53 protein-coding genes and 11 tRNA genes are annotated in these 57,671 nt (G+C 42.8%); 24 read left to right on the forward strand and 40 right to left on the reverse strand.

Annotated elements, in window-relative coordinates:
• From ftsY to N477_RS04535, 7 genes are all read left to right on the forward strand, one after another.
• Nucleotides 1–1,736, forward strand: a 1,736-nt coding sequence (gene ftsY, locus N477_RS25570; protein WP_081228538.1) for a signal recognition particle-docking protein FtsY, incomplete at its 5' end; no start/stop codon positions are given.
• Between the two features lie 75 nt (nucleotides 1,737–1,811).
• Nucleotides 1,812–2,516: a cell division ATP-binding protein FtsE gene (gene ftsE / locus N477_RS04510; RefSeq protein WP_063363159.1), complete on the forward strand. Its 705-nt coding sequence runs from the start codon at nucleotides 1,812–1,814 to the stop codon at nucleotides 2,514–2,516.
• Nucleotides 2,513–3,499, forward strand: a complete 987-nt coding sequence (gene ftsX / locus N477_RS04515) for a permease-like cell division protein FtsX (protein WP_063363160.1) — start codon at nucleotides 2,513–2,515, stop codon at nucleotides 3,497–3,499. The genes ftsE and ftsX overlap by 4 nt, the downstream gene beginning before the upstream one ends.
• Before the next feature lie 231 nt (nucleotides 3,500–3,730).
• Complete coding sequence (rpoH, locus tag N477_RS04520) at nucleotides 3,731–4,594, forward strand: RNA polymerase sigma factor RpoH (RefSeq protein WP_039608340.1); 864 nt, start codon at nucleotides 3,731–3,733, stop codon at nucleotides 4,592–4,594.
• A 134-nt stretch (nucleotides 4,595–4,728) separates the two neighbouring features.
• Nucleotides 4,729–5,439 (forward strand): 1-acylglycerol-3-phosphate O-acyltransferase, encoded by a 711-nt coding sequence (locus N477_RS04525; protein ID WP_063363161.1) that lies wholly within the window; start codon nucleotides 4,729–4,731, stop codon nucleotides 5,437–5,439.
• Nucleotides 5,439–5,774, forward strand: a complete 336-nt coding sequence (gene rraB / locus N477_RS04530) for a ribonuclease E inhibitor RraB (RefSeq protein ID WP_063363162.1) — start codon at nucleotides 5,439–5,441, stop codon at nucleotides 5,772–5,774. Before N477_RS04525 ends, rraB begins: the two co-directional genes overlap by 1 nt.
• A gap of 152 nt (nucleotides 5,775–5,926) precedes the next feature.
• Complete coding sequence (locus N477_RS04535) at nucleotides 5,927–7,204, forward strand: HD-GYP domain-containing protein (protein ID WP_063363163.1); 1,278 nt, start codon at nucleotides 5,927–5,929, stop codon at nucleotides 7,202–7,204.
• Here the strand turns inward: N477_RS04535 and N477_RS04540 are convergent.
• Nucleotides 7,164–7,487 (reverse strand): hypothetical protein, encoded by a 324-nt coding sequence (locus tag N477_RS04540; protein ID WP_063363164.1) that lies wholly within the window; start codon nucleotides 7,485–7,487, stop codon nucleotides 7,164–7,166. The genes N477_RS04535 and N477_RS04540 overlap by 41 nt on opposite strands.
• A gap of 255 nt (nucleotides 7,488–7,742) precedes the next feature.
• Between N477_RS04540 and N477_RS04545 the strand changes: the two genes are divergently transcribed.
• On the forward strand, nucleotides 7,743–9,008 hold the full coding sequence (locus N477_RS04545; protein ID WP_063363165.1) for an outer membrane protein transport protein: 1,266 nt from the start codon (nucleotides 7,743–7,745) through the stop codon (nucleotides 9,006–9,008).
• A 48-nt stretch (nucleotides 9,009–9,056) separates the two neighbouring features.
• Here the strand turns inward: N477_RS04545 and mutS are convergent, their stop codons facing one another.
• Nucleotides 9,057–11,639, reverse strand: a complete 2,583-nt coding sequence (gene mutS / locus N477_RS04550; protein ID WP_063363166.1) for a DNA mismatch repair protein MutS — start codon at nucleotides 11,637–11,639, stop codon at nucleotides 9,057–9,059.
• Nucleotides 11,640–11,661: 22 nt separating this feature from the next.
• Between mutS and N477_RS04555 the strand changes: the two genes are divergently transcribed.
• On the forward strand, nucleotides 11,662–12,153 hold the full coding sequence (locus tag N477_RS04555; protein ID WP_063363167.1) for a CinA family protein: 492 nt from the start codon (nucleotides 11,662–11,664) through the stop codon (nucleotides 12,151–12,153).
• A gap of 64 nt (nucleotides 12,154–12,217) precedes the next feature.
• Nucleotides 12,218–13,267, forward strand: a complete 1,050-nt coding sequence (recA, locus tag N477_RS04560; RefSeq protein ID WP_063363168.1) for a recombinase RecA — start codon at nucleotides 12,218–12,220, stop codon at nucleotides 13,265–13,267.
• 98 nt (nucleotides 13,268–13,365) lie between these two features.
• Here recA and trmL read toward each other — a convergent pair whose 3' ends face one another.
• Nucleotides 13,366–13,830, reverse strand: a complete 465-nt coding sequence (trmL, locus tag N477_RS04565; RefSeq protein WP_023398897.1) for a tRNA (uridine(34)/cytosine(34)/5-carboxymethylaminomethyluridine(34)-2'-O)-methyltransferase TrmL — start codon at nucleotides 13,828–13,830, stop codon at nucleotides 13,366–13,368.
• Nucleotides 13,831–14,139: 309 nt separating this feature from the next.
• On the opposite strand from trmL, the gene N477_RS04570 reads away from it, so the two are divergent.
• Entirely contained in the window at nucleotides 14,140–14,997 is an 858-nt protein-coding gene (locus N477_RS04570) for a cation diffusion facilitator family transporter (RefSeq protein WP_419555232.1), read from the forward strand.
• On the opposite strand, the gene N477_RS04575 is transcribed toward N477_RS04570, so the two are convergent.
• From N477_RS04575 to N477_RS04585, 3 genes are read right to left on the reverse strand one after another with little or no spacing between them, the layout of a single operon-like run.
• The gene (locus tag N477_RS04575) at nucleotides 14,952–15,905 is read right to left on the reverse strand and encodes an alpha/beta fold hydrolase (RefSeq protein WP_063363169.1); all 954 of its coding nucleotides are present in this window, start codon (nucleotides 15,903–15,905) and stop codon (nucleotides 14,952–14,954) included. The genes N477_RS04570 and N477_RS04575 overlap by 46 nt on opposite strands.
• A complete protein-coding gene (locus N477_RS04580; protein WP_063363170.1) occupies nucleotides 15,905–17,275 on the reverse strand; it encodes an ATP-binding protein in 1,371 nt (456 codons plus the stop codon). Before N477_RS04580 ends, N477_RS04575 begins: the two co-directional genes overlap by 1 nt.
• A gap of 1 nt (nucleotide 17,276) precedes the next feature.
• A complete protein-coding gene (locus tag N477_RS04585) occupies nucleotides 17,277–17,963 on the reverse strand; it encodes a response regulator (protein ID WP_063363171.1) in 687 nt (228 codons plus the stop codon).
• A 333-nt stretch (nucleotides 17,964–18,296) separates the two neighbouring features.
• Here N477_RS04585 and N477_RS04590 point away from each other — a divergent pair, with 333 nt between their 5' ends.
• Nucleotides 18,297–18,785, forward strand: a complete 489-nt coding sequence (locus N477_RS04590; protein ID WP_063363172.1) for a Spy/CpxP family protein refolding chaperone — start codon at nucleotides 18,297–18,299, stop codon at nucleotides 18,783–18,785.
• A 38-nt stretch (nucleotides 18,786–18,823) separates the two neighbouring features.
• Here N477_RS04590 and N477_RS04595 read toward each other — a convergent pair whose 3' ends face one another.
• From N477_RS04595 to xseB, 6 genes are all read right to left on the reverse strand, one after another.
• Nucleotides 18,824–19,897, reverse strand: a complete 1,074-nt coding sequence (locus tag N477_RS04595) for a PAS domain-containing protein (protein ID WP_063363173.1) — start codon at nucleotides 19,895–19,897, stop codon at nucleotides 18,824–18,826.
• A gap of 123 nt (nucleotides 19,898–20,020) precedes the next feature.
• The gene (locus N477_RS04600; protein WP_196760578.1) at nucleotides 20,021–21,280 is read right to left on the reverse strand and encodes a hypothetical protein; all 1,260 of its coding nucleotides are present in this window, start codon (nucleotides 21,278–21,280) and stop codon (nucleotides 20,021–20,023) included.
• A gap of 306 nt (nucleotides 21,281–21,586) precedes the next feature.
• Entirely contained in the window at nucleotides 21,587–21,823 is a 237-nt protein-coding gene (locus tag N477_RS04605; RefSeq protein WP_039608355.1) for a helix-turn-helix transcriptional regulator, read from the reverse strand.
• 672 nt (nucleotides 21,824–22,495) lie between these two features.
• Nucleotides 22,496–24,361 carry a 1-deoxy-D-xylulose-5-phosphate synthase gene (dxs, locus tag N477_RS04610; RefSeq protein WP_063363175.1) on the reverse strand — a complete coding sequence of 622 codons (1,866 nt, stop codon included), beginning with the start codon at nucleotides 24,359–24,361 and terminating at the stop codon, nucleotides 22,496–22,498.
• Nucleotides 24,362–24,473: 112 nt separating this feature from the next.
• A complete protein-coding gene (ispA, locus tag N477_RS04615) occupies nucleotides 24,474–25,361 on the reverse strand; it encodes a (2E,6E)-farnesyl diphosphate synthase (protein ID WP_063363176.1) in 888 nt (295 codons plus the stop codon).
• Nucleotides 25,362–25,365: 4 nt separating this feature from the next.
• Nucleotides 25,366–25,608: an exodeoxyribonuclease VII small subunit gene (gene xseB / locus N477_RS04620; RefSeq protein ID WP_063363177.1), complete on the reverse strand. Its 243-nt coding sequence runs from the start codon at nucleotides 25,606–25,608 to the stop codon at nucleotides 25,366–25,368.
• A gap of 244 nt (nucleotides 25,609–25,852) precedes the next feature.
• On the opposite strand from xseB, the gene pomA reads away from it, so the two are divergent.
• From pomA to N477_RS04635, 3 genes are all read left to right on the forward strand, one after another.
• Nucleotides 25,853–26,620 carry a flagellar motor protein PomA gene (gene pomA / locus N477_RS04625; protein ID WP_063363178.1) on the forward strand — a complete coding sequence of 256 codons (768 nt, stop codon included), beginning with the start codon at nucleotides 25,853–25,855 and terminating at the stop codon, nucleotides 26,618–26,620.
• 3 nt (nucleotides 26,621–26,623) lie between these two features.
• Nucleotides 26,624–27,559, forward strand: a complete 936-nt coding sequence (locus N477_RS04630; protein WP_063363179.1) for a flagellar motor protein MotB — start codon at nucleotides 26,624–26,626, stop codon at nucleotides 27,557–27,559.
• A gap of 189 nt (nucleotides 27,560–27,748) precedes the next feature.
• Nucleotides 27,749–28,276 carry a hypothetical protein gene (locus tag N477_RS04635; protein ID WP_231098136.1) on the forward strand — a complete coding sequence of 176 codons (528 nt, stop codon included), beginning with the start codon at nucleotides 27,749–27,751 and terminating at the stop codon, nucleotides 28,274–28,276.
• A gap of 24 nt (nucleotides 28,277–28,300) precedes the next feature.
• On the opposite strand, the gene N477_RS04640 is transcribed toward N477_RS04635, so the two are convergent.
• The 3 genes from N477_RS04640 to putA all read right to left on the reverse strand — a co-directional run bounded on the left by N477_RS04640 (nucleotide 28,301) and on the right by putA (nucleotide 34,570).
• Nucleotides 28,301–29,176, reverse strand: a complete 876-nt coding sequence (locus N477_RS04640) for a hypothetical protein (RefSeq protein WP_063363180.1) — start codon at nucleotides 29,174–29,176, stop codon at nucleotides 28,301–28,303.
• A 142-nt stretch (nucleotides 29,177–29,318) separates the two neighbouring features.
• Nucleotides 29,319–30,518 carry an aromatic amino acid transport family protein gene (locus tag N477_RS04645; protein ID WP_063363181.1) on the reverse strand — a complete coding sequence of 400 codons (1,200 nt, stop codon included), beginning with the start codon at nucleotides 30,516–30,518 and terminating at the stop codon, nucleotides 29,319–29,321.
• 248 nt (nucleotides 30,519–30,766) lie between these two features.
• Nucleotides 30,767–34,570, reverse strand: coding sequence for a bifunctional proline dehydrogenase/L-glutamate gamma-semialdehyde dehydrogenase PutA (gene putA, locus N477_RS04650; RefSeq protein WP_063363182.1), 3,804 nt, complete (start codon nucleotides 34,568–34,570; stop codon nucleotides 30,767–30,769).
• 273 nt (nucleotides 34,571–34,843) lie between these two features.
• Here putA and N477_RS04655 point away from each other — a divergent pair, with 273 nt between their 5' ends.
• From N477_RS04655 to N477_RS04680, 6 genes are all read left to right on the forward strand, one after another.
• A complete protein-coding gene (locus tag N477_RS04655) occupies nucleotides 34,844–35,332 on the forward strand; it encodes a winged helix-turn-helix transcriptional regulator (RefSeq protein ID WP_063363183.1) in 489 nt (162 codons plus the stop codon).
• 262 nt (nucleotides 35,333–35,594) lie between these two features.
• The gene (locus N477_RS04660) at nucleotides 35,595–35,921 is read left to right on the forward strand and encodes a 2Fe-2S iron-sulfur cluster-binding protein (RefSeq protein WP_063363184.1); all 327 of its coding nucleotides are present in this window, start codon (nucleotides 35,595–35,597) and stop codon (nucleotides 35,919–35,921) included.
• Nucleotides 35,908–37,311 (forward strand): NAD(P)/FAD-dependent oxidoreductase, encoded by a 1,404-nt coding sequence (locus N477_RS04665; protein WP_063363185.1) that lies wholly within the window; start codon nucleotides 35,908–35,910, stop codon nucleotides 37,309–37,311. The genes N477_RS04660 and N477_RS04665 overlap by 14 nt, the downstream gene beginning before the upstream one ends.
• Nucleotides 37,298–38,515: an NAD(P)/FAD-dependent oxidoreductase gene (locus tag N477_RS04670; protein WP_063363186.1), complete on the forward strand. Its 1,218-nt coding sequence runs from the start codon at nucleotides 37,298–37,300 to the stop codon at nucleotides 38,513–38,515. Before N477_RS04665 ends, N477_RS04670 begins: the two co-directional genes overlap by 14 nt.
• Nucleotides 38,516–38,693: 178 nt before the next feature.
• Entirely contained in the window at nucleotides 38,694–41,927 is a 3,234-nt protein-coding gene (locus tag N477_RS04675) for a S41 family peptidase (RefSeq protein ID WP_063363187.1), read from the forward strand.
• Nucleotides 41,928–42,079: 152 nt separating this feature from the next.
• Nucleotides 42,080–42,823 carry an SDR family oxidoreductase gene (locus N477_RS04680; protein WP_063363188.1) on the forward strand — a complete coding sequence of 248 codons (744 nt, stop codon included), beginning with the start codon at nucleotides 42,080–42,082 and terminating at the stop codon, nucleotides 42,821–42,823.
• A gap of 22 nt (nucleotides 42,824–42,845) precedes the next feature.
• Here N477_RS04680 and N477_RS04685 read toward each other — a convergent pair whose 3' ends face one another.
• Entirely contained in the window at nucleotides 42,846–43,211 is a 366-nt protein-coding gene (locus N477_RS04685; RefSeq protein WP_063363189.1) for a hypothetical protein, read from the reverse strand.
• A 71-nt stretch (nucleotides 43,212–43,282) separates the two neighbouring features.
• The gene (locus tag N477_RS04690; RefSeq protein ID WP_063363190.1) at nucleotides 43,283–43,648 is read right to left on the reverse strand and encodes a hypothetical protein; all 366 of its coding nucleotides are present in this window, start codon (nucleotides 43,646–43,648) and stop codon (nucleotides 43,283–43,285) included.
• 403 nt (nucleotides 43,649–44,051) lie between these two features.
• Here N477_RS04690 and N477_RS04695 point away from each other — a divergent pair, with 403 nt between their 5' ends.
• Both N477_RS04695 and N477_RS04700 read left to right on the forward strand, forming a co-directional pair.
• Nucleotides 44,052–44,450: a hypothetical protein gene (locus N477_RS04695; protein WP_063363191.1), complete on the forward strand. Its 399-nt coding sequence runs from the start codon at nucleotides 44,052–44,054 to the stop codon at nucleotides 44,448–44,450.
• Between the two features lie 71 nt (nucleotides 44,451–44,521).
• Entirely contained in the window at nucleotides 44,522–44,920 is a 399-nt protein-coding gene (locus N477_RS04700) for a hypothetical protein (protein ID WP_063363192.1), read from the forward strand.
• Nucleotides 44,921–44,963: 43 nt separating this feature from the next.
• On the opposite strand, the gene N477_RS04705 is transcribed toward N477_RS04700, so the two are convergent.
• From N477_RS04705 to miaB, 8 genes are all read right to left on the reverse strand, one after another.
• A complete protein-coding gene (locus N477_RS04705; protein ID WP_063363193.1) occupies nucleotides 44,964–45,308 on the reverse strand; it encodes a hypothetical protein in 345 nt (114 codons plus the stop codon).
• Nucleotides 45,309–45,418: 110 nt separating this feature from the next.
• Nucleotides 45,419–45,952: a GNAT family N-acetyltransferase gene (locus tag N477_RS04710; RefSeq protein WP_196760579.1), complete on the reverse strand. Its 534-nt coding sequence runs from the start codon at nucleotides 45,950–45,952 to the stop codon at nucleotides 45,419–45,421.
• A 1-nt stretch (nucleotide 45,953) separates the two neighbouring features.
• A complete protein-coding gene (locus tag N477_RS26250) occupies nucleotides 45,954–46,193 on the reverse strand; it encodes a helix-turn-helix domain-containing protein (protein WP_196760580.1) in 240 nt (79 codons plus the stop codon).
• 192 nt (nucleotides 46,194–46,385) lie between these two features.
• Complete coding sequence (gene lnt / locus N477_RS04720) at nucleotides 46,386–47,963, reverse strand: apolipoprotein N-acyltransferase (protein ID WP_063363195.1); 1,578 nt, start codon at nucleotides 47,961–47,963, stop codon at nucleotides 46,386–46,388.
• Nucleotides 47,941–48,819, reverse strand: a complete 879-nt coding sequence (gene corC, locus N477_RS04725; protein ID WP_063363196.1) for a CNNM family magnesium/cobalt transport protein CorC — start codon at nucleotides 48,817–48,819, stop codon at nucleotides 47,941–47,943. The genes lnt and corC overlap by 23 nt, the downstream gene beginning before the upstream one ends.
• Nucleotides 48,820–48,837: 18 nt before the next feature.
• Nucleotides 48,838–49,299 carry an rRNA maturation RNase YbeY gene (gene ybeY / locus N477_RS04730; protein WP_063363197.1) on the reverse strand — a complete coding sequence of 154 codons (462 nt, stop codon included), beginning with the start codon at nucleotides 49,297–49,299 and terminating at the stop codon, nucleotides 48,838–48,840.
• Entirely contained in the window at nucleotides 49,296–50,345 is a 1,050-nt protein-coding gene (locus tag N477_RS04735; protein ID WP_039608383.1) for a PhoH family protein, read from the reverse strand. The genes ybeY and N477_RS04735 overlap by 4 nt, the downstream gene beginning before the upstream one ends.
• 54 nt (nucleotides 50,346–50,399) lie before the next feature.
• Nucleotides 50,400–51,833 carry a tRNA (N6-isopentenyl adenosine(37)-C2)-methylthiotransferase MiaB gene (miaB, locus tag N477_RS04740; RefSeq protein ID WP_063363198.1) on the reverse strand — a complete coding sequence of 478 codons (1,434 nt, stop codon included), beginning with the start codon at nucleotides 51,831–51,833 and terminating at the stop codon, nucleotides 50,400–50,402.
• A 266-nt stretch (nucleotides 51,834–52,099) separates the two neighbouring features.
• Between miaB and N477_RS04745 the strand changes: the two genes are divergently transcribed.
• Nucleotides 52,100–53,263 (forward strand): FAD-dependent oxidoreductase, encoded by a 1,164-nt coding sequence (locus N477_RS04745; RefSeq protein ID WP_063363199.1) that lies wholly within the window; start codon nucleotides 52,100–52,102, stop codon nucleotides 53,261–53,263.
• Nucleotides 53,264–53,613: 350 nt separating this feature from the next.
• Here the strand turns inward: N477_RS04745 and N477_RS25575 are convergent, their stop codons facing one another.
• The 15 genes from N477_RS25575 to pth form a co-directional block, all read right to left on the reverse strand.
• Nucleotides 53,614–53,886, reverse strand: a complete 273-nt coding sequence (locus tag N477_RS25575; protein ID WP_081216549.1) for a hypothetical protein — start codon at nucleotides 53,884–53,886, stop codon at nucleotides 53,614–53,616.
• A 38-nt stretch (nucleotides 53,887–53,924) separates the two neighbouring features.
• The gene (locus N477_RS04755; protein ID WP_063363200.1) at nucleotides 53,925–54,206 is read right to left on the reverse strand and encodes a hypothetical protein; all 282 of its coding nucleotides are present in this window, start codon (nucleotides 54,204–54,206) and stop codon (nucleotides 53,925–53,927) included.
• 105 nt (nucleotides 54,207–54,311) lie between these two features.
• Nucleotides 54,312–54,396: transfer RNA gene (locus N477_RS04760), tRNA-Leu, on the reverse strand.
• Between the two features lie 29 nt (nucleotides 54,397–54,425).
• Nucleotides 54,426–54,500 (reverse strand) — tRNA-Gln (locus N477_RS04765).
• 38 nt (nucleotides 54,501–54,538) lie between these two features.
• Nucleotides 54,539–54,623 (reverse strand) — tRNA-Leu (locus N477_RS04770).
• 22 nt (nucleotides 54,624–54,645) lie between these two features.
• A tRNA-Gln gene (locus tag N477_RS04775) sits at nucleotides 54,646–54,720 on the reverse strand.
• Between the two features lie 159 nt (nucleotides 54,721–54,879).
• A tRNA-Leu gene (locus N477_RS04780) sits at nucleotides 54,880–54,964 on the reverse strand.
• Between the two features lie 29 nt (nucleotides 54,965–54,993).
• Nucleotides 54,994–55,068 (reverse strand) — tRNA-Gln (locus N477_RS04785).
• 42 nt (nucleotides 55,069–55,110) lie between these two features.
• Nucleotides 55,111–55,195 (reverse strand) — tRNA-Leu (locus N477_RS04790).
• 22 nt (nucleotides 55,196–55,217) lie between these two features.
• Nucleotides 55,218–55,294, reverse strand: a tRNA-Met gene (locus N477_RS04795).
• Nucleotides 55,295–55,296: 2 nt separating this feature from the next.
• Nucleotides 55,297–55,371, reverse strand: a tRNA-Gln gene (locus N477_RS04800).
• 42 nt (nucleotides 55,372–55,413) lie between these two features.
• Nucleotides 55,414–55,498 (reverse strand) — tRNA-Leu (locus tag N477_RS04805).
• Between the two features lie 47 nt (nucleotides 55,499–55,545).
• Nucleotides 55,546–55,622, reverse strand: a tRNA-Met gene (locus N477_RS04810).
• Nucleotides 55,623–55,942: 320 nt separating this feature from the next.
• On the reverse strand, nucleotides 55,943–57,034 hold the full coding sequence (gene ychF, locus N477_RS04815) for a redox-regulated ATPase YchF (RefSeq protein ID WP_039608386.1): 1,092 nt from the start codon (nucleotides 57,032–57,034) through the stop codon (nucleotides 55,943–55,945).
• Nucleotides 57,035–57,080: 46 nt separating this feature from the next.
• Entirely contained in the window at nucleotides 57,081–57,665 is a 585-nt protein-coding gene (gene pth / locus N477_RS04820; RefSeq protein WP_039608387.1) for an aminoacyl-tRNA hydrolase, read from the reverse strand.
• Between the last annotated feature and the right edge of the window lie 6 nt (nucleotides 57,666–57,671).

Here is a 57,671-nt window from a genome sequence, read left to right on the forward strand (position 1 = left end):
CAGAACGTGAAGAAGCAGAACGCCTATCCAAAGAGCAAGTAGAACGTGAAGAAGCAGCGCGTTTAGCCAATGAACAGGACGAGCGTGAAGAAGCTGAGCGACTAGCTAAAGAACAGGCCGAGCGTGAAGAAGCTGAACGCCTAGCTAAAGAACAGACAGAACGTGAAGAAGCTGAGCGTTTAGCCAATGAACAGGCCGAGCGTGAAGAAGCTGAGCGACTAGCTAAAGAACAGGCCGAGCGTGAAGAAGCTGAGCGACTAGCAAAAGAGCAAGCAGAGCGTGAAGAAGCTGAACGCCTAGCAAAAGAGCAAGCAGAGCGTGAAGAAGCTGAGCGTCTAGCAAAAGAACAGACAGAACGTGAAGAAGCAGAACGTTTAGCCAATGAACAGGCCGAGCGTGAAGAAGTTAAGCGTTTAGCGAAAGAACAGGCAGAGCGTGAAGAAGCTGAACGCCTAGCTAAAGAGCAAGCAGAGCGTGAAGAAGCTGAGCGACTAGCTAAAGAACAGGCAGAGCGTGAAGAAGCTGAGCGTCTAGCCAAAGAACAGGCAGAACGTGAAGAAGCAGAGCGTCTAGCCAAAGAACAGGCAGAGCGTGAAGAAGCAGAGCGTCTAGCCAAAGAACAGGCAGAGCGTGAAGAAGCAGAGCGCCTAGCTAAAGAGCAAGCAGCACGTGAAGAAGCAGAGCGCCTAGCCAAAGAACAGGCCGAGCGTGAAGAAGCAGAGCGCCTAGCCATAGAACAGGCAGAGCGTGAAGAAGCAGAACGTCTAGCCAAAGAGCAAGCCGAAGCCGAAAAACCAAAGAAAAAGGGCTTTTTTGCACGCTTAAAGCAAGGGCTTCTTAAAACGAAAGAAAACATCGGCTCAGGTTTTGCGTCTATTTTCCGTGGAAAGAAAATTGACGACGACTTATTTGAAGAGCTTGAGACTCAGTTATTGACCGCTGATCTAGGTGTTGAAACCACCATGAAGCTGATTGATAACCTGACAGATGCCGCTGACCGTAAGCAGCTAAAAGATGGTGACGCACTGTATGAATTGATGAAAAGCGAAATGGCTGAGATTTTAAAAGATGCCGAGCAGCCGCTTGAGATCAATACAGGCAAAAGGCCATATGTGATCCTAATGGTTGGTGTTAATGGTGTAGGTAAAACGACCACAATCGGTAAAATGGCGAAACAGTTCCAGTCACAAGGTAAATCTGTGATGCTTGCGGCGGGTGATACTTTCCGAGCAGCAGCTGTTGAGCAGTTGCAAGTATGGGGCGAGCGAAATGAGATCCCTGTTGTTGCGCAGCACACTGGTGCTGACAGTGCGTCAGTGGTATTTGATGCATTTCAGGCTGCGCAAGCACGTAATGTAGACGTATTGATCGCTGATACGGCGGGCCGCTTGCAAAACAAAGATAACTTAATGCAAGAGCTTGAAAAAATTGCACGAGTAATGAAAAAGCTTGACCCAGATGCACCACATGAAGTGATGTTGACGATTGATGCGGGTACGGGTCAAAATGCCATTAGTCAGGTTAAACTATTTGACCAAGCAGTTGGTTTAACTGGTATCACGTTAACTAAATTAGATGGTACTGCAAAAGGTGGTGTCATCTTCGCCGTTGCTGATCAATTTAAAATTCCAATTCGCTATATCGGTGTTGGTGAAGGTATCGATGACTTGAGAACGTTCAAGAGTGATGATTTTATCGAGGCGCTATTTAGCCAAGATGATGAACAGAAAAGTTAACAGCAAAAAAGCGCCCGATTAATCGAGGCGCTTTTTCTCTATAAGGACAGCACATACGCATTTTGTAGGTCGTATATGATTAAATTCGAACAAGTAAGCAAAACTTACCCCGGAGGTCACAGAGCGCTCGAGAAAGTGAGCTTTGAGCTTGGCAAAGGTGAGCTCGCATTTTTAACGGGTCATAGTGGCGCAGGTAAAAGCACCTTGTTAAAGCTGATCAGTTTAATGGAGCGTCCGTCAGCAGGTAGGGTATCTATCAACGATGTTGACCTAAATAGTATCTCGAATCGACAAGTGCCTTTTGTTCGTCGAGACATTGGCATTATTTTCCAAAACCACCGGTTACTTGAGCGTTATAACGTATTTGACAATGTTGCTTTACCCCTCGTTATTGAAGGAACACACCGTAAACACATCACAAAGCGCGTGCATGCTGCGCTAGATAAAGTCGGTTTACTGGATAAAATAAAGTGTCAGCCGAGCACATTATCTGGTGGTGAGCAGCAACGCGTCGGTATTGCCAGAGCAATTGTTAATTCCCCCCCTTTGCTATTGGCTGATGAACCAACTGGTAACTTAGACCCTGAATTATCAATGGAAATTTTAACCTTGTTTGAGGATTTTAATCGTCATGGTACATCGGTTTTGATTGCGACCCATGATTTAGGGCTGATCGCGCGTATGAAATATCGTAGCTTAACCTTGGATCATGGTCGAATGCTTCAAGACCCATTGGCTTTAGACCCTTTAAAAGGTGACTTTCTAGGAGATCCGCTATGAGTTTACTATTTAAAGGTCGAGGTAATCAGGTTAATAGTCAGGACAAGTCGCTCTTTTTAAAACTGTACTTCTTTGTTTTGACGATTTTTCGCCATGGCGTTCATAGTTTAGGTGAAATGTGGCGCACACCAATGGCCTCCCTCATGACAATATTGGTACTCGGTTTGAGCTTGACCTTACCAACTACATTATATGTGGTTGTTAAGAACGTCCAAAAAGTCAGTAGTGGCTTTCAAGAAGCGGCGGAGATCTCTTTATTTGTTAAAGAAGGGATCAGTGAACAAGAAACGCAAACTTTAGTAAAACGCTTGGCACTCTACCCTGAAGTTGACTCAGTGAGCTTTATTTCTCAATCTCAAGCGTTAGAAGAGTTCAAGCAAATTTCGGGGTTTGGCCAAGCGCTAGATTACTTAGAAGAAAACCCGCTTCCAAGTGTGGTCTTGGTAACACCCACTAAACGCCATCGCGGTGCTGAAAGCGCACAAGTCTTGCTTGAGAAGTTAGAGAGTGAGCGTGAAGTGGAGTTTGGTAAGCTTGATATTGAGTGGTTAGAGCGGCTAAATGCTCTACTAGGGCTTTTGAAAGAGAGTGTTTTTACTGTTGGTTTGCTGCTTCTGAGCGCAGTGGTATTGATTATTGGCAATACCATTCGTTTGTCCATTATGGATAAAAAAGAAGAAATCCAAGTTTTGAAACTCGTTGGCGCGACGAATACATTTATTCATACTCCGTTCTTATGGACTGGGATTTGGTATGGCATTGTTGGTGGGTTCGTGGCCTTTATCTGTGTTGTTTTGATGTTGTGGTGGCTAGAATCTGCTGTGTCACTGGTGGTGGGCGTTTATCAGAGTAGTTTTGTATTAGAGGGGCTAAACGTATCAGAACTATTCTCCTTACTCTTATTGGCCATTGCCCTTGGCTTTGTTGGCTCTTACCTGTCGGTGCAAAAGTACATTCGTGAAATTGAACCTGAAAAGGTTTAAATCCATTTTTAGCAGACTGTATTACTTGCAGTCTGCTACTCAATTCTTTTAATGACAAACTCTGTTACATTTTACAGTTTGAAAAATTCTTTAAAATCAATATCTTGGTTGTTCATTTATTGTTAATAATAAAAAGCTTGATTTTTAGTCTTAAAAAGTAGTAGATTGCAGTTAGCACTCTAAGGGTTAGAGTGCTAAAATACACAAAAGAATTTATCACTGAGGTGAAAAATGAGTAAAGACACATATGCAATGGCGTTAACAGTTGGACAGCAAAGTGCGAGTATCGAAGGGTATTTGCAGGCTGTGAGCACGATTCCTATGCTTGACGCTGAAAAGGAACACAAGCTTGCTACACGTCTTCATGAAAATGGCGACCTAGATGCCGCAAAACAGCTCATTATGTCTCACCTCAGATTTGTAGCACATATTGCTAAAAGTTACTCAGGATACGGTTTACCGCAGGCGGATCTTATCCAAGAAGGCAATATTGGCCTAATGAAGGCTGTGAAGCGTTTTAACCCAACTGTCGGTGTGAGACTGGTGTCATTCGCAGTGCATTGGATTAAAGCTGAAATTCATGAATACGTACTTAAAAACTGGCGCATCGTCAAAGTTGCGACAACAAAAGCACAACGCAAACTGTTTTTTAACCTGCGTAAGAATAAAAAGCGTCTTGGTTGGTTTAATCAAGAAGAGGTGAGCACTGTAGCTTCTGAGCTAGGTGTCAGTGAAAAAGAAGTCCGTGAGATGGAGTCGCGTATGAGCGGCCAAGATATGGGCTTCGATTTAGGGTCTGATGAAGATGAAGGGACGCAAAGCAGCAACTTTTCACCAGTTCAGTATCTCGCTGATTCAAACAGTGACATTGCTGAAGTAATTGAAGAAGAGCAGTATCAGCAGCAGGCACAGAATCGTTTGTTGGCGGCAATGAAGACACTAGATGAGCGTTCTCAAGATATTGTTGCAGCGAGATGGTTAGCTGAAGACAAGGCTACACTGCAAGATTTAGCTGATAAATACAGCGTATCCGCAGAGCGAGTGCGCCAACTTGAGAAGTCAGCCATGAAGAAGCTGCAAGCAGCGATGAGCTAAGCGTTAACGCATTCAAGTTTTTTAAATACCGCTCCAATTATGGGGCGGTATTTTTTTGTGTCATAAAAAATTGAGCTTACAAGTGTACGCTTATTTGATTATAATGCATCGATCAAGTTTTAGGAGCGCTGAGTTTGTTAGCTTTATTACGAATTTTGGCCATGGCCATATTTATTATCTTTAGTTGTATCTTTGGATTGGCACTGTGTATTGTAAGACCATTCCATCGCAACAATGTGCACGTTATCGCCTCTTGGTTTGGCTCAATGGCCAAGGTAATCGGCGTTGAGTTAGTGATAGAAAGAGCACCAGAAGTGGCTGACGTTGGCCCTGCACTGTACGTTGCTAACCACCAGAATAACTATGACTTATTTACCTTGCCAGCTGTAGTACCACAAAACACGGTGAGTATGGGTAAAAAAAGTCTTAAATGGATCCCATTTTTTGGCCAGCTTTATTGGCTATCAGGTAATATCTTAATTGACAGAGCAAATCGCTCTAAAGCGGTGGGTACTTTGGATAAAGCCGTGGAGAAGATCAAGCAAAAAGGCTTATCACTGTGGATGTTTCCTGAAGGGACGCGCAGCTATGGACGTGGCCTTTTGCCATTTAAAACAGGTGCTTTCCACGCAGCTAAAAATGCCCAAGTGCCAATTATCCCAGTCTGCATGAGTTCAACGAAAGATAAAATTAAACTAAATCGCTGGAATAACGGCAAAGTTTATATTTCGATGTTGGCACCGATTAAGTTATCAGATGATTGCTCGGCAAGAGAGCATGCGGTGCGCATTCATGCTAAGATGGCCGACAAAATCGCACAATTAGATAAAGGTGAGAAAAGCTGATGGAAAATTGGCAAGAGATCAGTGAAGACATTGTTGAGTCGCTTCTTGAAGATGGCTCTAATCCAGAAAAGCTTTATGAAGTTGAGCATCATTTTGTATGTGAGAACTTTGATAAGCTGGAAGAAGCCGCGCTAGCTGCATTTAAACTCGGTTATGATGTAGAAGAGCCTGCAGAGTTAGAGCTGGAAGATGGCGGAAAAATTTGGGGCTTTGATATTGTTGTTGAGGCTGAGCTAAATGCGGAAGTCATTATGGAAGATGTCACAAAGCTAGTGGCAATTGCACAGCAAACTGGCGTTGAGTACGACGGTTGGGGTACTTACTTCCAAGACTAATTCACTCAGTTTGTGAGCCCGCAGAAAGAAATGGACTTCTCTCTACCCTTATTTTCTAATCCTTTATTCTTGTATTTTGATCTTATAGTAGACAATTTTGTCGTAACTATGCATATTATTGCGTTTGATTAAAAAAGCTTCTCCTAGGAACCATGCACGCAACAATTCCCATTAGTGAACTTGTACCAGGTATGTTTGTGGACAGTGTTCATAAATTAAAATCTGATGCAGATATTAAATTAAAGTCACGAGGGATGGTGCGTAATTCGGCGATTATTACTCAGCTAGAGGCTGACGGTGTACTTGAGCTCAATATAGACATCAAGCAAAGCCAGGTGCCTGTGCCTGAGCGTTATATCAAGGCCGACGCTGCGAATACGCCTTTAAAGCCATCACAGGCAAGGGATGAGATAAAAGCTGATACTGTATCGGATATTGAAGAAGATGCAGAGCCTCAAGCGCTTTTCACCAGCTCGGGTGGTAATGCTCTGCCCACTGCTGAACTGTTTTCAGCAGCGTTAAATCAATTTGAAATGCAAAATAAGCGTTTGCAGCTGATCTATGGCAATATTTTGGGCGGAGAAGCGCTGCAAATGCATTTAGTGAATGACGTTAGCAAAGAGATTGTCTCCTCTGTAACGCAAAATAGTAACGTCATGGCTATTCTCACCCGCCTTAAAGACAAGCGCGGATTTAGTTGGCGGCATATGATCAACTGTACTATTTTGATGACCATTTTTGCCAAGTACCTTGGCTTGAAACCTCATGTGGTAGAGCAAATGGCCATGGCTGCCATGCTGCACGATATTGGTAGGAGCAAGGTCCCACAGAGTATTCAAGAAAAAACAACGCCACTGAATGACAATGAAACACGTCACATGCAAAGACATGTTGCATACTCGGTTGCTATGGTTAAAGAAGAAAAAGGAATAACGCCTTTGATGATAGACATGATTGTTAATCATCATGAGCGCCTTGATGGCAGTGGCTTTCCTCGAGGTCTTACAGAAGACAAGCTCAGTAAAGCTGCGCGTGTTATGGCCATTGTTGATACCTATGCAACGCTAACATCGGATCAGCCTGGCATGAAAGCCATAGAGCCTGTGCATGCGCTGCGCTTTTTATTATCTAATAAAGACCAGTTTGATGCGGTATTGGTGCAAAAGTTTATCAAGTGTATTGGGATACATCCCGTTGGTACATTAGTAAAGCTGACCAATGATCGCTTGGGACTCGTGATGGCGGGTAACGAGGGCTCACCGACCTCTCCAATTGTGCGTGTTTTTTATAATGTGAAACACATGCATCAAATCACACTGAAAGATGTGGATCTGAGCGCGACAAACGACATTAAAATTGTGTCGAATGTTAGGCCGATTGATTATCAGATTAATTTATCCCGTCTGTTGCAAGAGAACTTGCTTGTTTAGCCTGCTTACAGCGCTTTAGTTTTTGTACTTTGGCTGACAGTAGTGCGCCTGCAAGACAGCTCGACATCAATACAATCCAAAGTAAGGTGCCTCTTTCGCTATGCAATGCAAAGCAGCAGCAAGCGAGAGCAAACAAGGCTGCAATAATTGCACCTAGCCAATAGTGATTGACTGGATTGTCACATTGTCCTGCACGCTGGCAGGCACAGTAATTTGCTTTACAAAGGCAGTACACGCTGACGCCTGAAAACAGCAGCGCTGCCATAATCAATAACACCATCATGATTATTCTCCTCACTTGAATGGCAATGAGTATATGTGAAACTCTCACTTGGTTCAATGATATTGAGAATTAGTCTCATTTATAATTGTGTGCCAAATGTTTAATTTCTGGTCTGACTTGTCACTAAAAGTAATTAAAAGTTGTTATTTTACGCAATTAGTGAGTTAAAAGTGTCAAAGTTGAAGATTTTTAATTCAAATTTCTGTAGTGTGTCGAGCCATTAATTTTATTGCAGTTAGAAATTAAGAGGCAAGAATGAACAGAATTATGGTTGCACTGATAGGTGCCGGTGCAATGATCACATCAACGCACAGTTTAGCCGCTGCATTTCAGTTAGCTGAGCAAAATGTATCAGGTTTAGGCAGAGCATACGCGGGTGAGGCTAGTGTCGCAGACGACGCATCAGTAGTTTCTCGCAACCCTGCATTGATGAATAAATTAGATGATACGCAAATAAGTATTTCCGCGATGTATGTTAAACCGGATGTGAGTTTACAGGGTACAAGCACGAATAATGGTGTGCCAGCATCTGCATTGGATAACAGCAGCATTGCGCCAAGTGCGGTTGTACCAAGCGCGTTTATCACGAATAATATCAATGACAAGTGGTCTGTTGGCGGTGGCATGTACTCTCAATTTGGCTTGGCAACAGAATTTGAAGATGACTATGTTGCTGGCCAAATTGCAGGTGAAACTGAAATTGTGACTATCAATACTGGTATTGCAGCGTCTTATCAAGTCAATGCGCAGTGGAGCATTGCAATGGGACTAAACCATGTCTACGCTGACGCGAAAATCCTTAGAAACCTAGGTGTAAATACATTTGGCGTACCCAATGAAACCGAGGTTGTGAATTTGGAAGGTGACGATACTGGCTTTGGCTGGAACGTTGGCGCTGTGTTTAATATTGACGAAGACAATCGCTTTGGTTTTCACTACCGCAGTGAAACAGACATTACATTTAAAGGCACTTTCAGTAACCAGCTACCAGCAGTTGCGCCTTTCAATGGTACTGGTGGACAGGCTTTACCTGGTAGCGTTGCAATCACATTACCTGCAATTGCTGAAGTATCTGGCTCTCACAAGTTAAACAAACAAACTGCGCTACATTACAGTATTCTATGGACTGGCTGGAATAGCTTCCAAACGCTAGCGGCCAGTGTTGAAAATGTTGGCACTGTGTTCACGAAGGACGAAAACTTCAGTAACTCGTTACGTTACTCAATTGGCGCTGATCACCAGTGGAGCGAAGCGCTTAAGTTACGTGCAGGCTTTGCGTATGATGAGTCACCAGCGGATGAAAATCATATGTCTATCTCTATCCCTGATACAGACCGAATTTGGTACTCATTTGGTGCAGAATATCAGTTAACGGCGAATTCAAGCTTAGATGTTGGTGTGAGTATCATTCGAGGTAAAACGCAGCGCTTTATTGAAAAAGATAATTTTGGTAGCGAGTGGGGCTTTAAGTCAAAAGGCCATGCGTCAGTATTTGGTTTGCAATATAACCATACACTTTAACGTTCTACCCAATGTAAGAAATAGGGCTGCAGTGATGCAGCCCTTTTTTTATAGCTTGTCTTTTAGCTGATATAGCAAAGCATGCGCTTGCTTTGGTGTCAGCTCATCTGGGTCAATAGACTCTAACAGCTGCTCTACTTCAGAAGGTTCAGTATTGAGTACTAAACTCTGTTGTTGAGGCACTGTTGTTGGCTGAACACCATCCACGACACTTTGGTGTTGCTCAAGCAGTGTGAGTTTTTGTTTGGCTAACTTGATAACGGCTTTTGGCACACCAGCAAGGCCTGCTACTTGTAAACCAAAGCTTTTACTTGCCGCGCCTTCGAGTACGGTATGTTTGAATGCTATCGTGTCATTATGCTCAACCGCATCGAGATGCACATTAACAAGACCTGATTGCTGCTCAGCTAGCTCAGTAAGCTCAAAGTAATGCGTTGCAAATAATGTCTTGGCAGAGATTTTATTTGCAAGGTAGTCAGCTGTGGCATATGCCAGTGATAGGCCATCGTATGTACTGGTGCCTCGCCCAATCTCATCCATTAATACCAAAGACTGCTCGGTTGCGTTGTTGAGTATGGTAGCGGTTTCAGTCATTTCAACCATGAAGGTTGAACGCCCTGAGGCAAGATCGTCACTGGCACCAATACGAGTAAAGATCCTATCAATTTGGCCAATGTGCGCATGGCTTGCAGGTACAAAGCTACCAATATGTGCCATTAATACAATCAGTGCGGTTTGGCGCATATAGGTTGATTTACCACCCATATTTGGACCTGTGATCAGCAACATTTTTCTGTCATTACTCAGGTGCACTGGGTTTGCAATAAAGGGCTCACTGCTGACTTGTTCAACCACAGGGTGGCGACCAGCTTGAATATTGATTTCATCGCTTGAGGTGAGTTCTGGTTTACAGTAATCCAGTGTCTGTGCGCGCTCAGCTAATGTATTCAATACATCTAAGTCTGCCAATGCCGCAGCCATTGTTTGTAGTTGCTCTAGATAAGGAGCAATTAATTCAAATAATTGCTCATATAGCTGTTTCTCAAGTGCCAGTGCCTTAGATTGACTGCCTAGGACTTTGTCCTCGTGCTCTTTTAGCTCAGGTATAATGTAGCGTTCATTATTTTTTAGGGTTTGGCGTCTAATATACTCAGGTGGTGCAAGGTGCGCGTTGCCTTTACTGATCTCAATATAAAAACCATGTACCTTGTTGTAACCGATTTTTAAGGTACTGATACCAGTACGCTCGCGCTCACGTTCCTCAAGCTGTTCTAAGACGTCGGTTGCCCCTTCACTGAGTGCACGCCATTCATCTAATTCCGCATTGTAGCCTGTGGCAATTACGCCACCGTCTCTTATCAATACTGGTGGGTTATCAATGATTGCGCGCTCGAGTAAATCTTGTAAATGAGGTAGCTCTGGAGATTGCGCTTTGATCTGTTGGATGCGCGCATCATCACTCTCGTTTAACAATTGGTGCAGTGGTGGTAGCGCTTGCAATGCACTGCGAAGGCGCGTTAAATCACGTGGTCTTGCGTTGCACAGCGCAAGCCTAGCGACGACACGCTCAATATCACCAATTTGACGCAGGGCATCATACAGTTCAATACCTAAATGCATATCGAGTATACTTGAGATGGCGTTTAGACGGGCATTCAGTTCAACTCGGTCACGGACTGGTGTATGGATCCGGCGCTTAAGTAAGCGTGACCCCATAGGCGTCGCTGTTTTATCGAGTACCTGTGCCAGAGTGTTATCGATAGAGCCTGATAAATTGACTGTGAGTTCAAGGTTTTTGCGCGTTGCTGCATCTAAAATCACAGCGTGTTCATTTTTTTCTAAGGTAATGGCTCTGATATGCGGCAGTGCAGTGCGTTGGGTATCTTTGACATATTGCATGACACAGCCTGCTGCAATTAATCCCGCAGAGGCCGCTTCGACACCAAACCCGATCAAGTCTTTGGTGCCAAATTGTTGGCAAAGTAGGTGTTTGGCGGTGTCTAAGTCAAACTCCCAATCTGGACGACGGCGACAGCCTTTGACTTGCTCAAGTACAATTAAATTTTGAAATGACTCGGGGTAAAGTAATTCAGCCGGCTGCAAGCGTTGTAACGTTGACATCAGCGCTTCGTCAGTAGCCAGCTCTACAACATTAAAGCGCCCAGAGTTGATATCTAAATAGGCAACGCCATATTTGTTTTTATCTTGCCACACTGCAGCAAGCAAGTTGTCTTGACGCTCTTGTAGTAGGGCTTCATCAGTGACGGTACCCGGTGTGACAATACGCACAACCTTACGCTCAACAGGGCCTTTACTGGTTGCTGGGTCGCCAACTTGCTCGCAGATCGCAACTGACTCACCCATTTGCACCAACCTTGCCAAGTAGTTCTCTACGGCATGATAGGGTACACCCGCCATTGGAATGGGGTTACCACCTGCTTTGCCGCGATGTGTTTGCGAAATATCGAGTAGTTGTGCAGCACGAATGGCATCATCGAAAAATAATTCGTAAAAATCACCCATACGGTAGAATAGCAGGATCTCTTGATGTTGGGCTTTGATCCTAAGATACTGCTGCATCATAGGTGTTTGTTGCTTTATAGTATGTTCAGAATAAAGATCTAATGACATGCTTCTACCTAAGGTTTTTTGTATGGAAATACACACTAAAATCGCCGCACTAGCGGCACAATTGGGCGCTATTCTAACGAATAAAAGCTTCGTGATCACTACCGCTGAGTCTTGTACTGGTGGTGGAATTAGTTATGCGCTCACAGATACGCCGGGAAGCTCTGCCTATATCGATCGTTGCTTTGTCACATATAGCAATGAGGCGAAGCATGAATTACTGGGCGTATCAGAGCAAACGCTTGCTCAATATGGCGCAGTCAGTGAGCAGACAGTCATTGAGATGGCCGCAGGAGCAAGAACTGCGGGTAAAGCAGATATTGCGATATCGGTATCTGGCATTGCAGGGCCAAGTGGCGGCAGTAAAGAAAAACCTGTGGGTACTGTATGGTTTGCAATAGATATACAGGGGAATACACAGACGTTTATGCAAGTGTTTCCCGGAGGGAGAGCAGAAGTTAGATTGCAAGCTATTGAATTTATTTTGGAAAAAATAATTTCTTTAATAAAACAGTAAAAGCTCTTGATACTGTAATTCTATACAGTATACTTGTTCGCATTACGCTAGATTGGAGAAACAGATGAACGATAACAAACAAAAAGCATTAGATGCTGCATTGTCGCAAATTGAGCGTCAATTTGGTAAAGGATCAATCATGAAGCTGGGTGATAGCCAAGCTTTAGACATAGAGTCAGTATCAACTGGTTCATTGGGACTGGATATTGCTTTGGGTATCGGTGGTCTGCCAACTGGTCGTATTGTTGAAATTTATGGACCTGAATCATCAGGTAAAACAACATTGACGTTACAAACGATTGCGCAAGCACAAAAAATGGGTAAAACCTGTGCATTCGTAGATGCAGAGCACGCACTTGACCCTGTATATGCTGAAAAGCTAGGTGTTAATGTTGATGACTTACTGGTTTCTCAACCTGACACTGGTGAGCAGGCGTTAGAGATCTGTGACATGCTTGTACGTTCGGGTGCTGTAGACGTTGTTGTTGTTGACTCGGTAGCTGCTTTGACACCTAAAGCAGAAATCGAAGGTGACATGGGTGACTCTCACGTTGGTCTTCAGGCGCGTTTGATGTCGCAAGCACTACGTAAATTAACTGGTAACATCAAGCGTTCAAACACGTTGTGTATCTTCATCAACCAAATTCGTATGAAGATTGGTGTGATGTTTGGTAATCCTGAAACAACCACGGGTGGTAACGCACTTAAGTTCTATTCGTCAGTCCGTTTAGATATCCGTCGTATCGGCTCTGTGAAAGAGGGTGACGAGGTTGTTGGTAACGAAACACGCGTTAAAGTTGTTAAAAACAAGGTTGCGCCTCCATTTAAGCAAGCGGAATTCATCATCATGTATGGTGAAGGTTCGTCTAAGCAGGGTGAACTAATCGACTTAGGTGTTAAGCACAAGCTAGTAGACAAAGCGGGTGCTTGGTTCAGCTACAATGGCAATAAGATTGGCCAAGGTAAAGCTAACTCAATCAAGTTCTTGAAAGAAAACGTGGCAATTGCTAATGAGATTGAAGGCAAGTTACGTGAAATGTTATTACTTCAAGCAACTATTAAAGATGAGGAAGGCGAAGATAAAGGCCTTGCAGAGGTAGAAGACAAGCTATAGCTCTTCATATCTAGCGAATAATCTAGAGTAAAAAGCCGCTTAATAGCGGCTTTTTTGATTTTGTAACTTATAGTCAGCTCAAATTTTATTTAGGCTTTTTATACCGCGCCATCAAAATCAAATTGACGCCAAGACTCATAAACGAATACTGATACCGCGTTAGATAAGTTCATGCTGCGGCTATCTGGTTTCATTGGAATTCTGAGCCTTTGCTCTTCAGGTAGAGAAAAAATAATTTCTTCGGGCAGACCACGGGTTTCTGGTCCAAACAACAATGTATCACCTGCTTGGTATTTTGGTGCATGGTGATAAGCTTTGCCTTTGGTTGTGCATGCAAATACACGTTTAGGCTTGCGCTGTTCTAAATACGCTTCGTAAGACGGGTAACGCTTAACTTCACTGAATTCATGGTAATCCAGTCCTGCACGCCTTACACGTTTGTCATCCCAGTCAAATCCCAGTGGCTCAATCAAGTGCAATGAATAGCCTGTGTTGGCACATAAACGAATAATGTTGCCTGTATTTGGTGGGATCTCAGGTTGATATAAAACGATGTCTAACATGATTAACCTCTAACTCAATTTGAGCGCAGTATAGCTTATTGGACGTTGTGCAACTAGACAATATGAATAGGTTCTCGGGCCGTGATAAGTTTTTTAATTAATTCTTGTCTTGTAGAACAGTCTATTTAAATATTGATTATGTCAGTGAGGTAGGTAAATTGCTGATACAGAAATAGGGTAGCTACCTGTTTTTTTGACATAAAGTTTCTACCAATTGGCTGAACTGTCGTATGATGAGAAGGTGGTCACCTGCGTTATTAAGGGGGAAGTGTGGCGCGAGATTATGACGCATTAGTACGTTTTTCAAGTATTTTCACCATCATAATGGCTGGTGTGATGATCGCCGCAAAGGCTTGGGCATGGCTCTCATCGGGCAGTGCCGCAATGTTGGGCTCATTAACTGACTCCATGTTGGATGTGACCGCGTCACTGATGAGCTTTTTTGTCTTGAGTTATGCACTTCGCCCCGCAGATGATGATCATAGGTTTGGTCATGGAAAAGCGGAAGCGCTCGCAGGTCTTGGTCAAGCTGCATTTATCTCTGGTTCAGCCTGTTTACTCGCTTTTCATGGTATTGAGCGTTTGTTTAACCCCGTTGAAATCAATCAGAGTTTACTGGGCGTCTGGGTAAGCATATTTGCCATTATTTGCACCTTGCTCGTAGTGGCAGTGCAACACCAAGTTGTAAAGCGTACCCAATCTTTAGCAATAAAAGCAGACTCGATGCATTACAAAGGCGATATCTTGCTTAATATTGCTGTACTTATCGCGATGATGTTGAGCCATTATAGTATTGGTTGGGCTGATCCGGTGTTTGCCATCGGGGTTGCTTTATATTTACTGTACAATTGCTGGGGTATTGCCCGAGAAAGTGCTGATCACTTAATGGATAAGGAGCTTCCAGAGGAAGAAAAAGCTGAAATAGTGGCGATTGCGACCTCTCACGCAGCCGTGTATGGCGTGCACAACTTAAGAACACGCCAAGGGGGAAAAGTTAAGTTTGTGCAACTTCACCTAGAGCTTGATGACGATATGCCCCTGATGGAGGCACATCAAATTGCGGATGAAGTGGTGGCACGGATCCAAGCAAATAACGAAGGAGAGGTCGATGTCCTTGTGCATCAAGATCCTGTTTCTTTGAGTGTTACTGAGTCTGCAAATTCATAGCATTGCGTCAGTACAGCACGCCTAATTGTGTCTTCTTCACAGAGCAGTTCATGTTTGCCAGGATAGCTTTCTATCTTACAAAGCGTTTGCTGCGATGCATATGCAAAGTGCGCTTGGCTATTGACGATACTGTCATGCTCAGCGCTAGCGATACCTATTGGCAGTGAAATAGGCTGCCTTTTTTTACTGGTTTCAGAAAGGGCCGCATTTAACCAGCCAAAACTCACGCCGCCAAGTTGTAATTCATTATGTTGTTCATAGAGTGCTCTGAATGCTTGATATCGTTCATCACACCCGGTGAGTTCATTATCTTCAAATGATTTTGGCTGATAAGATTGCTGGCCTATGGCAAAGTCTTTTGCTTTACCAAGTATGCAAGCGGTTTTTGCCACCAACTTAGCAAACCAAACAGGGTAGGGGGCTGTATTTATCTCAAACATCGGTGCGCTGAAAAATGCCCCTTTTGCGCCTGTACTAGGTGTGTTTTCGAGATAATGACGCACGATAGCGCCGCCCATTGAGTGGGCTAAAAAAAGCCAACTATCAGTGTGGGGCGTAACTTGCTCTGCGATAATGAGGCTAAGTACGTCGCTGTATTGTTTAAAATTTTGAATATGGCCAACTTGTCTATTGGCTAATAGGCGTTCAGAATAGCCTTGTCCGGGATGATCAAAGGTGACAACACCAATATTATTCCGGGCCAATTCCCAAAGTAGTTCCCTATATTTATAAGCGCTTTCTATTCGACCGTTTACCAATACAAGCGTGTACTTTGCTTGTGCAGGAATGTGACGAAAATAAAAAACTTTACCAACTTGAGTGTGGATATACCCTTTAATACCAACTTGCCAGTGCTGTTCGATGGCACATTGATTATCTGAAAGCGAAGAACTTTGACTATAAAACATTAAAGCTGCTGCAATGGGATCGTCAGGGTCACACAAAGACCTTGCCGATTATTAAATTCTATGTGGCCATGATGCACTTTTATCGCATGTTGCGCAATTGCCAAACCCAGACCAAAGCCGCCAGCTTTGTTGTTATCTGGGGTTCTTGATTGAGATGCGCGATAAAATGGAATGCAAAGCTTATCGAGCATCTCATCACTGACACCTGGACCATCATCGGAGACAGTGAGTACCAGACCTTGTTCTGCTATGTGGCTTGTGAGCGTGACTTGATTTTTAGCGTATTTGAGTGCATTGCGGATTATGTTTTCAATTGCTCTGCTGAGCAGGATCTCATCCCCTTCAATAATCGCATCTGGTAATTCATTAGTACTGATTGTCTTCTCTAGCTGTTGGCTTTCAAAATCCGCGTCATTAATAACTGGCGTAAGTAAGTCGATTACTGATATGGGGTATGGTTCGAAGTGATTGATCCCAGATTCCAGCTTAGAGAGCTGTAAAATATCGCTGAGCATATGCTCGAGCAGTTGGGACTCTTTTTCGATCCTTTGCAAATAGCTATCCAAGTCGCCACTGGCTTTACTGGCAGCAATGCCCGTTGCCATTTGTAGCCGTGTTAGTGGAGAGCGCAATTCATGAGAAATATCAGCAAGCAGACGTTTTTGACTTAGCACTTGAGACTCAAGTTGAGACGCCATCGAATCAAAGTCCTTGCCCAGCTGGCCTAATTCGTCTTGACGTTTATTATCGACATTTGCACGTGTACTAAGGGCACCATTGGCAAGTTTGGCTGCGGCTGTTTGTAGCTGCTTAATCGGTTTAAGAAGCCCGCGAGCAAACCAGTAGCTCAGCAACATGCTGGCAAATAATATAATTGAGAGTTTGAGCCATTGTGGCATGAGTCTGACCTTGAGAAATAAGTCGTCTTCACGGTTATCGATAATCATAAATAATTGGAATTCATCACCGCGAATAAGCGTTTTCAAAGGGCCATAGGCTCGGAATTTCTCGGTATTAATGGCTTTGGGTTCACCGTCAATGGCGAAGTTGAGTAGGGCTAAGTCGTAGGCATAGAGCTCTTCTGCACTGACTAAACTTTTCTCGGATTCTACATGCTTGAGATACACTTTTGCACGTTTGTTATGTCGTCGATTTGAGATGACCTGTGCAATCGATTTCTCTGGCATGCGTTCAACATGACGCTCCAATGAACGTTGTAAATGAAATAAATTTTTCAACATTGGCGGTGAAATGTCTTTACTGGCCAACATATCAGGTTGTAAAAAGCTAATGCTTATCAGTAAAGATAAGGTGCAAAGTATGGTTAGCCAAAACCAAAAAAAGACTTTTACTGCTAAAAATTTTCTCATATTAAGCTGTAAGGAATATGTATCCTGAGCCTCTTAATGTTTTAATAAAAGTATGCTCACTGCATTGAGCCAGTTTTTTTCGCACATTACTGACATGCATGTCGACGGAGCGGTCATAGGCAACCAAAGGGCGGCCTAAGACGCTTTGGCAAAGAGTTTGTTTACTCACAATTTCACCGGCTGACTTCATCAGTTGATAGAGCACTTCATACTCGGTGCCCGTTAATGGGATGACTTGATTGTTTAGGCTGGCACTTCTCGACGCTATATCCAGTGCAAGGCCATGATACTCAAGTTGCAAAGGAGAGCTGTGCTGAGTTAAATGGGCAACTCTACGAGTAATGGCCTTGATCCTTGCAAGTAATTCACGGTGATTGAATGGTTTTGGAATATAGTCATCTGCGCCCAGCTCTAGACCAAATATTCTATCAAAATCATCGCCCTTGGCTGTGAGCATGATCACAGGGGTCATTTTTTTAAGTCGGAGAGATTTTAACACGTCAAAGCCATCCTTTTTAGGCATCATCACATCAAGCAAGATAACCCCGAATTCGTGATTTAAAGCTGAGTCTAAACCTTGTTCACCATCGTGTTTACATTCGACTTTAAACTGTTCAGCTTCTAGGTATTCTGTCAGCAACTCGCACAGTGACTGGTCATCGTCGATGATAAGAATTGACGTGCTCATAACGGCTTCTTTTTCAATTATCTAATGAAATCATTTTACTTAACTATAAGAGGCTTCGAATTGAATTTACACTTCTTTACGCTAAAAGATACGGATCAGGCAACCGATTCAAATTTTAGATTGATTTCACCATTTCAATAATATTTGCACATTGTTAGGGAAAATAGGAGTTCTGAGATGCCCTGTTATCGCTTTTGACATAACTTTACGTTAGCTTGACGTTGCTTTGCTTTGAGCTTGCTAAAGTTCACCATGACATGAATACGAGGCGCGCTCAGTTAAAAGGAGTAAGAGCGAACGTTCGCATTAACATAATCAACCGGAGATAGCTTGATGAATAAATTAGCCAGCCTACTACTAGCAAGTTGCATCAGTGTTGGAGTGATCCCACACACCACGTTAGCCAGTGAACCAACAAGTCATGAGCAAAAAGCAAAGCGTCATCAAATGAAACCGTTTGCGCATTTAGAAAAACGGTTACTATCGGACAAGGCGATCCGTCATCTTGAACTGACCCAAACTCAGCAGGATAAGCTGAAAGCTGTATTTGCAACTTACAAAGCACAGCTTGAAGATTTAAAAGAGGCTTATCCGAGCAAGCCTCGCCAAGCGTTTAAATCAATCATAGAAGCCGATACCTTTGATAAAACGCAAGCACAGCTGCTATTAGAAGAGCATTCACCGAAGAAGCAAGCATTTATGTTGACTATGCTTGAAGCACGACATGCAATTCACCATATTCTGACAGATGAACAGCGCAGTAAAATCGCCAAAAGAAAGCGTAAGTACATGGCAAATATGCAACATAAGCGCGATAATTAAATATGATGGGCTGAGCAGAGTTGTTCAGCCCATTTCAATTACTTTAGAAACAGCAGAAGCTGATTGCCTGCTGCAATAGTATTGTTCTCACCCTCGAAGATATTGTCGGCATTTTTAGTAATGACCGCGCCGTCTAACCACTCATAAACTTCTTTATTGAAGGTCACAAGCACGTCAATGGGAAATTCATGACTCTCTTCTAAGATCATAAGTATATTGGCAACTTCATCGATGATGAGGGCCCCATCATTGAACTCGACACAGAAATACAGGTTGTTGGCAACCTCTTTAAAGCCATTGGCAATATTTTCAAGACGTTCTTTACTCTGTCCCTGAGACTGTAATAGACCTAACTCTACATCTACCTCTTGTATCGATTCAATCAGTGCAGATACATCTTCATCATCAATGGGGTTTTCCCGCCAGAACTCTTCTGCGCTGAGCTCACCTTTATCGACTTTATTTCCTAAAGCCCCCATTTCATCAGGTGAAAAATCAAAAAAAGCATCTTCAAATAAATCGGCGTTTTCATCGTTTCTCAGACCTCCCGCATAGATTTTTTGGTTGTCTTTTAATGAGTCTAATACCTCTTTATTAGCGTGTGCTTTATCTTTTTTGGTGGTTGAGAGGTAAAAGTCTTTAAAGTTCTCATTACTTTTTTTAACTTGCTTGGCAAGTCGGTGAAAGTTACTGAGATCTTTTTGCATCGACATGTAATGAGTCACTTCACCTTGCTCATTTTTGATTTCAGATATATTCCACTCGACAGGGTACATGCTGCCATCTTTGCGATAGTTAATTGATGCACCATAAAAAAAACCATGCTCTTTTAAAGCGGGGGTAAGCTTTTCTATGATGCGTTTATTACTCTTTGGCCCTTGTAGTATGCGAGGAGACATACCAACCAGCTCTGCCAATTCATATCCAGTGTGGCGACAAAAAACGGGGTTTGCATAGATGATCCGATAGCCTGCGCTGGCATCAGCATCCGTAATAACAATCGCATGGTGTGAGTGCATAAGTACTTGCTTCAACAACTCGAGTGGCGAGCATTCATTCAGCATTTGACTGAAAAATAGCATCTCTTCCATGTCTTTTGCTTGGTTGGGCATGAGTGGGCCTATTATGTGGCGTCTGTTTAGAGCTTAAGTATTGTCTTTTATGGAGGAAATGCCAAAAAATATAAAGGCAGTGTTTGGCTTACCCTTGTCATTAGAAGGGTAAGCGCAACTTTTCTATTTGTACTTAAATTTCACAGGAGCGTAACTCTCAAGTAGCTCGACAAGCTCCGCTTTTGTTGATGCCTCTTTTAGATAGACATCGATAAATTGCAGACTGATTGAGTTGACGATCTCGGTCACAAGGTAAGGATCTATACTACCCAAAAAAGGTAGATTGCGATCAAATGGAAACACATAAGGGTAATCTGAAAAATCCCAATGTAATGCTCCGTTAATTTGCAGCATATAAGTATCGGCAACTTGTTGATTGAACACCACGCTATAATCTCCGTTGAGAGGTAGCTCTGAGTGCATCATCAAATAAGGCTTGAGCGATGGCATATTAGGAGACAAATTAAAATGTAAGCCATCAAAGTTGATTGCGCCTTTGCATTGGTAAACTTGTTGGCAAAATGCTGCAACAGTCGGCCCACCAAATGAAAGACCAACGGCGGCCAAGCGAGTCAGATCTAACTGTCCTTTAAAGGTTTTTAAGTGCAGATCGATATAATGCATTCCCCAGTACTGGCCATATTGAAGTCGCGTGAGTTGATCAAGCGCAAAATGCATGTCTGCCACCCACATATCGAGCGCTTTGCGATCGCCTTCAGTCCAGCTCATTAATTGGTAAACTCGGGCGACCTGCTCATCATTGAGCTCAATGCCAGCAAGGGCGTCTAATTCAGCAACCAATTCATCAAAGCTCACATCTGCTAATTCACTGATATAGAAGTCATTGGCTCGCGCGTCACTGTCATAGGTCGCATGCTGGTTATGACTCTGAGTGACAAACTGAGCATGGTGAGGGTGGCCGACACTGACAGCGATATAGCCTTTTTTGGCAAGCTCTATCATTAGGATCTCTTTATCTTCAACGGTTGATTGATAGCCATGTGAGTACATCACTATGGGAAAGGGGGCTGAGCTTTCGGCCAGAGGCGCATTTTTAGTTAGTTCAAAAGGGAGCGTTTTTAAGTATTGATGTAATTGTGTGTGGTGTTCTGACGGTGTGGCTGTCGAATAGGGGTATTGCTCGGTGTGAAAGTGTAAGTAGCTGGGTAAATCCGTATTGGGACTGGTTGTGGGGTACCAAATTTTTATTAAAATATCTCGGTAGTCCGAGTGTTCTGGGGTGAGCTTTTCCGTTCGACTATAATCGGTGGCAGTGAAATAGGTGATCCCCACTGAGTATTCATTTGCGCTGATATGGGTACTTAAGAGTGCGAAAAACAATATGTTGATCACATTGGCTAATTGCTTTTTAAACATCATCATTGTCCTTATCATGTTGTATTGAGATTTATCTTGATAAGAATTAAAAGTGAAATGCAAGGGACAAAATAGGGTCTCGTAGTGTGTTTTATATAAGGTGATGTTTTTACATAGACTTGATGAACATGAAAGTTTATCAACAGCAAATTATTTAGAGTGCACAAGAAGAAATGTGTAAAAGTAAGTAGCTTAAAGTTGCCTGCAAACTAAGGTAATTAATGCAGGCGAAAGAGATATATTGCTTGCATGGCATTACCTCTTTCACAGGCGTCAGTATGCGTAGGGTGCTTACTGTAAAGAAGGATCGTGTTAAGAGCTTTGGTGCCCTCTTATCTTGGTAATTAATTCGCTTAAATCGATAGAGCAAAATGCGCATATTGCGAAAAACTGATTTAATTTAGGTTGGCCTACATCACGCTCCCAATTTTCGTAAGTTTTTCGGCATACACCTAAATGCTTGGCCATGATTGCGGTTGTGACCCCTTTTTTCTTTCGCAATGCTCTTAGGTCATCACCAGTGATATATCTTGCAAAAAAATCTACCATTTCCTCTTCCTTTTAACATCTAGTCCGTTATGTATTTTCATTACTCAAAGACGCTTTATTGCATGCGAGGCTCGCGCTTTATTACAGCTTTGCCAGGCAACACCTAAAAACTATTTGCTTGGCAATTTTAAAGGGTGCCATTAATTACCCAACATGAATAAATACAATCAAGCAAAAATAAAAAGTTGCGTAGAAAGTGCGCTACTTACCTATTATTTAGATTGTAATTTTTTACAAATTTTTATCACATTGCCCCTGTGTTGTCTATTGTTCATTCAGTAATATGAAATGTTTCATAGGGTGTATCTATGCACTAAAAACCGTATGTATATGGGCTGAATTTTACCCATACTTATTTTTTTATTGTGCAATAAAAAAACGTATCTACTTATTAAAATACGTCATTTATATTGCTGATTAGCTTGTATCGCTATGATTGTAATTGCATTTTCAATGATTATTTTAATTTTTAGTAAGTTTTTTTCGAAACTTTTATATTTTAAATGGGAGGGCATTTTGACTTGAGAATATTTACTGAGATGACATTTTTAAGCTGATTAACAGCATATTATTGTTGCCAATATCGAATTAATTTAGTCTATTTTAAGTGAAAAGGGCTGTGAGAATGATGAAAATGTAGTGACTACTTATGCAGCCACTACATTAATATATTTACTGATCAATCCATGCTTTTGCAGTAGTAAGGATCCCGTCGCTGTCTAGGCCCATTTCACTGTGCATTTGCGCTTGCGTACCATGTTTTATGAATTCATCTGGTATGCCTAAGTGCTTAACAGGGCGTGCGATATTTTGTTGTGCAAAATATTCGCTAACTGCACTGCCAGCGCCGCCAGCAATGGCATTGTCTTCCAATGTAATAAAGTGAGTGTGTGTTTTGGCAAGAGCAGCAAGCAAAGAGTTATCTAGCGGCTTCACAAAACGCATATCGACAAGTGTTGCATCTAACTGCTCTGCGACGCTGCGAGCATTATCTAGCAATGTACCAAAGTTTAATATCGCGAGTTTTTGTCCTTCACGAATGGTGTTGGCTTTGCCGATAGGTAACTGCGTCATCTCTGGTGTAGGTTCGACACTACCTGCCGAGCCTCTAGGGTATCTAACTGCAGCAGGCTGATTGAGCGTGTGTCCAGTGTAAAGCATTTGTCTACACTCGTTGAGGTCGCTTGGTGCCATAATCACTAAATTAGGAATACATCGCATGAAGCTCAGATCGTATGCCCCTTGGTGTGTTTCTCCATCAGCCCCGACAATACCAGCTCTATCTATCGCAAATAGTACGGGGAGGTTTTGGATTGCCACATCGTGAATTAACTGATCATATGCACGCTGTAAGAAGCTAGAGTAGATAGCAACAACAGGGTTTAAGCCTTCACAGGCAAAACCAGCACCTAAAGTGACAGCGTGTTGCTCTGCGATAGCAACATCAAAATATTGACTTGGGTGCTCTTTAGAAAAACGCACCATACCAGAGCCTTCTCGCATGGCTGGTGTAATAGCCATTAGCTTGGGGTCTTGCTCCGCCATGTCACATAACCAATCACCAAATACTTTGGAGAACGTTGGCGCGCTTGGTTTGCTTTTTGGTAGTTGGTGAATGCTAGGGTCAAACTTTGGTACACCATGATAGCCAATCGGATCGGCTTCAGCAGGTTGATACCCTTTTCCTTTTTGCGTTTTCACATGCAGTAATTGTGGGCCTTTTAAGTTGCGCATATTGCGCAGTGTATCGACCAACATACCGACATCATGACCGTCAATAGGGCCAATATAGTTAAAGCCTAGCTCTTCGAAAAACGTGCCTGGTATCACCATACCTTTTAAATGTTCTTCAACTTTACTGGCGAGCTCTTTCACTGGTGGTACGCCTGAAAGCAGTTTTTTACCACCTTCGCGGATATTGGTATAAAAGCTACCTGAAAGAATACGAGCAAAATGATTATTGAGTGCGCCAACATTTTCCGAAATAGACATTTCGTTGTCGTTTAAAATTACCAACATGTCTGATTTGACATCGCCGGCATGGTTCATCGCTTCGAAAGCCATACCTGCTGTCATCGCACCATCGCCGATCACCGCAACCGTTTTACGGTTTTTGCCTTCCTTCTCTGCGGCAATTGCCATTGCCAATGCGGCTGAGATAGATGTACTCGAGTGACCGACACTGAACGTATCATATTCACTTTCTTCTCTAAACGGGAAAGGGTGCAAACCATCTTTTTGACGAATAGTATGCATCTGCTCTTTTCGGCCAGTTAATATTTTATGTGGGTAAGCTTGATGACCAACATCCCAAACCAGTCTATCTACTGGGGTATTGTAAACATAATGAAGGGCGACAGTTAGTTCAACGGTACCTAATCCAGACGCCAAGTGACCACTGCTTTGAGAGACAGAGTCTAATAAATAATTTCTTAACTCAGCACTAAATTCGTTCAGCTTGTGCTGAGGCAATTGCCTAAGCTGTTGTGGCTGATCGACCAATGCCAATAACGGATACTTGCTACTATCAAGAGTCATATTATTCGTAATATCCTTAGCAAACCTTGCCCAATTATATACAAAGCTTGCCGATAGTTTTATAAATTTAAAGGGAACTTGTCATTAAATAGTCATGTGTTCTTTGCGATAATCAATGATCCCGAGCGATAATATATTTGGCAAGCTCAGCTAATAAGCGAGTGTCTGCATCTATATTATCTAGTGCTTCAAGCGCTTGGGTAATAAGCGTTTGTGCTTTATCTTTAGCACCAGTCATACCAAGCAGAGCCGGATAAGTTGATTTATTATGTTCTAAATCAGAGCCCTGAGGTTTGCCCAGTGTGCTTGTATCGCTCTCAATATCTAGAATATCGTCCTGAACTTGAAATGCTAGTCCAATAGCTAAGCCAAAATCCTTTAATTGACTACGTGTTAAATCTGAAATGTTAGTCGCACAGAGTGCGCCTAATTCTATGGCGCAATTAAGTAAAGCACCTGTTTTTAATCTGTGTATGTCTTCTAGCGCTTCAATACTGATTTGCTTGTCTGTTGCAGCAATATCAAGGGCTTGCCCACCCACCATACCTTGCAGACCAGAAGCACGAGAAAGTGCTTTAATCATCGCAATTTGTTGTGGGGCAGGGACCTGAAACTGATGTGATGAAAGGAATTCAAAGGCTAATGTCTGCAAAGAATCGCCAGCTAAAATGGCTTGCGCTTCGTCAAATGCAATATGGCAGGTAGGCTTACCGCGTCTAAGATCGTCATCATCCATAGCCGGTAAGTCGTCATGCACGAGGGAATAACTGTGAATACACTCAACAGCCGCAGCTGCAATATGAAGATCTTCTATATTCGCACCTAGCATTTCACCCGTCGCATAGACTAAAAATGGGCGCAGACGTTTACCACCATTGCTTATAGAATACAGCGCAGCGGCTTTTGCAGTGGGGTCAGTGTCCAAATCTTGTGCAAAGTATGCAGTTATTGTTTTTTCAACATCTTTTTTTGCGATGTTTAATCTTTCATGTAGTTCCACGCAACTAGTCTACCTGCTCTGAAAACTCGCTTGGCGCACTGGCTTCATCGTTAGCGAGTAAAATATTAACCTTTTGTTCTGCTTGTTGAAGCTTTTGATTTGAAGCCTGAGCAAGTTTTATCCCTCTTTCAAACTGCTTTAAAGACTGCTCCAATGTAAGCTCACCGTGTTCCATTTCTTGAACAATCGATTCAAGCTCATTGACAGCTTCTTCAAAGTTCATATTTTCAGGTTTTTTAACTGCCATCTCTTTTTTACTCTCAAGCAAAGCATTAGGAGGGTAATTTTATTGCTTATAAAGATTGAGGTCAAAGCATCTGATAGACTTTTTGCGGCGTTAAGCTGTTAATATGATCTGATAGTTTTGGTTAATCCTCGCAATTTAAAGGCTTTTTAATATAATTGAATTAAGTTATTGCGAAACTTGCCGATAACACAACGTATAAGAATAACTGCGTGATATCTCACGAATAAATGCCTTTGGAGGGTGTGTGGATTTAGCAACCGTTATAGGTATCCTTGGTGCAATAGGCCTTATTGTTATGTCTATGGTACTCAGTAGTGATGGGCAACTTGCCATGTTTTACAATACGCCATCGGTTGTTATTGTATTTGGTGGTTCAATTTTTATTGTGTTGTCCAACTTTACACTTGCACAGTTTTTAGGCATTGGTAAGGTCGCCGGTAAGGCGTTTATGTTCAAAATTGAAACGCCTGAAGAGTTAATCGAAAAAGCAGTTGAGCTTGCTGACTCTGCGCGTAAAGGTGGGTTTCTTGCTTTAGAAGAGGCAGAAATTCCCAACCCGTTTATGCGAAAAGGTGTAGATATGTTAGTTGATGGTCATGATGCGGATGTTGTTAGGGCAACATTGCAAAAAGATATCGCCCTCACAGCTAATCGGCATGAAATGGGCGCGGGCTTGTTTAAGTCTCTTGCGGACATTGCCCCGGCAATGGGCATGATTGGTACACTTATTGGCCTTGTTGCCATGTTATCAAACATGGATGACCCCAAGGCCATCGGTCCTGCGATGGCGGTAGCACTTTTAACCACGCTATATGGTGCTTTTTTGGCAAACGTTGTGGCTATTCCAATTCAAGTAAAGCTTGAACTCAGAAAAGACGAAGAAGAAAGAAATCAACGCCTAATTTTAGATGCGATTTTGGGTATTCAAGATGGTCAGAACCCCAAAGTAATTGAAGGCATTTTGAAAAACTACCTACCAGAGTCTAAACGCGGTGATGGCGGTGAGGAGTAAATAATGTCAGATGAGAACGAATGTAAATGCCCGCCCCCAGGGCTGCCTGCATGGATGGGGACGTTTGCTGATCTGATGTCACTGCTGATGTGCTTCTTCGTTCTATTATTGGCGTTTTCAGAGATGGATGTTCTGAAATTTAAGCAAATTGCTGGTTCAATGAAATTTGCGTTTGGTGTACAAAATAAAATCGAAGTAAAAGATATTCCGAAAGGGACCAGTGTCATCGCTATGGAGTTTACCCCAGGTAAACCAGAGCCAACTCCGATTGAAACGATTCAACAACAGACAGTTGAAATGACACAGCAAATGCTAGAGTTTCAGGCTGGAGAAGAAAGTTCTGCTGGTGGTCGTCAAGAGCAGCGCGGTAACAAACGCGGTGGTGAATCTGCAAGTACAGCGCAAGAACAATCTATGACACAAGCGGTCTCTGCGGCAGATCAGGAACAAGTTAACGAGCTGGTTAAAAAGATTTCTCAGCAGCTAGAAAAGCAAATAATGGATGGGGCAATTGAATTAGAATCACTTGGCCAGCAAATTATTATCAGGATCCAAGAGAATGGTTCTTTTCCATCTGGAAGTGCTTTTTTACAACCTAAGTTCAAACCTGTGATCCATGATATTGCTGAACTACTCAAGGATGTTCCAGGAGAAATCACTGTGTCTGGACACACCGATGACTTTCAAGTTTCCAATGAACTGTATTTCAATAACTGGGATTTATCGGCGACTCGTGCAGTTGCAGTAGCCAGTGAGATGCAAACAGTTAGCGGTTTCGATAAAAACCGAATGGTAGTAGTTGGTCATGCAGACACTCGGCCTTTAGTACCAAATGCGAATGACACTGATAGAAAACGCAATCGCCGGGTAGAGATATCAATTTTACAAGGGAAAGCAAAAGAGTCCGATCCTATTGAAGTTAGAAGGGAAACTAACTAGAAAAGTTGCGTCAAAGCGCAATTTGGGCTACCGTATATTTGCTTTAACTTTTCAAAAATTTAAGGGAGATCTAAGATGTCTAAACTATATAAGTTTGCTGATATGCCAGGTGGTAACGGTTCTGGTAGTGATAACGGTGGCGAAGAGGAAAAGTAGTCATTTAGAACCGACAAAGTTGAATAAATCAAATTGAATACGTCTGATTTTGTTGATTATCTGAACAGCGTTGCGTTTCACAAGGCTTTTATTTCTGTTCTAGATGATTCATTGACTTTAATAGCGTTTTTGGCCTGTATTTTGTATGTTTTTTTACAAGATAAACAGGCCTTACGCTACTCAGCGCTATGCCTTGCATTTTGGGTCATTGGCGCATTTACTTTTCAACCAATCGTTAACTTTGATGATGCGAAAATTTATCGCTATATTCTCTGGGCGCTAAACGATGTTATATTTATTGCTATTGTTGCGTATTGGGCCTTAAAAGATAAAATGTACATGTGGCAAAGCATTATGGTCCAGTTAGTTGTCTTGCCAGCCCCTATTCTTCAGTTATTCCGTTTAGTCGATAGACATTTGATGGATTTAAGTTACTCCACTTATTTATACAAATCAGTACTACCAATCGTAAATACAGTTACTATAGTGCTATGTTTTGTTCCGCTGCTATGGCATTTTGGGCAAAAGCTCAAATGGAAAGACAGTTCCCTTAAGAGCTAATATAGTTTTATATTGCGTGTCGCTTTATAAATTTATGCCTGTAATTTGCAAATCAGCACTCATTTCAGAGAATTTTACTAATCCAGATACCTCAACTGAGGTTTTGTTACCTCTTTGATCTGGAAGTGCAACTTTAGTTGAATCAAATTTGCAGCTTTCTAATCTAATATCTTGGCTAAAGCCTGCTGAAAGACAGTAGGTTTCAGTGTTTTTACCGATAATTTGTGTTTCGCAATATGACGGTTGCAAGGTCGCTAAAGCTATATCTGAAACTTTTTTTAAACTAAGTGTGATGTCAAACTCTGTTTGGTCGCAGTTTAAAGCGACAGGGTTTAAATTAGTTTGTAGATCGCCAAATGTGATTAAGTTATTGTCTTTGTTTCGATGGTGAATGGTCAGGTTAACATTTTCTAGTGGCTGCGTTATTCGCTCAGGTTTGCCTTTAGAACGCCAATCTTTCAGTGAAGCAATATCAGGCAAATTGGTCTGAAATTTAAACTCGGGTGCATAGTAGTACAATTCACCCTTTTTAAATGATGCATTGTCTTCACCGTCCCAAACTTCTGCGCTAATTGAGCCAAAAACGCTGGCTGCCAACAAGCAAAGTGTTTTATCAGAAGAAATGGTATGCGTTGCACTGAGAGAGCGGTTATCAGCATAAAATCTGAATTCAGGCTTAGATTGTAGGCGACTTCCTTCAACTTGCCAGAAGACGCTGGAAAACTCGAATTTATTGAGTGAGCGTTCTGTATAAAAATCAGAGCCGCAATTTTGCCCAGGACTTTTCGCTGTGGGTGGGTTAGATTGTGCTGGGCTCGTTTTTTCTAGTGGTTGTTCATTTTCGCTTCCACATGCCGTCAGTAGTAATAATGGCACGATTGCTAATGTAACCTTATTCATAATCAACTCCTTGGTAAGTTCGTCAATTATATTCATAGCTAGGCTTTAAAAGCGATGTTTGAATTGTAAAAAGTAGTAGAGTATGAGTTACATATCGCCCTAGGTTAAGCTGAGAGCTTAATCTAGGGCTGTTGATTAGGTGTTAGCCTAAAGCTGGGATTAAGCCAAACATTTGTAGCCCCTGGGCTGAGATGATAAGCACACCACATAAACCCGCGCAAATGAGACCAAGATTACCGCCTTGTACTTGATAGCCTGCATTTTGATTTTTTCGCTGCTGCCACACCATGGCAACAGGCAAGAAGACTGCCAAAACAACCAATGCAATGGCTGCATAGCCTAGCGCTACGATAAACCCTTGCGGATAGAATAACGCAAAGCCCAGCGGTGGTGTAAACGTGATTAAGGCTGTTTTCACTCTATCTCGCCCAGAGCCTTGCTGCTTAAACGCATCGGCGAAAAAGTCAAATAAACCAAGGCTCACACCTAGAAACGAGGTCGCAAGAGCAAGATCAGCAAAAACGGTAACGAAGGTATGTACTTGGCTACTGTGCGCAATATTGGAAATTGCAGTGACAAAACCCGGTAAACCTTCACTTTGTGCTAAGGCCTCTTGATCCATGACACCTTGGCTTAATAGCTGCCAAAAGATGTATATAACTAATGGTAAAGAGGCACCAGCAATCATCACGCGGCGCAATGTCTTAATGTCTAAGCCTACGTATTTGACTATCGAAGGAATTGAGCCATGAAAGCCAAATGAAGTAAAAATAACAGGGATAGCAGATAGAATAAGACCTTGCTCCATTGGCATATTGAGCAAATGCTGTCCATGGACATAAGGAGTAAGTACGAAGAATAAGCTGGCCAGTACAATAATTTTGATTGTGAATAGTACGCGGTTGAGTTTGTCGACAGTACTTGTGCCGAGCGCGACGATTGTCGCCACTATGAGTGCTAGCACTACTGAACCGACTTGTGGCGCGATATTCATACCTGTTGCAGCAGAGAGCTTTTCTTGTAGTTGGGCACCGCCACCGGCAATATAAGCCGCGCATAATGCATAAAACAGAAATACCATCGAAAAATTTGCGATGTATTGGCCTTTTTTACCAAGGATCTGTTTTGCTAGTGTATTGAGTGTGGCTTCTTTATTTGCGAATTGATGAACTTCGAGCATAAGAAGGGCGGTGTAGGTCATTAGCAACCAAGTTGCGATGATCAAAATAAGTGACGTTGAAAATCCAAGTCCTGCTGATGCGATAGGCAATGCAAGCATGCCTGCGCCAATCGTTGTACCAGCAACGATGAGCATGCTGCCTAGCATTTTATTATTAAGCACAAATTGCCCCTATATTTGTGAGAGAAACAGGCACAATATACCGCTCTGCTAAAAATTGAAATAGTTTTGCTGCAAATCAAAGTGAAAGTTTGTAATTTATGTCTTACAAAGGTTAATTTTGTTTACGGATAATGCAATGAGCTTGTTTCAAAAAGTGTCAATTATCATCAAGTTGGCCTTGATAAGTCGCAGAGCATAAAAAAGCCAGCATACGCTGGCTTTTCAATATATCGTTTTAGATGCGTCAGTTACGCATCGTCTTCAACGAGAGTCATCAGTGATGTATTACCACCAGATGCGGTCGTATCGATACTGATTGTTTTCTCAGTGACTAGGCGACCTAGTAGGGTATCGTAGTACTCAGCGCTGATCACCGGCAAGATAGCGCCACTGCGTGCAGCAAGCTGTGTGCTGACATAGCCTTTACGTTCACAATCGCTACTAACCACAGCACCTGCTAGGTGTTCATGGGCTAAGATTGCAGGCAGCTGGTTTAGCTTAGCAACCTGTAGTACGCCTTCAGAAATGCCGCAGCTCAATAACTTATCTCTAAACGCGATAGCTTCTTCATGGAACAAGTCAGAGACAACCGTGATAACAGTGTTACCTGCTGCCAGAGCAGTGATCACAGAGAGCACCCAGAAGTTGAAAGACGTTTCTTTGTCTGCGTAACACACTACACAGCCGCGTGATTCATAGCGCAGTGTATTTGACTCGCCTGTTGGTCCTGGCAACTCAATTACTGTATCTAAACGCTTTTCAACACGGATAAGTTGCTCACGAGCATCGGCTAATGTTTTATTCAAATCATCAGCAAATGTATCTAGGAGCTCTACTTTAGCCAGTTTAGCCAATAGCTGACGTACCGCAGAAACACGGTTGTTCAGTGGCATTGCACGCCAAGCTTTCTCATCACGCTTAGATAGCGACATCATGCGTGATGCCTGCTCTTGCGCACCTTGGTAAGCTGTGATCTCTTCGTTATCTACTTTAACGTTAGTCGCTTGGGTATTCTGCTCTGCTTGGTTTTCTTTTACCAAACGGGCAATATAGTTTGGACCACCTGCTTTTGGCCCTGTACCAGATAGGCCACGACCACCGAACGGCTGCACACCTACTACGGCACCGATCATGTTACGGTTGACATAGATGTTACCGGCGCGAGATAGCTTAGCGAGATATTCTGCTCGCTCTTCAATGCGTGTGTGGATACCCATTGTCAGACCAAAGCCTGTGCTGTTGACTTGGTCAATCACATTGTCGATATCACTGCCTTTAAAGCGGATCACGTGTACACATGGACCGAATACTTCTTTTTTCAGCACTGACAGGTCGCTGATCTCGTATAAGCGCGGTGCAAAGAAGAAGTGACCGTTATCACCCATATCTGGTAATGAACACTCATGATGCAGAGTTGCATTACCTTTTAGGTACTCAACGTGCTCATTGAGTGCATTTAAAGCTCTCTGGTCAATCACTGGGCCCACATCAGTAGAAAGGTGTGCAGGATCGCCAATGTGTAGCTCTTGCATTGCGCCTTTGATCATGTTGATCACTTTGTCTGCAATTTCTTCTTGTATAAATAGTACTCGTAGTGCAGAACAGCGCTGACCAGCACTTTGGAAACCTGAAGAGATAACGTCATCAACAACCTGCTCAGGCAGTGCTGTTGAGTCAACGATCATACAGTTTTGACCACCCGTTTCGGCGATCAGTGGTACTTGATCGCCACCGCGCTCAGCCAAGGTTTGTGAAATACGTGTGCCCGTTTCAGTCGAACCTGTGAACATCACTGTTTGGATGCGTGTATCTGGAACGATGTGCTTACCAACTTCACTACCGCGAGCGATAACAGGCTGTACGATGCCTTGTGGTAAACCGACTTCTTCCATTAGCTCAATGGTGCGAAGCGCAACTAGTGATGTTTGCTCAGCAGGTTTTGCGATAACCGTATTACCAGTAACGATAGCTGCAGCAACCTGACCTAGGAAGATAGCCAGTGGGAAGTTCCAAGGGCTGATACATAAGATCACACCGCGTGGGCTAAAGCGCTCATCCAGTGCAAGTTCTTCTGCTTTTGCTGCGTAGTAACGGCAAAAATCAACGGCTTCACGGACTTCATCGATGCCATCTTGAGTGATTTTGCCCGCTTCTTTGATACACATCGCAATCAGCTCGTCACGATGAAGTTCTAATATATCACCAGTACGACGCAGAATTTCTGCACGTTCGCTCACTGACGTTTGTGACCAAGTGGCAAAAGCAGCTTCTGCGCTTGCAACCAGTTGTTGCATCTCTTGTGCGTCTTGGTGGCGGATAGAACCAACAACTTCGCTGTGATTTGCTGGGTTCAATACTGCTTCGTGGCCTTCAGGTACATCCGCTGCAGTGATCAGGTTGTCATCAACCCACTTTTGTAAGTTGTCACGCATTGGCGTGATGTGGTTGATGTTGGTTAAATCTAACCCTTTAGAGTTGTTGCGCTCTTCGCCATATAGGTCGATAGGCATGGTGATCTGCATGTTACGCTTGTGCTTAACACGTTGGATCTTTTCAACCGGATCTTCAAGTAGTGACTCAACAGGCATCGACTCATCAACAATCGCGTTTACGAATGATGAGTTTGCACCGTTTTCAAGTAAACGACGCACAAGGTAAGCAAGTAAGTCTTCGTGGTGGCCAACCGGTGCGTATACGCGACACTGTACTTTATCTTCTGTTACAACTTGGTTGTACAGTGAGTCACCCATACCGTGTAGACACTGGAACTCAAAGTTATTGAATTCGCCATTGGCAAGTTCAAGGATAGTCGCCGCAGAATAGGCGTTGTGTGTTGCAAACTGAGGGAAGATCACATCACGTGCGTTCATCAGTTTGATAGCACATGCTTTATATGAAACATCAGTCGTTGCTTTACGTGTAAATACAGGGAAGTCTTCAAGACCATCAGTTTGCGTCAGCTTAACTTCAGTATCCCAGTAAGCCCCTTTTACAAGACGAACCATCATCTTGCGACCAACGCGACGACATAGGGCTTCAAGCCAGTCAATCACCCAAATAGCACGTTTTTGGTATGCTTGTACCGCAAGACCAAAGCCATTCCAGTTGCCCAGCGCATCATCAGAGAATACCGCTTCAATGATATCGAGTGAGATATCTAAACGGTCAGCTTCTTCCGCATCTACTGTGAAGTTAATGTCATATTGCTTTGCAGCAAGTGCCAGTTCTTTAAGCTTAGGCACAATTTCAGCCATGACACGGTCACGGTGCGAAAACTCATAACGAGGGTGGATAGCGGATAGTTTGACAGAAATACCTGGGCTTTTAATTGGGCCACGACCGTTAGCTGCTTTACCAATCACGTGAATAGCTGTCATGTAGCTGTTGAAGTAACGCTCGGCGTCAGCCATAGTACGTGCGCCTTCACCTAGCATATCGTATGAGTATGCGTAGCCCGTAGCTTCTTTCTTTTTGGCGCGCTCAAGTGCCGCTTCAATCGTGGTGCCCATAACAAATTGCTGGCCCATGATCTTCATTGCATATTGCACTGACTTACGAATTGCAGGTTCACCAATGCGGCCCATAGTACGCTTTAGCAAACCAAATTGCGTTTCTTTAGTCTTATCTGCATAGTTAACCATTTTACCGGTTAGTAGTAGGCCCCAGCTCGACGCATTTACGAATAGTGAGTCACTATTGCCTAAGTGCGAGCTCCAGTCACCTTTGCTAAGTTTATCGCGAATTAACATGTCTTGCGTTTGAGCATCAGGCACACGTAATAGTGCTTCAGCCAAACACATGAGTACAACACCTTCTTCAGAAGACAGTGAGTACTCCTCTAGTAATGCGTCTACACCATCTTGACCTTGTTGGTCATTACGGATGTTTAATACCATCTGACGAGCACGTTCCCATGCGCGAGTACGGGCAGCAACACCGACCTCAGCCAATGGTAAAATGTGATCGATAACAGTTTCTTCATCAATGCGGTAGAAGTCACGGATCTTTTGACGGATCGGACACTGGGTTGTTAAGTCGCCTTGAAATAGCATAGGTTAAACCCTCTATTGAAAACCTAAATACTACAGAAAGCATAGCCTAAGGCTGTGATTGCTTTCTTGCCTCATTATTAAAATGAACGCTGCGTAATTTTGCGGTGGTTAAATTTTAGCCCCTTTGCTCGTAGAAACAAATTTCATAAAGAAGGGACATCCATAATAATTTCCGAGCATTGTATAGATAGAGCAGCAGAATGTGCTGTCTTATTTTTTTGAATTACGGTAAATTTGAGGGAGATTAGACCTTCTTGCAGAATTTTATACTGTATGACCACTTCAATAAAAACGCGTATTTTAGATAGGATCGACCATGCAATTTTAGATGAATTGCAAAAAAATGGCCGAATTTCAAATGTTAACTTAGCCAAAGCTGTCAATTTAAGTCCCAGTCCCTGCTTAGATAGGGTTAAGAAGCTAGAGTCAGAGGGCTATATAGAAGGTTACACTGCAATATTAAATGCTGAGAAGCTCGGGCAGCAGTTGGTCGCACATGTTGAGATCACACTCAAAAGTTCAACAGAGTCAGTATTCGAAACCTTTAAACAGCATGTTTTAGAGATCCCCCACGTGGTTGCATGTGACATGGTCGCTGGTGGGTTCGACTATTTATTAAAAATTCGGGTTTCTGATATGCATCAGTATCGTGAGGTGCTTGGTCAAATTGTCGAAATACCGGGTGTTGGCACAAACCATACATATATGGTGATTGAGCATGTTAAACAAGATGTGGGTGTGACCATTTTACCTAAAAGCTAACATCTTTTTAGTGTTGACCATGTATTGGAAACATACTGTTTTATGCCTTTTTTAGAACTAATATAATGAAATAACATTAGTTTTTTTGTTTTATTTGAATCATGTTTTTGCAAAGAAATACATTACAAGGCATTACAAATAGCGTGTTTTTCATAATTCCTTAACCTAGATCAATAAAAGGTTAATTTGTGTAAACTTGTGGTTTTTATTGGCAGTTTTTTACCCTAGGCTGACATGAAATTTAGTAGCGAAAGGTAAAACAATGACAACAGCGACGCGTACAAAGGATATTACGCCTTTAGACTCAATCACATTTAAAATCCTCATAGATGACCAACCTATTACCGCTTGTGAAGGCGAAACAGTCCTCTCAGTATTGCAGGCGGCAGACGTTAAGCAAGTATGTGAAAACGACAGAAAAGTCGTCACGGGCGGGTATTGTGCAATGGGCGTATGCCATTGCTGTCATGTAAAGGTGAATAAACGATACAAGCAAAGAGCCTGTCAGACCCTAGTTGAACCCAATATGCAGGTCGAAACTTTAAGTAATCGGTTTAAAGATGTGGGGATTGATCATGAAAAAGTCTAATCCTGTTGTGATTGTGGGTGGGGGGCCTTCTGGTACGGCCGCAGCAGCCATGCTTGGAAAGTACCAAATCCCATCTATTATCATTGATGAGACCTCTAAAATCGGCGGAGTTATCTACCGTGGACCACTTAGAAATACAGCCACACTGCCGCATTTGGACGATAATTTACAGCGCGCTATGAGTGCTTTGCGCACTCGTTATGAAAAGCATAAATCGTTCATTGAACTCAAGTTACAAACTCGTGTACTGGGGCCTGAAGGTGATCAGCATTTATTATTGAGTGAAGGCGGGGGGCTGACCACGTTAGAGCACAATGAACTGATCTTAGCTACGGGTTGTCATGAGCGCAGTGTCCCTTTTCCTGGCTGGCAGTTACCTGGGGTCATGTTACTGGGCGGTGTGCAATTACAAATCAAAAGTGGTCTGGTAAAGCCAGGCAGTAAAATGGCTTTATTGGGCACGGGTCCACTATTACCCTTAGTGGCGTGTCAGCTGCATAAAGCGGGTGTTGATGTCGTGGGTGTTTACGAAGCGAGCGCCTTTAACAAACTCGCCAAAGAAGCGGTGGCCTTATTACACAAGCCAAAACTGACACTCAATGGCCTAAGCATGATGAGCTACTTGAAAAAGCATCAAATTCTTTTTCACTACGGTTACGGCATTGTCAGCGCACAAGGAGATAAATATCTAGAGCAAGTGTCAGTCGCGCCCTATGATGACCAGTGGCGCCCTGATAGGAGTCAGGCCAAGCCATTAGACGTGGATGCGATTGGTGTCGGCTATGGTTTTGTTGCACGCACTCAATTGGCTATGTTACTCGGTATTGAACATGATTATTCTAAAGTAAGTGGTTACATACCTAAACTTGATGATAATTATCAAAGTAGTCAAAAAAATACGTATGTGGTTGGTGATAGCAGTGGCTTGCTGGGGGCAGATGCTGCGATTTGTGAAGGGCAGATAGCGGCGCTCAACATTGTGCATCAACGTGGCCTGCTAGACAGTGCGACTATGGAAAAAGAAAGGCGCAAAATAGAGCGCAAACATGCGCGTATCAAGCGTTTTCGATTTGGCTTTGACCGCTTTAGTGCGCGTCAAACGGGGTTATTGGATTTGCCTCAAGACGATACGGTTGTGTGTCGTTGTGAGCAAGCAACTAAAAAGCAGCTGACTGATGCCATCGCTGAGGGTGTGAAAGACTTAACAACACTGAAAATGCGTACTCGGATTGGTATGGGTGACTGTCAGGGGAAAACATGCAGTAGCTATGCCCTTGATTTACTCCATCAGGCCGGACATGACAAAAATACCGGGGTAATAAAACCTCGATTCCCGCTTGATCCTATCCCTTTTACTTTTATGGAAGAAACGCTAAATGAACAAGTATGATGTTGTAATTGCTGGTGGCGGTGCTGTAGGCGCTGCGTGTGCTTATTTTTTAAGTCGTGATACAGACTTGAAGATTGCGTTGGTTGATTTAAAAAAGTCTGGAAATGCATCCAGAGCATCTGCGGGTGGATTATGGGCCATCGGTGAGTCGGTAGGACTTGGCTGTGGTGTTATATTTTTTAAAACCTTGTCCAAACTGCACAGTGAGGCCAAAGGTGAAGAAGTGCCAACCATGCGTCCGCACCAATTACCAGATTGTTTTTTTGAATTTGCACTCAAATCCAATGATATGTACCCAGATTTATATGAAGAACTGCGTACCAAGCATGATGTAGATTTTAAATTTGAACGCACTGGGCTTAAGTTTATTATGTATAACCGTGAAGATGAGTTGTACGCCGACCAAATTGTCAGTGGTATTCCCCATTTAAGTGACCAGATCCGTTGGTTAGATGCAGAGCAGTTAAAATCTGAGGAGCCTTATGTTACGCCAGATGCCATTGGCGCCATAGACTTTATTTGCGATCACCAAGTGAATCCATATCGTTTGGTTGAAGCATATACTGAAGCTGCAAGGCAAAATGGCGTTGAGCTGTTCTTAAATACTGAAATACAGTCAGTATTGAAAGAGGGAAATCGAGTGGTGGGGCTGAAAACTGCCTCGGGAGATTTACATTGTGACACGCTCGTTAATGCAACGGGGGCATGGGCTAATGAGCTGTATAAGCAGGCGACAGGTAAAGATATGCCTGTTTATCCAGTTAAAGGGCAAATTGTCTTATCAGAGCGCATGCCAAAAATTATGAATGGCTGTATCAGCACCAGTGATTGTTATATCGCGCAAAAAGACAATGGGGAGATTTTGATAGGCTCGTCCACGGAAGAAAAAGGCTTCGATACCACCAATAGCCTAGATAAGATCCAAGAATTGTCCCGTGGGGCGATGAAGTGCTTACCGATTCTCAATGAGTCTAACATCAAGCGTTGTTGGGCTGGCCTTAGACCGGGCACACCAGATGAGTTGCCTATTTTGGGTAAAGTGTCTGGTGTGGAAGGGTATCTTAATGCTTGTGGCCATTTCAGGACGGGGATTTTGACGTCGGCCATTACAGGTAAATTGATAACCGAACTCGTCACCGAACAACCAACTTCGATTGATTTGACCCCGTTTAATGTCAGTCGTTTTGATAACGATCCCACATAACTAAACTTACCTTTTTGATGACTCATACCGCTGTGTGAGTCATTTATTCATCTATTTACATTTTGTGACGATTTTTCAGTTTAATTTGGTGGGTATTTTTGTGCTTTTTATCGCATCAACCTGACTTTATGAGTGAAATTGTTATCATGTAACAGTCAAATTTATATACGAGATAATAATGAAAATTAAGCACTTGTTTGCAGCGATGGCTGCTGTGCTTGGGCCGCTAGCAAGCCCTTTAGCGAGCGCCTACAGCACTGAAGATACCCGTTTATTACGATTCCCTGATATCCATAAAGAGCATGTTACTTTTGTGTACTCTGGCGATATCTATGTTGCGAATACAAATACAGGCAAAAGCACGCGTTTAACGGATCATGTTGGTTTCGAAACCTTCCCTAAGTTTTCACCTGACGGTGAAAAAATTGCCTTTGCCGCTGAATATAACGGTAGCCGCCAAATCTATGTGATTAATCGTGATGGCTCAGGTCTAAAGCAACTGACTTATTATAATGATGTCGGCCCTATGCCGCCTCGTGGTGGTTTTGATTACCGCGTTTTAGACTGGACACCAGATGGCAAGCATATTGTTTTCCGTGCCAACCGTACACCTTGGGGCAAACGCATGGGCCGCCCTTATATGGTGCCGGTAGAAGGCGGTTTAGAGCAGCCACTTGCAATTCCTGAAGGTGGCGGCGGTATGCTGTCGGGTGATGGTAGTAAGTTTGTCTACACGCCAATTGATCGTGAGTTCCGTACTTGGAAGCGCTCACGCGGTGGTCGTGCACAAGATGTGTGGGTCTATGATTTAGACAAGAATACGTCTAAGCAATTAACGACACACCGTGCAACTGATCAGCAGCCAACTTGGGTGAATGACAGCATTTACTTCGTCTCTGATAGAGATTACACACTGAACCTTTACAAATATCGTGAAGGCAAAAAGCCAGTCAAGATGACGGACCATAAAGAGTTTGATGTATTGTGGCCATCAGCAGGTCCTGACTCAATCGTTTATGAAAACGGTGGTTATTTATATCGCTTCAATGAAGCAAATAAAATGAACGAAAAACTGACTATCAATGTCGATGGTGTACGTAAGTCAGCACTGCCTTACACTAAGAATGTGAGCAAGTTCATTGATTCAATGGATATCTCACACGATGGCAAACGAGCGGTATTTACAGCCCGTGGTGAGATTTTCTCTGTACCGGTGAAAAATGGCCCTACACGTAATTTGTCACATACACCAGCTGGCCGTGAAATCGCAGCAACTTGGTCGCCAAATGCGCGTTATGTCGCTTACTTAAGTGATGCAACGGGCGAGTATGAGATCTATATAAAAGATCGTGCCAATAACAATGCAGTGAAGCAGTTAACTAACAATGGCACAATTTGGCGTTTTGACCCTATCTGGTCACCAGACAATACCAAGCTATTATTTGCAGATAAAGACCATATTATTTGGTGGTTGGATGTTGAAAGCGGTGAGCTACACAAGATTGACCGTGGTCTGCACGATGAGCGCAGCATTACACAATATACCTGGTCACCAAACAGCAAAGATTTAGTCTTTGTTAAGAATAACGAAAATCGTTATTCATCACTATGGCACTATAACGTTGAGTCTAAGAAATTAAGCCGCTTAACAGATGATATGACGTCTGAGTCAAATCCAACATTCTCAGAAGATGGCCAGTACATTTACTTCACTTCTGAACGAGACTTTAATTTAGCATTTAGTTCGTATGAGTTTGATTATCTATTTAATAAAGCGACACGAATTTACTCGGTAGCGGTGAATGACAGCATTCAACCTATCAACACCTTACAAAGTGATGAAACACAAATAGTTGGTGACGATAAAGCGTCAGAAGAGAAGACAGAACTGGACACCAGCATTCAAGTTGATGGCTTTATGGAACGCGTCGTGTCATTACCTGCACCTGCGGGCAATTACTCATCACTGACCGGCGTTAAAGGCGGTGTGTTGACGCTGAGCGGCGGCGCTCTGAAGCTGGTTGAAAACAAGGTCGATGGCAAAGTAAAGACTGTCGCAAAAGGTGTCAGCGAGTATAAAGTCTCTGCAAACGGCGAGCATGTGATTGCACGTGCAGGCAGCAAGTACAGTGTGATCAAACCAAAAGCGAAGCAAGATCTGAAAGCGAATCAACTTGATCTTAGCAACATGAACCTGAAAATTGACCCACGTGTTGAGTGGTCACAAATGTACACCGAAGGTTGGCGTACGTTGCGTGATTGGTTCTATGACGCAAATCACCACGGTCAAGACTGGGATGCAATCTTGAAGCGATATCAACCTATGGCCGACGCAGCAGCGCACCGCACAGATATTGATTATGTGTTGAGTGAAATTGCTGGTGAAATCAATGCGGGCCACATTTATGTGCAATCAGGTGATGAGCCAAAAGGCGAGCGTAAAAAGCATGGCTTGCTAGGTGCTGAAGTGGCAAGCCACCCTTCAGGTTTTGTCACGCTTAAGCATATCTTTAAAGGCGAAAACTGGCATGAAGACTTCCGCTCTCCACTGGGTGGGACAGGTGTGCGTGCAAGTGAAGGTGATTTCATCTTGGCGGTTAATGGTCGCAATGTGAATGAAGTCAGTAACTTTTATGAGTTACTTGAAAATACACAAGGCGAGCAAGTTGAGCTTATCCTGAGCAAATCAACAAGCTTTGACGATAGCTGGAAAGTAACCGTTAAGCCAGTGAAGAGCGAAATCGGTCTACGTTACTTACAGTGGGTTGAAACGCGTAAAGCTTATGTCGATGAGTTATCTGGCGGACGTATTGGCTATGTTCATTTGCCAAACACGGCATACGAAGGTAACCGTTCGATGTTCAAGAACTTTATGCCGCAAACAACCAAAGATGCGCTGATCATTGATGACCGCTACAACGGCGGTGGTTTTATCCCTGAGCACGTGATCACTTGGTTAGCACGCAAGCCGCTTAACTATTGGAAGCGTCGTGGTGTAACACCAACAAAAACACCTCAGTTTGCTCATGATGGACCAAAAGCCATGCTGATCAATGGCTACTCAAGTTCAGGTGGCGATGCTATTCCTTACTACTTCCGTCAAGCGGGTCTAGGTAAGTTGATCGGGACTCGTACTTGGGGTGGCTTAATTGGTATCTCGGGTAACCCATACTTAGTTGACGGTGGTCAGGTAATTGCGGCGACATTCCGTATTCTTGACAATGATGGCAACTGGATCATTGAAAATGAAGGGGTTGTCCCAGATATCGAAGTGATTGATCGTCCAGAGCTTATTCAAGCAGGTAAAGATCCGTCAGTTGAGCGTGCGGTGAAAGAGCTATTAAAAGAGCTTGATGAAAACCCTAAAAAGAAACTTGTTGTGCCACCAGCACCGACTAAGTTTATTGACTAAATAAATGCACTGTTAAAAAGGAGCTGAAAGGCTCCTTTTTTTATTTTTTGTAACATGACGAAAAGCCTACTCACAGGTATTCTGTTCCATTGTGTGGTAATTTCAAGATTGATACTTAATAAAGCTCTAGGAAAATCCGATAAGGAACATTTATGAAGGTTGTATTGATCACGGGTGGCAGCCGAGGTATTGGCGCTGCAACGGCCAAAAAGCTTGCGCAGCAAGGGTATGCTGTTGCCATTAACTATAAATCAAATCACCAAGCTGCCGAGCAGGTACAAAATAATATTTTATCTACTGGTGGTAAAGCCGCGCTTTTTCAGGCGGATGTGAGTGATGAGCAACAAGTGGTTGAGCTGTTTCAAGCTGTGCAATCGCACTTTGGTCCAGTCACTCATTTAGTCAATAATGCCGGTGTCTTGACCCAGCAAATGCGGGTCGAAGAAATGACCGCTGAGCGCATTAATTGGATGCTGACGCAAAATGTCACGCCATATTTTATCTGTGCGCGTGAGGCGATTAAGCATATGCGTCAGAGTAATACGCTCAAGCAGTGTGCGATTGTGAATGTGTCATCGGCAGCATCTTATATAGGCGGTGCGAATGAGTACGTGGACTATGCTGCATCAAAAGGGGCCATCGATAGCTTTACGAGAGGCTTATCTTTGGAACTGGCAGCAGAGGGAATACGCGTGAATGGCGTTCGACCTGGATGTATTTATACCGATATTCATAAGGATGGCGGCGAGCCTAATCGCGTAGATAGAGTCGCTGATTTATTACCGCTAAAGCGCGGCGGTACATCAGAAGAAGTCGCTAACGCAATCGCCTGGCTGTTGAGCAGCGAAGCATCTTATGCGACAGGGACATTTATTGATTTGGCTGGTGGCAAATAGCCGCCGCCCGCTTGCCGTCGATTTATGTTTTTTGTGAGTAATAACTCCCCGGCTGGTAGTCGGTAATAAAAGAAATGATATCTTTATCGTCTTTTTTAAATGCTAAGTTTTCTTTTATTAAGTCTTCTTTATTAATTGTGCTGCCCATCTGTCCGGGTTTTAGTCCAAGTTGCTTGCCTAGTTGTTCCATCTCTTTTTGCATTTTTGGCAGAATGTCATTTTTTAACTGTGAAGCTGCTTGGGCGTATCTTGCTCTTTGTTCTGGCGTGTCAGATGTTTTAGCCAGCTGTTGGAACTCCTGTATGCTTCTTTTTGTGCCTTGTACGTCACCGACTCGACCATTGTAGCCAAAATAAATATCCATCAAACCCATACTAATCGTTTGCATCACGTTTTCCTTGTTAGCCTTACAGCTTATTTTTTTAAAATTTAGATGTTTCTTTTTATATAAAAGGTTTTTTACGTTTTGTTAGAGTAATAGTTGCCGGGTTGATAGTCGGTAATAAAAGAAATGATATCTTTGTTGTCTTTTTTAAATGCTAAGTTTTCTTTTATTAAGTCTTCTTTATTAATCGTATTACCCATCTGTCCGGGTTTTAGTCCAAGTTGTTTGCCTAATTGCTCCATTTCCTTTTGCATTTTAGGTAAAATTTCAGTCTGTACCTGAACGACAGCTTGTGAATATCGCTCTCTTTGTTCAGGCGTATCAGCTGTTTTTGCAAGCTGTTGGAACTCCTGTATATCTCTTTTCGCACCTTGTACGTCACCAACCCTGCCGTTGTAGCCAAAATAGATATCCATTAAACCGCCAGTAATTAGCTGCATTAAGTAGTCCTTTTTAAGATATAAAAATAATTGATATAAATTGCAGCAATAAATTTGCCAGTTTTATTTTTTGGTTGTTCAAGGTTGATTTTTTAAGAGGTGGTTTTTTGTTTTGTGACTGTTGCTTTTAAGTTGTGTTATATATGATTTTTTTTATTAAATTAAGCTGTTGGTTTTTTGATTTTATTTTGGTTTTCAGGATTGTGATTTTTTAAGTTTTTGTGTTTTATATTTTTTTAATGATTATTGTTTAATTAACGGTGATTTTTTAAGTCGTAGTAAGAATAAAAATATTTATAAACTGTGTGTTAACCATTGGCAAATAAGTATGTTTTATATACATTTTGATGTGAGAAAAGTGTTTCTCGGGTGTGAGTGGTGCATTAAAAAAGGATGTTTAAAAATGAAAAAAAGATATTTAATGGCAATTGCTGCCAGTGTTCTATCGTTTAACAGCTTTGCAAGCTCAGTCTCTTGTTATGTTGATACAATGGCTTATGACCAACCTCGTCAAGGCAATTGTTGGGGTGGCGAGCACTATCCAGGTTTTGCGCCAGCAGTTGTGTTTAAAGTAAACGCGTCCAAGCCAGTATCAAGAGTTGACTGGGTATTCAGTGGCCAATATAGCAATGTAAGAGGTGGCACATGTACTTCTACTAGTTGTATCGTCAACGTACACGGTGGCGAAGGTGAAGTAACTGGCTGTGTAAATAGAATCTATTATAAAGACTACACATGGGCCAATGTAAATTGGTGTGCTACGGCAACGTACTACTACAGTGATGGTGGTGTTCATTATTAACCTTCCCAGGTCCTAGCGCATAGCTGCTAGGGCCTATCTATATATAAAATAAACAAAAAGGAAATTTAAATATGAAAAAACGATACTTATTGGCAATTGCAGCCAGTGCTCTATCATTTAATAGCTTCGCTAGTTCAGTTTCTTGTTATGTTGATACAATGGCATTCGATGAGTACCGCGAAGGCAGTTGTTGGGGAGGGGAGCACTACCCAGGTTTTAGTCCCAATGTTGCATTTAAAGTTAATGCAGATAAGCCTGTTTCGAAAGTTGATTGGGTGTTCTCAGGTCGATATAGCAATGTAAGAGGTGGTACATGCAGCTCTACAACATGTTTAGTTGATGTCTACCAAGGTGAAGGTGAGGTTACAGCTTGCGTAAATAGAATTTACTATAAAGACTACACATGGAAAAAAGTAAACTGGTGTGCAAACGCTTTTTATTATTACACTGATGGTGGCATACCACATTAATTGCTTAAGAGCCCTTGTAAGATGATATGAGGGCTCGTTTGTTTTACTTTTGAGTCATTGCAATGAGAGCATTACTTTTACTTAACGCCTGAGAAACTGTATCACTAGCGCCTCTTTTTTCTATTACAAGCATATACTCTGTACCATACTTTTTACCTGCCTCAATGGCTTTCAAAATAGGCCCGAGCAAATAAGTATGTGAATCGTAAACCCAAATGGACTCCATGTGATTACCTGTACGTGTGCTTTTGTATTGTATTTCAAACTTTCCATACTTGGAGGCTATACCTGTGACAATACCACAGCATGTAAACACGGTAGCGTGTGTTGTAAATGTACCACTCATAGTGCATAAATCCACCAGAATATTTACAGCACTAGTTTTCATGTTTTTTCCTTAAACTTAATGGAAAGCAAGATGGTTGATAAAAAGGTTAGCCTGTAAGTATGAATGACTTATGTACGTTTGTTTTTCTTTTGCTTTCATTTTGTTTACACTTATTGTTGTTGCTGGTGGTGCCCAAGGAACTTGTAATAGTAACTGGTACTATGTAACTGGTTTTGGTTATCAGATACATAAAAGGGGATCTGGCCAACCTTAGTGTAGCCAATGGCTTGATAGAATAACTCTGCCTCATCTCCACTTTGGGTATCTAAAACCAATAATGTGCGTCTATTTTCCAATGCGCTTTGCTCTACGTGGCGCATTAATATTGTGGCGTAGCCACTTCGCTGTGCATCTGGGTGAACCAATAGCTTTTCGACTTCAGCTCTATGTTGACCATTTTCTTTCATACACAATGAAAGCTGCACCGTCGCAACTACGGCGTCCCCTTGATAGAGTATATAAAGCTTACGTTCTTTAGCAGCGATGGCTTTTGCTACCGAGTGCCAATATTGCTGTAGCAGGTCGGGATTGGCAGGCTTATAAAAGCCTAGAGAGGCGTCGTCTTCAATACAGGTAGAGAGTAGTTCGCATAGCTGATTATGGGTATTTAACCCTAAGGTTTCGAATTGTTTGATTTTCAGCATTTTAGCATCCCTTTTTGAGCTGTTCGATATTAGCCTCAAGGCAGGCAAGTTGCTGTAACAACTTTTCTCTTTGTTTGTGGAGCTTATTAAGCTGCTGCGCATGGGAGGTATTGTGTGCACGTACTGCACGATACAATGCTTGTTTTGATATTTGATAAGTCTCGGCTATGTCGCTAATACTTAATCCATGCTGACTCACCATATAAACGGCTTGCACCAGCCTTGGTGTGTTATTTAACAAGTTGGGTTCCATCATTGACTCTAATGTTATATTAAACTTTAGAATAAGAAAGAAGGGTGCCAATTAATTAAGTTGTTTAATTTCATGGTTTTAGGTTTAAATTACACGTATCAAATGCGCTAAGATAGGGCTGTATTTATGAAATTGCACCATTTTAAGGCACATATGAATAATGGGGTAAAGTAAAAGGCATTAAAAAAATGCCTTTTCCATTTTAGATGATAAGTAGCTTTTACTATTGGTAACCAACACCAATAGCAATAAGATACCGACTAAGATCCAAACGGGAGTATGACCATGCTGACTAAAAAAACTATGGCCGGATATCAGTTTTAAATCTGTACTGAGAGTGCCACTGGTGAATTGCGCAATGGTTACCTGTTGGTTTGAAATAGGGTCATATACACCACTAATGCCGTTATTGGTGACTCTCACCATCGGTCTTTGCAGCTCCAATGCACGCATTCTGGCGATTTGCATATGCTGATGTGGGCCATGTGAGTCGCCAAACCACGCATCATTACTCACGGTAAATAAAATGTCAGATGAGGCCGTATAGTTTCCTCTGACCAATTCGCTGAAAGCGATTTCGTAGCAAATTGCTGGCAATACATGAATGCCATTAGCAAGCAGGTTATTTTGCACCGCATCCCCGCGAGAAAATGACGACATGGGTAAATCAAATAGCGGCGCTAGGGGTCTGAGCAGGTCTTCAAAGGGCACAAACTCACCGATTGGTAACAACTGGTGCTTCTGATAGCGGTTTCTGTGCAAGTACTGATATTGCCCTTCGGTGTCATCTTGATGCTTTTTACCAAGCACTATCAGGGTATTGTATACATTGCGCGTGTCGAATTGGTAATCAGGGATCCCCGTGATCAAGGCAGTATTGTTAAAGGCGGCGGCTTTGTCTAAATTGACGAGGTAATCAAACGCATAATCTTCAATTTCTGGGATTGCGGCCTCTGGCCAAACAACCAAATCGACATCAGCCCAGTTTGGTCTGGTCATATCTTGATATTTAGACATGGTAGGCCAAAACTGTTCGGGCTCCCAACGTAGGCTTTGTTCTATGTTCCCTTGTACAAGTAAGGTTTTTAATTGCTTACCACTGTAATTGTTATCTGTGTTTTGCATCGACAACAAATAAGCGATACAAACAGGCACCATAGTGACGATGGCAGCTTTATATTGCTTGAAATTGATCAGCCAGTAGAGCGCATAGGCGATGATGATACACAATACGGTTAAGCCAAATTCACCTACCCAAGGTGCCAGTGTATTAAGCGGTGAGTCTGTGAGGGTATAACCAAAACTGAGCCATGGAAAACCTGTTAAGAGTGTGCCTCTTAAATATTCAGTGATAGCAAACCCACTAATTAAGAGGGCAAATCGCTGCCAAGGGTGTTTACTGTAGCGGGTAGCAAACGCAAATGCCAAAGCTGGATAAAGCGCTAAGTATGCACATAACATGGCCATTGCCATGAGCGACAGCACAATGGGTAGTCCACCGAACTGTGCAATAGACACATGCACCCAGCTAATACCCAGTGCAAACCAACCAAAGCCAAATAAAAAGCCGTATTTAGCAGCTTGCTTGGGGGAGGGTTGATCTGTCACATAAAAGGCAATGGCAAGGCAAACAAATGTCAGTGGCCAAAAGCTAAAGGGGGCGTATGCAAAAGTCAGTGCACAGCCTGCAATCAGTGCAAGCCATGCGTTTTTATCTTTTGCAAAAGAAAGGAGGTTATTCAGTGGTATCTTCAACATGCTCTGTTTTTGGAACAGTGACCTGAAGCTGTAATATACGGCGATTATCTGAGTTAGTTATTTTGAATTGCAGCGGTCCAACATCAATGGTTTCTCCTTTGCTTGGCATATGACCAAACGCATGTAGGATGATGCCACCAATAGTGTCAGCTTCTTGTGTATCAAAGTCTGTCTTAAAGAACTCATTAAACTCTTCAAGCGGCGTTAATGCTTGAACATTAAACACGTGCTTTGACAGCTGGCGAATATCTTGTTGCTCGTCTTCATCATCATGTTCATCCTCAATTTCACCTACAATGGTTTCAAGGATATCTTCGATAGTGACAAGACCCGAAACGCCGCCATATTCATCAATAACAATCGCCATATGGTAGCGTTTTTGTCTAAACTCGTTGAGTAAAGTGTCTACACGTTTACTTTCTGGTACTACAATAGCCGGACGCAAATACTCTTTAATCGCAGGTAGTGCACCATTTTGCTGCACTATCAGGGGTAAGAGATCTTTTGCAAGCAAAATACCTTCTACGTGGTCTTTGTCCTCGCAAACGACAGGAAAGCGAGAGTGACTAGACTCTACCATAGCAGGAAGTTGAGATTCCAAGTCTTGCTCAACATCTAGCGTTATCATCTGAGAGCGAGGGATCATGATATCGCGAACTTTAAGTTCAGAGACGCTCAGTACGCCTTCCATCATGTCTTTTGTCTCAGGGTCGATAAGTGCTCGTTCTTGAGCGTCAGCAATGACTTCTACCAACTCTTCTTTATTTTGGGGTTCCCCTTGCAGCATCTGAGTGATGCGTCCAAGCCAGTTTCTGCTAGAAGAACCCTGGCTACTTTGCGAGTTATCGTCGCTCATTGTAGTTCTTTACTCCACTTAGTTAATATCATCACGATATGGGTCTGCAATGCCCAGATCGGCTAAAAATTCTTTTTCTAGACTTTCCATTTCCATGGCGTCTTGTTCATTTATATGGTCAAAGCCCAACAAATGCAAGCACCCATGTATGACCATATGTGCAAAATGATCGTGGAAAGTTTTTTCTTGTTCCTGAGCCTCACGAAAAACCACCTGAGGACAGATAATTAAGTCACCGACTAAAGGCAATTCAATGCCTGGCGGTGCTTCAAAGGGAAAAGACAACACATTAGTTGGTTTGTCTTTTCCACGGTATTGACTGTTAAGCTCTTGGCTCTCCGCCTCGTCAGCAATGCGAATTGTCACTTCGGCGTATTCTCTATACGGCAAAAGTGCTTTTTCGGCCCAACTTTGAAATTGCTGTTCATTGGGTAAATTGTCAAACTCACAGGCGAGCTGTAAATCTACATCGACACTCATGATTCTGGGCCTTGTTGTTCAGCAGCTTGCTGTTTCGCTTTTTGCTTAGCGACTTTTTCTTGACGCTCTTGCTCTTCTTTAGCTTCATAGGCTTCCACAATTCGTGCCACAACTGGGTGACGAACGACATCGTGGGATTTAAAGAAGTTAAATGAAATCTCATCGACATTGCTGAGTACTTCAATGGCATGACGAAGGCCAGAACGCGCGCCCCTAGGTAAGTCGACCTGTGTAATATCACCGGTGATCACGGCTTTTGAATTAAAACCAATACGCGTTAGGAACATTTTCATCTGTTCTGTGGTGGTGTTTTGGCTTTCATCTAAAATGATAAAGGCATCGTTCAAAGTTCTACCACGCATGTATGCCAGCGGTGCTACTTCTATGACATTTTTTTCAATTAAGCGTTCAACTTTTTCAAAGCCAAGCATCTCAAATAGCGCGTCATACAAAGGACGTAAGTATGGATCGATTTTTTGCGTTAAATCACCTGGTAAAAATCCCAGTTTTTCGCCGGCTTCAACCGCTGGACGCGTCAGTAGAATACGTCTGATCTCCTGCCTTTCAAGCGCATCAACCGCAGCAGCAACGGCAAGGTACGTTTTACCTGTGCCTGCAGGACCAATACCAAAGCTGATGTCGTGAGTTAAGATATTTGCCACATATTGGCTTTGATTTGGGTTACGCGGTTTGACAACACCACGGCGAGTTTTAATGAAAACTTCTTTTTCCCATACATTCGGGGCATCTTGTTCTAGGCAATTTGCTTCGGTGATGGCGAGGTGGACATTGTCTGGCTCTATGTCTTTGGCTTTGCCTTTCACTGGCTGAGTATCAACATACAGAGACTTTATAATATCAACAGCTGCTTTTGCTGTAACTTGATTACCCGTGACTTTAAACCAGTTATCTCTGTGTGCGACTTCGACACCTAGACGGCGTTCTATTTGTTTTAGATTATCGTCAAAAGGGCCACAAAGAGAAGAGAGACGGTTGTTGTCGGCAGGTTCTAGATAAAACTCAATATTTTTTACTTGATTGCTCAAAATGACTTCCTAAGATTGATTGCGCCAGCAAAGTGCTGGCGCAAAACAAGTGTTTTATGGTGTAAAAGTTGCAACACCAATCTCATTGGCTTCTGGTTCTGACGGTACACGACTAAGGATATCTGATGGTGCAACATCACGTCGCAAGTCCATTTCAGCCTCAGTTCGGATCAGCTCACCACGTAATGAGTTTGGTAGCGCCTCAGTAATACGCACGTCAACGAACTGACCGATCACTGAGTGTGGACCTTCAAAGTTCACTACACGGTTATTCTCGGTACGTCCACGTAGTTCCATTGGGTTCTTTTTCGAAGGACCTTCAACAAGGATACGCTGTTCAGTATCAAACATTTTACGGCTGATATCTTGTGCCATTTGGTTGATGCGGTTTTGTAATAGATACAAGCGCTCTTTCTTCTCTTGCTCTGGTACATCATCCGGTAAGTCTGCCGCTGGAGTACCTGGGCGGGCTGAGTAGATGAAGCTGAAGCTCATATCAAAGCCAATCGCGTTGATAAGGTTCATCGTTTCTTCAAAGTCTGCTTTGCTTTCGCCCGGGAAACCAATGATGAAGTCTGAGCTCATGCTTAGGTTTGGACGGATCTTGCGTAGCTTACGGATAGTAGATTTGTATTCAAGTGCAGTATGGCCGCGCTTCATCAAGTTAAGTACACGGTCTGAACCACTTTGTACTGGCAAGTGCAGGTGATCAACAAGCTCAGGTACGTCTGCGTAGGCTTCGATGATGTCAGGCGTAAACTCAACAGGGTGTGATGTGGTATAACGAATACGGTCAATACCATCAATCGCAGCCACATAACGCAGTAGATCAGAGAAGTAGCACACTTCACCATCGTGCATTTCACCACGATAAGCGTTTACGTTTTGACCCAGTAAGTTCACCTCACGCACGCCTTGCTCTGCAAGCTGCGCAACTTCTAAAATAACATCGTCTAGCGGACGGCTTACTTCCTCACCACGCGTATAAGGCACAACGCAGAAAGTACAATATTTAGAACAGCCTTCCATAATTGATACGAACGCCGTAGGGCCTTCCGCTTTTGGCTCTGGTAGACGGTCAAACTTTTCAATCTCAGGGAAAGAGATATCGACCACTGAGCCTTCTTTGCTTTGCACTTGCTTGATCATTTCTGGTAGACGGTGCAGTGTTTGCGGACCGAATACGATATCAACAAATGGTGCACGTTGACGGATTGTGTCACCTTCTTGTGAGGCTACACAGCCACCTACGCCGATAACCAAATCAGGGTTATCTTCTTTTAATAATTTCCAGCGACCCAATTGGTGGAATACTTTCTCTTGTGCCTTCTCACGAATTGAACACGTATTGAGTAGGATCACATCCGCCTGTTCAGCTTCTTCTGTCAGCTGATAGCCGTTAGTGGCATCAAGCAGATCCGCCATTTTCTGGGAGTCATACTCGTTCATTTGACAGCCCCAGGTTTTGATATGCAATTTTTTACCCATTGAAATAAAGCCTCGTTTTCAATTCGATGATCAGCACAACGCCTTACCAGTTATTAAAAATACCCCAAGAACTGGCAAACACTTACTAAAATAGCTTAAAAAGAGGCGTATTTTATCTGACCTATAGTCACTAGCCAAGTATAGATTTCATCTTTCAAAATGGGGATCAAGGAGGGTTGTAATTATTCGGCTACAATCATGCAAAGAGATCTTTTTTTCACGAATTAAGATACAATGTAATTACACCAGCTAATTTAGGCAAATTTATGAAAAATAACGTGTTGATCGTCGGTGGCGGCATGGTTGGCGCAGCGGCTGCGGTGGAGCTTGCTCGTCAAGGATGTCAGGTCACTGTGATAGAAAATAATCCCATAGATCCGAAAGCCATACTTGAAGGTGAGCAGGTTGACATTCGAGTCTCTGCCATCAACCGTTTTTCAGAAGCGTTATTAGATAAACTCGGTGCAATGCCACTGATAAGGGCGAGCCGCAATGCGCCTTACCACCAGTTAGAGGCGTATGAACGAGGCAGCGAGCATTTGGTGTTTGATAGAGCCGATGTACCGACGTCTCATTTAGGCCACTTAGTCGAGAATAGCATTATTCAAGCGTCGCTGTGGTCACAGTTTGAAGACAATGGTATTCAGGTTGAAACTGTCACTGAGGCACCCATCGCGATTGAGCAGCACTTAAGCAGTATAGATCTGGTTTACCCTCAGCAGCGTTTTAGCGCGGACCTCGTTATTGCAGCCGACGGTGGTCGTTCTGCGCTACGCAGTCTTACAGGCATTGGTGTAACAGGGTGGCAATATCAGCAGCATTGTATGGGCATTCTGATCAAGCTTGACGGACCGCAACAGGTGAAAACGTGGCAAGAGTTTAAACCAACTGGCCCAATCGCCTTTTTACCTATGCAAGCACCTTATGCCAACTTAATCTGGTATCACCATGGCTCTGAGCTCAAACGCTTAAAAGGGTTATCTAATGAGGCGTTAAAACAAGAAATATTAGAGCACTTTTTTGACTTACCGGGAGATTTTACCGTTGAGCAAAGCGCTGTATTTCCACTTGCGCGTCAACATGCCAATCAATATAGCAAAGGACGTTTGGTGTTAGTGGGTGACGCAGCCCATACGATTAATCCACTTGCGGGGCAGGGCGTTAATCTTGGCTTTAAAGATGTGGCTGCACTTGGCGGGTGCTTGCAAGGCTTTGATGATGTTGGTGAGCTTGCTCGTCTTCATCAATATGAAAAAATGCGCCGCAAAGATAATTTGTTAATGATGAGCATGATGGATGCCTGCTATTTTGGCTTTTCAAATGAGATTAAGCCGCTCAAATCACTGCGAAGCCTTGCGTTAAAAGTGGCAAATAAAGCGGGCCCCATTAAACGAGAAGTGCTTAAGCATGCGATGGGTGGTAGTTTTTAATTAAACTATTAGGAGAAGAAATTTGACAAGCTATCCAAGATTGTTTCACTCTTCTCCTACTTTCCTGCGTTATAAACTGCCAATTAATCGAGTTCTATTTATCACCTTGATTAGTGCTTGTTTATCAAACTGACCGTCAACTTGAAGCAGCCAATCACTATTTTCAGATAACAAGAAAGCGGTGTTTTGACCGGATGAACTCAGGGCTGAAAATATATAACTCTCTTTACGTTTTTGAACATATAGTTCGGACCCATCAACTGTACCAAAAATAGCGCTGATCTCCTGACCACGTTTATTCTGTTGTTGAACAGTGCCATCAAATAATTGCTTTAGAAAGGCGCGTGGGGTTAAGCCATATTTTTTGGCAAATCAGCAAGTGCAATAGAAGCTGGCAACCAATTAAAAAATAGCTCTGAGCGTGTATCATTTATTATGAGAGAATAAGTAGCGTCGCTAAAAGCATGAAATGAGAGTTTACTAGTTTGCTCTGGGGAAGCACAGTACGTGAAGTGCTTTAGTGAGACTTCAATATTTGGAGATGCACAGTAGTTTATTGTGACTGTTTTAGCACTGACTAATACAGGTAACAATGTCAAAATGAGCAAGGCGAATTTTTTCACTGTTATATTCCTAAAGCAGCGACTTGTAAGTGTCTACGTTAGCCCCAGATCACCGATTTCGCACAAGAAAGGGATTGCTTTTGCTCAAATTGTGCTAATACGCTTTGTGTAAAGTTTTTCGCTATCCATGAAATAGAAGCTTTTCCACCTGTTGGTTCCGGTACCCAATTGGGAGCTTCTGTGCACCCTTTTATTTTTTGTACCATTTCACCGAAGAACTCTGCTACTTTTGGATTTGCTTCGCCTTTAAAGGTCAAATCCAATCCTGCGCCTTTGTAAAATGAGTTAATTGCTGCTTTGACTTTATCTTGTTCGGCCATGAAAATAATCCTTTATTCTTAACTAAGAATGAAAGAACATAACATGTCTATTTTTGGTTATAAATTGAGATTTAATAAAGATGTGATATTTAGATGAGTTAAACATGGTGCGGAAGGAGAGACTTGAACTCTCACATCCGAAGATACTGGAACCTAAATCCAGCGCGTCTACCAATTCCGCCACTTCCGCAATGTTTAATAATTATCTTTGAAGATAATTGGCTGGAGTACCAGGATTTGAACCTGGGAATGGCGGGATCAAAACCCGCTGCCTTACCGCTTGGCGATACTCCAACAGTGGTAGTTGATTATTTTAGTTCTTATCGAGAACATGGTGCGGAAGGAGAGACTTGAACTCTCACATCCGAAGATACTGGAACCTAAATCCAGCGCGTCTACCAATTCCGCCACTTCCGCATAGTGTTATCTCGTAAAGAGATGGCTGGAGTACCAGGATTTGAACCTGGGAATGGCGGGATCAAAACCCGCTGCCTTACCGCTTGGCGATACTCCAACAACTATTTCAAATCTATTATGTTGAATCCAGGATTTGAATCTGGGGGTATATGAGTGAGGGATAAAAACCTCTCTCTTCTGCCCTTACCGCTTCCACTTCGTGTCGAGACGATACTCCAACAAAGGTAGTCGATTATTTTAGTTCTTATCGAGAACATGGTGCGGAAGGAGAGACTTGAACTCTCACATCCGAAGATACTGGAACCTAAATCCAGCGCGTCTACCAATTCCGCCACTTCCGCAATGTTTAATAATTATCTTTGAAGATAATTGGCTGGAGTACCAGGATTTGAACCTGGGAATGGCGGGATCAAAACCCGCTGCCTTACCGCTTGGCGATACTCCAACAAAGGTAGTCAAAGTTGTTTTAGTTCAAACTTTAAGAACATGGTGCGGAAGGAGAGACTTGAACTCTCACATCCGAAGATACTGGAACCTAAATCCAGCGCGTCTACCAATTCCGCCACTTCCGCATGTATTTTCTTATAAAGAAAATGGTGGCTATGCCCTGATTTGAACAGGGGACCCCATCATTATGAGTGATGTGCTCTAACCAGCTGAGCTACATAGCCATTGGCTGGAGTACCAGGATTTGAACCTGGGAATGGCGGGATCAAAACCCGCTGCCTTACCGCTTGGCGATACTCCAACAAAGGTAGTCAAAGTTGTTTTAGTTCAAACTTCAAGAACATGGTGCGGAAGGAGAGACTTGAACTCTCACATCCGAAGATACTGGAACCTAAATCCAGCGCGTCTACCAATTCCGCCACTCCCGCACATTAGGGTAGTTAGTTTTAAAGTTGCTAATCAACTTGAAAAAGCATGGTGGCTATGCCCTGATTTGAACAGGGGACCCCATCATTATGAGTGATGTGCTCTAACCAGCTGAGCTACATAGCCATCTCTTTTTCGTTCATCACCATCGCTGGTGCGGGGCGTATTATGCGTATATGCCCCCATGCCGTCAACACCTTTTTTCGAAAAAATTTCGTATCACAGATTGTTTGCAGATAAATTAAGCGAAACGGCCTGTTTTTATACCAAAACAAACAGGAAAGTACAATTATCGACAACAACCAAGGTTAAAAAAATATAGGCATGCTTTGTACCTTTTAAGGTAAAAAGCGCAATAGGGGCGTTTTTGAATAGATAAAAGCGTCGAGCGGACACAAAAAAAGCCCTGAATGAGGGCTTTTTTAGTCATTGTATAAGAGAGGTCATTAAACGTTGAACAAGAAGTTCATTACGTCGCCATCTTTTACGATGTAATCCTTACCTTCTTGACGCATTTTACCTGCATCTTTTGCACCGCTTTCACCTTGGTATTCAATGTAGTCATCAAAACCAATTGTCTGTGCACGAATAAAACCACGCTCAAAGTCAGTGTGAATTTTACCAGCAGCTTGTGGTGCCGTTGCGCCAACAGGAATGGTCCAAGCGCGCACTTCTTTTACACCTGCAGTAAAGTAGGTTTGTAATTTAAGAAGTTCGTAACCGCCGCGGATCACTAAGTTAAGACCTGGCTCTTCAAGACCAAGATCAGCCATGAACTCAAGCTTGTCTTCTTCTTCAAGTTCTGACAGCTCTGATTCAATCGCAGCACATACTGGGATCACAACCGCGTCTTCAGCAGCTGCAATTTCACGTACTTTGTCTAAGAATGGGTTGTTTTCGAAACCATCTTCTGTGACGTTGGCGATATACATTGTCGGTTTGATCGTTAAGAAGTTAAGCGGTTTGATAGCAGCAAGTTCTTCTTTAGTTAGCTCTAAAGAACGCAGTGTTAGGCCTTCATCAAGGTGTGCTTTAACTTTTTCTAATACGTCGTTTTGGAATTTCGCTTCTTTATCGCCGCCTTTTGCTTTTTTAGCATTACGTTGTGCTGCGCGATCTGCAGCTTCCATATCTGATAAAACAAGCTCAGTATTGATAACGTCAATATCATCAGCAGGGTTAACTTGACCCGAAACGTGTACGATATTTTCATCTTCAAAACAGCGAACAACATGGCCGATGGCATCTGTTTCGCGAATGTTCGCTAAGAACTGGTTACCAAGACCTTCGCCTTTTGAAGCGCCTTTTACCAGACCGGCAATATCAACAAATTCCATCGTTGTTGCGATGGTCTTTTGTGGGTTAACAATCGCAGCCAGTTGGTCTAGACGCGGATCCGGAACGGCAACAACGCCTGTGTTTGGTTCGATTGTACAAAACGGAAAGTTTGCGGCTTCGATCCCCGCTTTAGTTAATGCATTAAATAGGGTTGATTTACCAACGTTTGGTAAACCCACAATGCCACATTTAAAACCCATAATTTTGAACCTTCAGTTAATCAAATTGTTGCCGTATAAAAATACTTTACGGCTTAAATGAATGTAGTCTGTTTTGTGCTTTTAACACACCGTCTTTCGCTAAAATTTCCATGCAACGAACCGCTTCATCAACGACCGCATCAATTTTTTCTTGGTCAGCTTTTGGTGCTTTACCCAATACCCAGCCCGTGACTTTGTCTCGGTGGCCCGGGTGACCAATGCCTATTCGCAAGCGCATAAATTCTTTATTATTGCCAAGCTTAGAAATAATGTCTTTCAAGCCATTATGTCCACCATGACCACCGCCTTTTTTAATTTTGGCGATGCCAGGGTCCATATCCATTTCGTCATGTGCAACGAGAATGTTTTCAGCAGGAATTTTAAAAAAGTTTGCAAGGCTTGAGACCGCTTTGCCACTTAAATTCATATAAGTGGTGGGAATAAGCAATTTGAATTCTTGATTATTGATAAGTACTTTGCCCGTAAGGCCATGATACTTAGAGTCGGGTTTGAGAATGCAATTGTAGCGTTTTGCCAGTTCTTCTATGAACCACGCACCGGCATTGTGACGAGTGTTTGCATATTCGGGGCCTGGATTAGCCAGGCCCACAAGCATTTGAATATTATTCAAGGTGTT

This window comes from Pseudoalteromonas luteoviolacea H33-S (genome assembly GCF_001625695.1).
In the GTDB taxonomy this organism is placed as follows: Bacteria; Pseudomonadota; Gammaproteobacteria; order Enterobacterales; family Alteromonadaceae; genus Pseudoalteromonas; species Pseudoalteromonas luteoviolacea_B.

What these genes read in the sequence shown, in the direction of transcription:
- ftsE (WP_063363159.1), top strand. Translation starts at nt 1,812, where the DNA reads ATGATTAAATTCGAACAAGTAAGCAAAACTTACCCCGGAGGTCACAGA.
- ftsX (WP_063363160.1), top strand. Translation starts at nt 2,513, where the DNA reads ATGAGTTTACTATTTAAAGGTCGAGGTAATCAGGTTAATAGTCAGGAC.
- rpoH (WP_039608340.1), top strand. Translation starts at nt 3,731, where the DNA reads ATGAGTAAAGACACATATGCAATGGCGTTAACAGTTGGACAGCAAAGT.
- rraB (WP_063363162.1), top strand. Translation starts at nt 5,439, where the DNA reads ATGGAAAATTGGCAAGAGATCAGTGAAGACATTGTTGAGTCGCTTCTT.
- N477_RS04535 (WP_063363163.1), top strand. Translation starts at nt 5,927, where the DNA reads ATGCACGCAACAATTCCCATTAGTGAACTTGTACCAGGTATGTTTGTG.
- N477_RS04540 (WP_063363164.1), bottom strand. Translation starts at nt 7,487, where the DNA reads ATGATGGTGTTATTGATTATGGCAGCGCTGCTGTTTTCAGGCGTCAGC.
- N477_RS04545 (WP_063363165.1), top strand. Translation starts at nt 7,743, where the DNA reads ATGAACAGAATTATGGTTGCACTGATAGGTGCCGGTGCAATGATCACA.
- mutS (WP_063363166.1), bottom strand. Translation starts at nt 11,639, where the DNA reads ATGTCATTAGATCTTTATTCTGAACATACTATAAAGCAACAAACACCT.
- N477_RS04555 (WP_063363167.1), top strand. Translation starts at nt 11,662, where the DNA reads ATGGAAATACACACTAAAATCGCCGCACTAGCGGCACAATTGGGCGCT.
- recA (WP_063363168.1), top strand. Translation starts at nt 12,218, where the DNA reads ATGAACGATAACAAACAAAAAGCATTAGATGCTGCATTGTCGCAAATT.
- trmL (WP_023398897.1), bottom strand. Translation starts at nt 13,830, where the DNA reads ATGTTAGACATCGTTTTATATCAACCTGAGATCCCACCAAATACAGGC.
- N477_RS04575 (WP_063363169.1), bottom strand. Translation starts at nt 15,905, where the DNA reads ATGTTTTATAGTCAAAGTTCTTCGCTTTCAGATAATCAATGTGCCATC.
- N477_RS04580 (WP_063363170.1), bottom strand. Translation starts at nt 17,275, where the DNA reads ATGAGAAAATTTTTAGCAGTAAAAGTCTTTTTTTGGTTTTGGCTAACC.
- N477_RS04585 (WP_063363171.1), bottom strand. Translation starts at nt 17,963, where the DNA reads ATGAGCACGTCAATTCTTATCATCGACGATGACCAGTCACTGTGCGAG.
- N477_RS04590 (WP_063363172.1), top strand. Translation starts at nt 18,297, where the DNA reads ATGAATAAATTAGCCAGCCTACTACTAGCAAGTTGCATCAGTGTTGGA.
- N477_RS04595 (WP_063363173.1), bottom strand. Translation starts at nt 19,897, where the DNA reads ATGCCCAACCAAGCAAAAGACATGGAAGAGATGCTATTTTTCAGTCAA.
- N477_RS04600 (WP_196760578.1), bottom strand. Translation starts at nt 21,280, where the DNA reads ATGATGATGTTTAAAAAGCAATTAGCCAATGTGATCAACATATTGTTT.
- N477_RS04605 (WP_039608355.1), bottom strand. Translation starts at nt 21,823, where the DNA reads ATGGTAGATTTTTTTGCAAGATATATCACTGGTGATGACCTAAGAGCA.
- dxs (WP_063363175.1), bottom strand. Translation starts at nt 24,361, where the DNA reads ATGACTCTTGATAGTAGCAAGTATCCGTTATTGGCATTGGTCGATCAG.
- xseB (WP_063363177.1), bottom strand. Translation starts at nt 25,608, where the DNA reads ATGGCAGTTAAAAAACCTGAAAATATGAACTTTGAAGAAGCTGTCAAT.
- N477_RS04630 (WP_063363179.1), top strand. Translation starts at nt 26,624, where the DNA reads ATGTCAGATGAGAACGAATGTAAATGCCCGCCCCCAGGGCTGCCTGCA.
- N477_RS04640 (WP_063363180.1), bottom strand. Translation starts at nt 29,176, where the DNA reads ATGAATAAGGTTACATTAGCAATCGTGCCATTATTACTACTGACGGCA.
- putA (WP_063363182.1), bottom strand. Translation starts at nt 34,570, where the DNA reads ATGCTATTTCAAGGCGACTTAACAACCCAGTGTCCGATCCGTCAAAAG.
- N477_RS04655 (WP_063363183.1), top strand. Translation starts at nt 34,844, where the DNA reads ATGACCACTTCAATAAAAACGCGTATTTTAGATAGGATCGACCATGCA.
- N477_RS04660 (WP_063363184.1), top strand. Translation starts at nt 35,595, where the DNA reads ATGACAACAGCGACGCGTACAAAGGATATTACGCCTTTAGACTCAATC.
- N477_RS04665 (WP_063363185.1), top strand. Translation starts at nt 35,908, where the DNA reads ATGAAAAAGTCTAATCCTGTTGTGATTGTGGGTGGGGGGCCTTCTGGT.
- N477_RS04670 (WP_063363186.1), top strand. Translation starts at nt 37,298, where the DNA reads ATGAACAAGTATGATGTTGTAATTGCTGGTGGCGGTGCTGTAGGCGCT.
- N477_RS04675 (WP_063363187.1), top strand. Translation starts at nt 38,694, where the DNA reads ATGAAAATTAAGCACTTGTTTGCAGCGATGGCTGCTGTGCTTGGGCCG.
- N477_RS04680 (WP_063363188.1), top strand. Translation starts at nt 42,080, where the DNA reads ATGAAGGTTGTATTGATCACGGGTGGCAGCCGAGGTATTGGCGCTGCA.
- N477_RS04685 (WP_063363189.1), bottom strand. Translation starts at nt 43,211, where the DNA reads ATGCAAACGATTAGTATGGGTTTGATGGATATTTATTTTGGCTACAAT.
- N477_RS04690 (WP_063363190.1), bottom strand. Translation starts at nt 43,648, where the DNA reads ATGCAGCTAATTACTGGCGGTTTAATGGATATCTATTTTGGCTACAAC.
- N477_RS04695 (WP_063363191.1), top strand. Translation starts at nt 44,052, where the DNA reads ATGAAAAAAAGATATTTAATGGCAATTGCTGCCAGTGTTCTATCGTTT.
- N477_RS04700 (WP_063363192.1), top strand. Translation starts at nt 44,522, where the DNA reads ATGAAAAAACGATACTTATTGGCAATTGCAGCCAGTGCTCTATCATTT.
- N477_RS04705 (WP_063363193.1), bottom strand. Translation starts at nt 45,308, where the DNA reads ATGAAAACTAGTGCTGTAAATATTCTGGTGGATTTATGCACTATGAGT.
- N477_RS04710 (WP_196760579.1), bottom strand. Translation starts at nt 45,952, where the DNA reads ATGCTGAAAATCAAACAATTCGAAACCTTAGGGTTAAATACCCATAAT.
- lnt (WP_063363195.1), bottom strand. Translation starts at nt 47,963, where the DNA reads ATGTTGAAGATACCACTGAATAACCTCCTTTCTTTTGCAAAAGATAAA.
- corC (WP_063363196.1), bottom strand. Translation starts at nt 48,819, where the DNA reads ATGAGCGACGATAACTCGCAAAGTAGCCAGGGTTCTTCTAGCAGAAAC.
- ybeY (WP_063363197.1), bottom strand. Translation starts at nt 49,299, where the DNA reads ATGAGTGTCGATGTAGATTTACAGCTCGCCTGTGAGTTTGACAATTTA.
- miaB (WP_063363198.1), bottom strand. Translation starts at nt 51,833, where the DNA reads ATGGGTAAAAAATTGCATATCAAAACCTGGGGCTGTCAAATGAACGAG.
- N477_RS04745 (WP_063363199.1), top strand. Translation starts at nt 52,100, where the DNA reads ATGAAAAATAACGTGTTGATCGTCGGTGGCGGCATGGTTGGCGCAGCG.
- N477_RS04755 (WP_063363200.1), bottom strand. Translation starts at nt 54,206, where the DNA reads ATGGCCGAACAAGATAAAGTCAAAGCAGCAATTAACTCATTTTACAAA.
- ychF (WP_039608386.1), bottom strand. Translation starts at nt 57,034, where the DNA reads ATGGGTTTTAAATGTGGCATTGTGGGTTTACCAAACGTTGGTAAATCA.